We start from the raw sequence: 55,453 nt of genomic DNA, 5'->3' as shown, positions 1-55,453 counted from the left end.
CATGCGCATCGAAGACGCGGTCAACGGCCGTAAGGCTCAGTCGCTGCTGGCCAGGGAGGCATTCGACCTGGTGCTGTGCGATTGGGAAATGCCGGAGATGTCGGGCCTGGAACTGCTGACCTGGTGCCGCGAGCAAGACAACCTCAAGGGCATGCCATTCGTGATGGTGACCAGTCGCGGCGACAAGGACAACGTCGTCCAGGCGATCCAGGCCGGCGTTTCCGGCTATGTCAGCAAACCCTTCACCAACGAGCAACTGATCACCAAGGTCAAGCAGGCGCTGCACAAGGTCGGCAAGCTCGACAGCTTGACCAGCGTGGCGGCGACCAAGACGATCTCGGCGTTCGGTAACGACACCCTGAACGCATTGACCGGCGGCAAGCCTGCCGTGAGTGCTCCAGCGCCTGCGGCAGCGTCCCCAGGCTTGCTCAACAGCCCCCCGGTCAAGGCTGCGATGGTTGCTGCTGGCGGCGGGCGTGGCCAGGGTCAGCTGCGGCTGCCCAATGGCATCCAGCCGTGCGTGATCAAGGCGCTGAGCCTCAAGGAAGCGCTGCTGGTGGTCAAGCGCACCGACAGCCTGCCGCAGATCCTCGACAGCGCCGTACTGGACCTGGAGCAGGGCGACAGTGCCGAAGTGGCCCGTCTGAACGGTTACCTGCACGCCGTGGTGGCCCACGAGCCCAAGCCTGACAGCGACTGGCTGCAGCTGACCTTCCGCTTCGTCGATCAGGATGCGCAGAAGCTCGACTACATCTCGCGATTGATTGCCCGTGGTACCGCGCAGAAGCACTTTATTCCAGGCGCTTAAGACCGCCTTCGCGAGCAAGCTCGCTCCTACAGGATTAACGCCGACCTGTGGGAGCGAGCCTGCTCGCGAAGAGCCCGAAATCACCGTACATCCATCTGAACATCTGCCGACTTCACAGGTCCATTGCGCCTGCTAGGCTCAAACCCAAACCTGACTCGACAGAATCCCGCCCATGATCGCGCGCCTGCTGTTTTTCTGTGGTCTGTTCATCGCCTCGACGTCGGCCATGGCCGTGACCATCTACAAGTCCACCGACGCCAATGGTGTGGTCTCCTACAGCGACCGCCCCACCAAAGGCGCCAGCGTGTTCACGTTCCGCGACCGCATGGTCGAGAACCTCGAGCGCCAGGTGTACCTCGTGATCATGAAAAAGGACGGCGTGGACAGCGTCTATGTGCGCAATGATTTGTATGCACCAGTGGAAATCGAACTGAGTTTTACCGGGTTGAAGAACGTCAGCGGTGCGCCGAGTCGACCCATTCGTCGGGTGATGCCGTTACGCAGCAGCATTCGCCTGGCGCAGCTCACGGCGATCAGGGCCGGACAACCGCTCGCGTATCTTCCCAAGTTCGAATATTCCCTGGGCGACCCCGCAGGCGCTGCCGTGGCCTACCGATACCCATACCCCTGGCGTGGCGGGCCGTTTCGCGTGAGCCAGGGCGCCGAAGGCCAATATAGCCACTTCGGCCCGAGGAATCGCTACGCCATCGACATCGCCATGCCGGAAGGCACGCCGATCGTTGCCGCGCGGGGCGGGATGGTGGTGAAGACCGAAAACGGGCAGACCGGTCGCGGTACCGATCCGTCGGGCAATTTCGTCCGGGTGCTGCACGATGACGGGACGATGGGCGTTTACCTGCACCTGCAAAAAGGTTCGGTCAGCGTTCGAGAAGGGCAGCGGGTGACAGTGGGCAGCCCACTGGCGCTGTCGGGCAATACCGGCAACAGCAGTGGGCCACACCTGCACTTCGTGGTGCAGCGCAATACCGGGATGGGGCTGGTGTCGATCCCGTACCAGTTCAAGCAGCCGATGGGGGCGCTGCCCAACTTTGCGTTGGGCAAGCAATAATGCGTTGACTGACCTGACGTCTTCGCGAGCAAGCCCGCTCCCACAGTTGAAATGCATTCCAATGTGGGAGCGAGCCTGCTCGCGAAGGGATCGACTCGGCTCTGGATCAGCCCATCAATCGAGCATCAACACTTTGGCCAGCACAATCTTCGGCCCTTTCATCTTCTTGATGATGATGCGCAGGCCTTCGACTTCCAGCACTTCTTCCTCTTCAGGTACGCGCTTGAGGCTTTCGTAGACCAACCCTGCGAGCGTTTCCGCTTCTACGTGATCGAGGTCGATGCCCAGCAGCCGCTCGACCTTGAACAGTGGCGTATCGCCCCGTACCAGCAGTTTGCCTGGCTGATAGGCAAGGATGCCGCGTTCGGCCTTGCGGTGTTCATCCTGGATGTCGCCGACCAACACTTCCAGCACGTCTTCCATGGTCAGGTAACCGATGATGTTGCCATCGGCTTCCTCGACCACGGCGAAGTGCGAGCCGCCCTTGCGGAACTGCTCCAGCAACTGCGACAACGGCATGTGCCGTGACACGCGCTCCAGTGGGCGGGTCAGTTCGGCCAGGTTGAACGACTCGGGAATATGGTCCAGGGCCGCCAATTCAAGCAGCAGGTCCTTGATGTGCAGCAGGCCGACGAACTCCTGGCGCTCGCTGTCATACACCGGGTATCGGCTGAACTTGTGGCGACGGAACATCGCCAGGATTTCCTTGAGCGGCGCATTGAATTCCAGGGTCACCAGGTCTTCACGGGAATTGGCCCAGTCGACCACTTCCAGTTCGCCCATCTCCACGGCCGAGGCCAGCACGCGCATGCCTTGGTCGCTCGGGTCCTGGCCACGGCTGGAGTGCAGGATCAGTTTCAGTTCTTCACGGCTGTAATGGTGCTCGTGATGCGGGCCGGGTTCGCCTTGCCCTGCGATGCGCAGGATCTGGTTGGCGCTGGCGTTGAGCAGGTAAATGGCCGGGTACATGGCCCAGTAGAACAGGTACAGCGGCACGGCGGTCCACAGCGACAGCAATTCGGGTTTGCGGATGGCCCAGGATTTCGGGGCAAGCTCGCCGACCACGATGTGCAGGTACGAAATGATGAAGAACGCGGTGAAGAACGACACGGCCTTGATCACTTCCGCCGACTGTACGCCGATCGTCTCGAGCACCGGTTCGAGAATATGCGCGAACGCCGGCTCACCGACCCAGCCCAGGCCGAGGGAGGCGAGGGTGATACCCAATTGGCACGCCGACAGGTAAGCATCGAGCTGACTGTGCACGGTGCGCAGGATGTGCCCGCGCCAGCCGTGTTGTTCAGCGATGGCTTCGACCCGGGTCGAGCGTAACTTGACCATGGCGAATTCCGCCGCAACGAAAAAGCCGTTGAGCAACACCAGGATCAGAGCAAAAAGAATCATGCCGAAGTCGGCGAATATTGTTGCGAGGGTCAAGCCAGGGGAAGGGTCCATGATGGAGTTTTGCGGGTTCCGTGTAATCGAAAGGAAAGAAAAAAGTGCGCCTGAAGTGCAGGCGCAAGTCAGCCAATGTAGCGGCTGACTGTTCGATTGCCTAGTGGCGCGTGCTGGCCGGTATCAATCGGCGGTGCTGATTACTCTCGATTTGCTGACCTGGGCAGGGGCGAAATGGCAGGTAAAGGTGCTGCCGTGACCGGGCACGCTGCTGATTTCCATCCGCGCGCGGTGGCGCAACAGCACGTGTTTGACGATCGCCAGGCCCAGCCCGGTGCCGCCGGTGTTGGAATTGCGGCTGGAGTCGACGCGGTAGAAACGTTCGGTCAGGCGCGGCAGGTGTTTGCTGTCGATGCCGATCCCGGAATCCTGCACGCTCAGGTGCGCGCCTTGCTCATCGCCCCACCAGCGAATGCGGATGTTGCCTTCGGCCTGGGTGTATTTCACCGCGTTGAACACCAGGTTGGAAAACGCGCTGCGCAGCTCCGCTTCGCTGCCCTTGAGCAGAATCGTCGGGTCGGCCTCCAGAGTGATTTTCTGGTTTTTCTGGCCGGATAGCTGCTGAGCATCTCCCTTGATCGATTGCAGCAAGCCGTCGATGGCCACCGGTTGGTTGTCCGACGGGTAATCGGTGGCTTCCAGTTTGGCCAGCAACAGCAGGTCGTTGAGCAAGGTCTGCATGCGCCCGCCTTGCTGCTGCATTTGCTGCAGGGCACGGGTCCATCGCGGGTTCACTTCCTCGACGTTATCGAGCAGGGTTTCCAGATAGCCACAGATCACCGTCAGCGGCGTACGCAGCTCGTGGGAGACGTTGGCGATGAAGTCTTTGCGCATCTGCTCCAACTGATGGATGCGCGTCACGTCACGCACCAGCATCAGGTGCTCATTGTTGCCGTAGCGGGTGATGTACAGCTGGATCCGCATCCGGTCGTTGGTCGGCGAAGGGATTTCCAGCGGCTCGGCGTAGCTGTCCTGCTCGAAGTATTCCTTGAAACGCGGATGGCGCACCAGGTTCGTCACCGGCTGGCCGCTGTCCTGCGGGGTCTTGAGGCCCAGCAGGGTCTCGGCGGCGCGGTTCCACCATTCCAGGTTGCCGTCGCTGTCGAGCATGACCACCGCGTCCTTCAAGGCGGCGGTGGACTCCTGGACCCGGTCGATGACCGCTTGCAGGCGTCCACGAACGCGCTGGTCGCGACGTTGCAGGTGATAGATGCTGTCGAACACCTCGCCCCACAGGCCGTAGCCATCGGGTGGCGCTTCATCGGGTTTGTGCAGGCGCAGCCATTCGTGCAGGCGCAGCAGTTGCCTGAGGGTCCAGGCCAGGTAAACGCCAAGTCCCGCGGCGAGGCTCCAGCCGTAGTAGCCGGTGATCAGGCCGATCACCAGGCAGGCGGTGACCAGCAGCAGCATGTGGCGAATCAGGGTGCCATGCCAGTTTTGGTTCACGTTAAAGCGCGTCCTTGTCAGCTTGTCGGGCGGTGAACGTCCGGATCAGGCTTTGGTAGAAAAGCGATAGCCGGTGCCGCGCACGGTTTGTACCAGGTTTTCGTAGGCATCGCCGAGGGCTTTGCGCAGGCGCCGGATATGCACGTCGACGGTGCGCTCCTCGACATACACGTTGCCGCCCCAGACCTGGTCCAGCAACTGGCCACGGGTGTAGGCGCGTTCCTGGTGGGTCATGAAGAACTGCAGCAGACGGTATTCGGTCGGTCCCATCTCCGCCGGTTTGCCGTCGATGGTCACGCGGTGGCCGATCGGGTCCAGCAGCAGGCCGCCCACTTCGATTGGCGCTTCGCCATCGGTAGGGCCGGCGCGGCGCAGCACGGCCTTGAGGCGCGCGACCAGCTCGCGTGGGGAAAAGGGTTTGGTGATGTAGTCATCGGCGCCGACTTCCAGGCCCTGGATCTTGTTGTCCTCTTCGCCCTTGGCGGTGAGCATGATGATCGGGATGTCCCCGGTCAGCTCGTCGCGCTTGAGGCGGCGGGCCAGCTCGATGCCGGACGTGCCGGGCAGCATCCAGTCGAGCAGGATCAGGTCCGGCTTGCGGTCGACGATAATGGCGTGGGCCTGCTGGGAGTTCTCCGCCTCCAGGCAGTCATAGCCGGCCATTTCCAACGCAACGGCGATCATTTCGCGAATGGGCGCTTCGTCGTCGACGATCAGAATGCTCCTGCCAACCATGCCTTAATCCTCTTGTCATTTAACTGTCTTGCGCCGCATTAGATAACGGAATTATTGCAGTCGTGTGACAGTATTTTAGTCACCCGGCGATTGTCATGAACCTGGACTAAGCTCTAAGTCCGAATCCTGACTACCACAAACGGAAGGTTTCCATGAAACACATTGCTCAATCCTGGAAGGCTTTGCTGGTCACCGCTGCGCTAACGCTGCCGACCATGGCCTTCGCCGCCGACCCGGCGATGATGAAGGGCGGCATGATGGTCGACGATAAAGGCATGACCGTTTACACGTTCGACAAGGACTCGGGCGGCAAGTCGATGTGTAATGATGATTGTGCCAAGAATTGGCCACCCATGATGGCTCCGGCCGGAGCCAAGGCCGAAGGAAAATTTACCCCGATCAAGCGAGATGACGGCACGATGCAGTGGGCTTACGACGGCAAACCGCTGTACACCTTTGTGAAGGACGAAAAGCCTGGAGAAGCGAAGGGCGACAAAATGAAAGACGTCTGGCACGTCGTGCACGAGTCGCAAAAGTAACCGTAATCAAAAAAAGATCGCAGCCCCCTGGAGCTGCCGAACGCTGCGATCTTTTAAATCCTCAACGCAGCCCGTAATCCAGCACAATCCCGACAAAAATTGCCAACCCGGCCCAGTGGTTGTGCAAAAACGCTTTGAAACAGCGCATGCGGTCCTTGCTCCGGGTGTACCAGAACTCCCAGGCAAAACAGCCCGCCGCCACCGCAAGCCCCAGGTGGAACCAGCCCCCCAGCTCGAATTTCGACCCGGCCAGCAACAGGCAACCCAACGCCAGACCCTGCAAGATCAGGATAATCACGCGGTCGGCCTCGCCAAACAGGATCGCCGTGGACTTCACGCCGATCTTCAAGTCATCGTCGCGGTCGGTCATCGCGTAGTAGGTGTCGTAACCCACCGTCCACATCAGGTTGGCGATGTACAGCAGCCACGCTGCCGCCGGCAGTTCACCGGTTTCGGCGGTGAACGCCATCGGCATGCCCCAGGAAAACGCCGCGCCCAGCACCACCTGTGGGTAATAGGTGTAGCGCTTCATGAACGGGTAGCTGAAGGCCAGCGCCAGACCGCCGAGGGACAACCATATAGTGGTGGCATTGGTGCACAGCACCAACAGGAAACTCACGCCCATCAACAGCGCAAAGAACACCAAGGCTTCCCTGGAACTGATCTTGCCGCTCACCAGCGGCCGCTGTTCGGTGCGTTTTACATGGCCGTCGACCTTGCGGTCCGCCCAATCATTGATCACGCAGCCGCCCGCGCGGGTCAGCACCACGCCAAGGACGAAAATCACGATATTGGCCAGGGACGGCGAGCCCTTGCCGGCAATCCACAGGGCCCACAACGTCGGCCACAGCAGCAGGTAGATGCCGATCGGCTTGTCCATGCGCGTCAACTGAATGAAATCCCAGGCCCGGGGATTCACGCGGTTCAAGGACTTGAGCAGGCTCTGGTACATCAGCAATTCTCCGGATGGGCGCCGGCGACGCTCCACAGGGTCGGCAGGAAGATCTCGGCCACCAGCACACTCAAGGCGCCACGGTCGAAGCGCGAGCGACGGCCCCACAACCCAGGTGTTCGCACTTCCGTCGGCAGCCATGCCTGAGGATAGTGACAAACCTCGATGGCCCGGCGCTGAAAGGCATGATCGCAAAACAGCAATTCGCCCAGCGAACGGCTGCCCAGCGCGTCCATGTGCAAGCCGTCGCCCTGCAGCGCACTGCGTGCCGCGACGCTTCGGGCAAACACCCAGGCCTGGCCATGACCGCGCAGATACACCTCGCGCACCCAACCCTCACTGCCTTCAGCCAGGTCCAGGGCTGCACATTCGTCAGCGCGCAAGGGCTGCCAGCCTTCGAACAGCGGCGTGACGCTGAATGCATCATTCGACAGGTGAATGAGGCGTCTTGTCAGCGAGCCTTCATCGAATAACCAATCGAGGGTCGAGGCGGTGGGGAGGGGCGCGAGTTGGCTTCTGGTCACCCAGAAAGGAGATTTTGAGTGCGGCACAGTGAGTCATTATTGGCAGCAAATGAGGCGGCGAGCTTACCATGTCAGCTAATAAGTTTGAGTGATCCGGGCGCCCGTTGCGCCGATCACGCTTGCATCTGACTGGCCCCATCAGTACAAAACGCCCTGAGCAGGACAGCAGCGTTTTATCCATCGACTGTTCGCGCCAGTAAAAGCCTGAATTTGAGGAAGTACCTGTATGAAAAAGTGGCAATGTATCGTCTGCGGCCTGATCTATAACGAAGCCGACGGTTGGCCCGATGACGGCATCGCGCCGGGCACCCTGTGGCAGGACGTGCCGGAAGACTGGCTGTGCCCGGATTGCGGTGTAGGCAAAATGGATTTCGAAATGATCGAAATCAACTAAGACACTTAGAGGAGTAAGGAATGAACGCACCTGTCGTGATTGTCGGCACCGGGCTGGCTGGCTACAACCTGGCTCGCGAGTTTCGCAAACTTGATGGCGAAACCCCGCTGCTGCTGATTACCGCCGATGACGGGCGCTCTTACTCCAAGCCGATGCTCTCCACCGGTTTTGGCAAAAACAAGGATGCCGATGGCCTGAGCATGGCCGAACCGGGTGCGATGGCCGAGCAATTGAAGGCCGAAGTGCGTACGCATACCCGCATCAGTGGCATAGACCCCGGCCACAAGCGCCTGTGGATCGGCGAGGAAGCGGTGATCTATCGTGACCTGGTGTTGGCCTGGGGCGCCGAAACCGTGCGCGTGCCCATCGAAGGTGACGCGGCGGATTGTGTGTTCCCGATCAACGACCTGGAAGATTACGCGCGTTTTCGCGCGGCAGCGGCCGGCAAGCATCGGGTGTTGTTGCTGGGCGCCGGCCTGATCGGCTGCGAATTCGCCAACGACCTGACCCTGGGTGGCTACGAGGTGCAACTGGTTGCGCCGTGCGAACAGGTCATGCCGACCCTGTTGCACCCGGCCGCGGCCGCAGCGGTCCAGGCCGGTCTTGAAAGCCTGGGTGCACGCTTCCATCTCGGTCCGGTGCTCAATCGTCTGCAGCGGGTTTCTGAAGGCCTGGAAGCCCATCTTTCCGACGGTCAGGTCATCCCGTGCGACGTGGTGGTCTCGGCCATTGGCCTGCGTCCGCGTATCGACCTGGCGGCGGCTGCAGGCTTGCAGGTCAATCGTGGTGTGATGGTCGACCGCCACCTGAAAACCTCCCACGCCAACATCTTCGCGCTGGGTGACTGCGCCGAGGTCGATGGGCTGAATCTGTTGTACGTCATGCCCCTGATGAGCTGTGCGAGAGCGCTGGCCCAGACTCTCGCTGGCAACCCGACGGCAGTCACCTACGGCCCTATGCCTATTACGGTGAAAACTCCGGTCTGCCCATTGGTCGTATCACCGCCACCACGGGGCTCGGAGGGCGTCTGGACGGTCGAAGGACAGGGCGCAGATATCAAGGTTTTATGCCGCGATACCAACGGCAAACTGCTCGGTTATGCCCTGACAGGCGCGGCCGTGATGGAGAAACTGGCCCTCAATAAAGAGCTTCCGGCACTGCTGGCGTAAATACCGGTCGTTCTGTCGGAATCACCCCCCTTTTGCCCATACATTGGCCGCGCCGACACTGGCGCGGCTCCTCTCTGCGTGCCATCCTCACTCCCGTCTGCCGCAGAGTAGAGCACCTGCGGCGCTTTGGGCGCTGCTCCACAGAGAGCAGCACGGACATAACAACAAAAAACCGTCAAAGGGGCTTCACTAATATGCGTAAACCAGAACTCGCCGCAGCCATTGCTGAAAAAGCAGATCTCACCAAAGAGCAGGCCAACCGCGTCCTCAACGCCGTTCTCGAAGAAATCACCGGCGCCCTGCACCGCAAAGACAGCGTGACGCTGGTCGGTTTCGGCACCTTCCTGCAACGCCACCGCGGTGCCCGCACCGGCAAAAACCCGCAAACCGGTGAGCCGGTTAAAATCAAGGCCAGCAACACAGTTGCGTTCAAGCCGGGTAAGTCGCTGAAAGATAGCGTTAATCCGTAATTCGCATTCCCCTTTGTGGGGTTGCTGAAAAATGGGCACGCCAACCGGGTTGGGTGCCCATTTTTTTGTCACGACGCCGACCCTTGCAGGAGCTGGCGTGCCAGCGAAAGCGGTGTGTCGGCAACATCGAATTGAAGGTGCCAAACTATCCGCGAGGTTATAGGGCGTGTGCATCCAAACGGCGAGTTTGGATTCGTTAAACACAACTGAAAAATGATTAATTCCCTTACAAAATCGAGGAAGCATCCGACGCTTTTTTAAGGTTGGCCTTCGGAAGCGCGAAGGTTAGCGTGGTCACTCCCAATATTCCTCGGAGATTCACCATGCCCAAGATCAACGAATTGCCCTCCGGTTCAATAGCCGAAAGCACTACGCCGTACATCTCGGCGACTTCTAGAAAGTTGCATCATGCCGCCAATCGCGCCCTGGACCATTATCTGAAACCCAATCCTCTGGTAATGAGCGGGGTGCATACGCCCAACACGATCTTTGTCGTGGCGCCTGACATCGACAATGAGACGCTATTGGCCCACGCCTGTGAGTCGTTGGCGTCGGCGAATGTGATGGCCAGTGAAATCGCCGCGATGCTGGAAGGGGCGCATCGCAGCACGATGCTGGCGTTGCAGCAGGTGATCATGCTCGGTGAGTTGGCGGTGAATCGGGTGTTGGATAATGTCGCCCCTTCGCATCCGGCGTGACGCCTGGAGAAGATGTTTCGACAGTGACTTGGTAGTCATCGGCGTCAAAAAACAGGGCATCTTCTCCTAACGTAACTCAAAGGTGGCATTCTGGCTTTTAATCGCTACACTGCGCCGGCCGTTCATTTATCTCTTGAGGCTGTGCGCATGAAATTTCGTTTTCTGCTGTGGATGCTGGGTGTAATGATGGGCAGGGCCAGTCGCTCCAATCCTGCGTTCCAGCAGCAGTTAGGTGACAAGGCGTTGGTGTTTCAGCTGCAGACCCTGGACGGGAAAGTCGCTCGGCACTTCCAGGTTAAAGATCAGCGCATTACCAGCAAGGCGGGTGTGCACGCCGAACCGGCGTTTGCGATTGCCTTCAAGGACGCCGCCTACGGCTTTGCCACGATGCAGGCCAAGAACAAGCAGCTGGCGTTCATGACGGGGATCCAGGACAAGTCGATTCAGATCAAGGGCAACCCGGCGCTAGTGATCTGGTTTCAGGGGTTGACCAAATATTTGAAGCCGAAAAAGGTCCGTTAACGACACTCTGACTGTTATTTCTGTCAGGTGGCGAATTGTGCGCGTGGAGTTCTACTCAAGCTTGAGATCCATGGTGGATCTCTCAGACAACTTGATGGAGCAAAATCATGATTCAGGTATCAGGCGCGGCAACCGCGGGCAATCTTGATCTTTCCTTTGGTAACGGTGGCCTGGGAGAACTGCCGGACATGACACGCGGGATGGCCGCTCTGCCGGATAAGAAATTGATCGTTGTAACAGGATCGAACCACCAAAAGAAATTTACGGTGGCAAGGTTTAATGAGGCGGGAGAGTTTGATGAGTCGTTCGGGGAGCGCGGTGTGGTTGAGCTGCCTATTCGCGGACTCGGTATGTTTCCCAGACGAATTGTTGCATTAAACAGTGGGAAATACCTGATCGCAGCCTACCAGACGGGTGCGGTCAGTACCAAGAAATATATCATTCGGTTGCTAGAAGACGGAAGTTTTGATAATTCTTTTGGTGATAACGGCATCGCCACGATTAATATTGCAGATGTTGCTGGCGCCAGTATTGAAAGTGGCGTCAGGTTTTTTAATGGCAGTGAAAGGGAAAACAGTGCGGAGGGTAACTTTTTTTCCGAGGAATGGTTGGCTTTTTCCGAGCTACACGCAAAAATCTATTTGAGCGCGGGTATTACCACCGATGATGAAGGTTTCAAGGGAATAGTTTTTCGCCTTGATGAAGACGGTTCGCTGGATGAGACCTTCAATGGCGGTTACACCGTGCTTAGGGCACAAGACGATGGTTTTAGCATTCGCCTCGGGTCTTTGGCAGTCCATGGGGACGGCGTATTAGTCGGTGCGACGACTTTCCCCGTTGGTGGCTTCCTGGGTGGTGCCTTTGTTATTCGCTATAACCAAAGTGGAAGTGCTGATACCTCATTCGGCGACCGTGGAACAGTGCTGATTCGCAGTAAAGCTGATGACCGAAAGTCTATTGTTACTTCTTTGGCGGTAAGAGACGATGGGCTGATTATAGCGTCTGGCGAAGCTAAAAAAGACGGTGCAAATCAAGGGTTGATAACCGTTCTAAATGCTGGCGGTAGCTTTAATCTGATTTTCAACAAAGGGGAGCCGTTGTACGCCGATTTATTGTCAGATTTGTTATTTTCTAGTTGTGTCCTGCAGCAAGATAAAAAGATCATCGTCACCGGACCTGGCGATGCTGGTTACTTGGTCGCTGCTCGTTATGACCTTACTGGCTCTCTCGATCTGACTTTTGGAGACGAAGGGTGGGTTGTCTTCCGCGCACTTGGACAGGTAGGTGTTCGCAGCAGCGAGTTGACGGTCGATAACAAAATAGTTGTTCTTGGTAGAGGCAATAGTGCAGTACGTTACTTGGGGTGATACCGGACCACAAAAGCCGCTCCACATTACCCTGATGTGAGAGCGGTTTTTTTATCCCTGACTGAATTGTGAGGCCAGTTCGCGCAGAAGCACTTCAGCCTCAAGCACTTTGCTAACGACGTCCTCGGCCTTGGCACGGCTGAGGCCGAGGCGTTCGAGCAGGGCGTCGGGGATGCCTTCGTCCGGTCCCGAGCCGATGCCGCGGCTGCGCAGCAGGCGCACGGCCAGGCACACCAGGTTCGGGTACTCGGCGAAGGTGCCGTCGTAGCCTGGGTCGTGCTGGAAGCGCAGCGCGGTGGTCAGTTCTTCCGGCATGTCCCAGTAGCGCATCAGCCATGAGCCGATCTGTTCACGGCTGATGCCGAGCAGGTGTTGCTCCACAAAGCTGTGGCACAGGTGCGGGTTGACCTCCAGGTGCCTGCAGATCAGCGAGAAGTGCGGTGGGAATACGTGGGCCAGCAACAGGTAGCCGAAGTTGTGCAGCAGGCCCGCGAGGTAAGTCAGGCCCGCTTCCGGGCGCTGGGTGCGAGGCATGGCGCGGGTCAGGCCTTCGATGACCGCAGCCGTGTAGATCGATTGCTGCCAGTAAGGTGTGCTGTGTTGCGGCTGGTCCTTGGGCAGGCTCAAGGTTTTGCCCAGGGCCAGCCCCAGCGCCAGGTTGATCACCAGGTCGAAACCCAATACCCGGACGATCGCGTCTTCTACCGAGCGAATCTTGCCCGGTGAGGCGTAGTAGGGCGATGCAGCCCAACTCACCACTTGTGCGGCCAGCGCCGGGTCGGTTTCGACCACGCCGGTAATGTCGTCGATGGTGGCGTCGGGATCGACACGCAGCTTGATGATCTTCTGTGCCGTTTCGGCCAGCGGCGGAATCTCGATGGTCGCTTCCAGTCGTTGCTGGATACGTCGTGCGGTAAACGCCTGGACGGCCTGGGAAATTTCCTCACGGTCATCGTCGGGGCGATCGAGGTTGGGGCGGATGCTGCTCAGGTTCTCGCCGAAGTTGGCGGCGCTGGCCTTGCTCAGCATGGACCGGAAGGCTTCACTGGTGATCTCCAGCAGTACGCCCGGCTCACCCGAGTTGACCAGCAGCATGGGCTCGCGCAACAGGCTTTCTTCATACAGGCACGGCGAGCTGGTCAGCGATGGCAAGCCCGGCATCAGGCTCAGGTTGTGTTTGCCGAGCATTTTCTCCAGACGCTCGGTCGACACGGCCGTGAGGCGCCGGCCGGTGAGTTCGGTCAGGCGATTGAGGTCCAGCAATTGGCTCTGCGGGTACAGCACCATCAGCGAGCCGACACTGTCATCGAGCAGCACGGCCTGGACTTTGCGCGCGGCATTGAGGCCGTGATGGTCGAGCACTTCTTCGAAAGCGATGCCCATTTTATCCAGCAACAGACGAATGACCGATGGAGCGTGCGGAATGGCGGGTGCGAGTGCAACTTCGGTCATGGTCTGTATCCGTTTCAAAACAATTTCAGGAGTATAACCAGCTTGCTCAAAACCATGGCCTGGAAACTGAGACGGTGCTCACACTTGGCCGTATTGCTGCCCATGGCGCAACCAGCGGTCGAGTAGCGGGCTGACATGGTCGGGCCAGCGTTCCAGCAGGGCTTGGGCGGCATCGCGTACGGCGGGTAGCAAATCGGCGTCGCGCATCAGGTCGGCGACCTTGAATTGGAGCAGGCCGGTCTGTCGTGTGCCGAGCATTTCGCCAGGGCCGCGCAGCTCGAGGTCTTTTTCGGCGATCACGAAGCCGTCGTTTGTTTCGCGCATGATACCCAGCCGCTGGCGTCCGATCTGCGACAACGGCGGATGGTAAAGCAGCACGCAATGGCTGACCGCACTGCCCCGTCCGACGCGGCCGCGCAACTGGTGCAGTTGCGCCAGGCCCAGGCGTTCGGGGTTTTCGATGATCATCAGGCTGGCGTTGGGCACGTCCACGCCGACTTCGATCACGGTGGTGGCCACCAGCAGCTGCAGGTTGCCAGCCTTGAACTGGGCCATTACCTCGGCTTTTTCGGCAGGCTTCATGCGGCCGTGAATCAGCCCCACTTTCAACTCGCCGAGGGCTGCGGTGAGGTCTTCGTAAGTGGTTTGCGCGGCCTGGCAGGTCAGCTCTTCCGACTCTTCGATCAGCGTGCATACCCAGTAGGCCTGACGCCCTTCGGCGCAAGCGCTGCGCACTCGTTCGATGACTTCGACGCGGCGGGTGTCGGTGACCAGCACGGTGTTGACCGGGGTGCGACCAGGCGGCAATTCGTCGAGGATCGAGGTGTCGAGGTCGGCGTAGGCGCTCATCGCCAGGGTGCGTGGAATCGGCGTGGCGGTCATGATCAGTTGATGCGGGCACATGCGTCCGCCGACGCCTTTCTGCCGAAGCGCCAGACGCTGCTGGACGCCAAAGCGGTGTTGTTCGTCGATGATCACCAGCGCCAGGTTCTTGAACTGCACTTCATCCTGGAACAACGCGTGGGTGCCGACCACCATGGGTGTGCCGCTGGCGATCTGTTCCAGCGCGGCGACGCGGTTCTTGCCCTTGAGCTTGCCAGCCAGCCAGGCGACTTCAATGCCCAGCGGTTCGAGCCAGCGCTTGAAGGTGATGAAGTGCTGTTCGGCGAGGATCTCGGTCGGCGCCATCAACGCGACCTGATAACCCGCCTCCAGCGCCTGCAGTGCGGCAAGGGCGGCGACCACCGTTTTACCGGCGCCGACGTCACCTTGGATCAGGCGCAGCATCGGCTCGTGCTGGCTGAGGTCGTAGGCGATTTCGTTGCCGACCCGCTGCTGTGCACCCGTGGGGCTGAAGCCGAGATTGGCCAGGTACTTTCCCGGCAGTCGGGCGGCCTTGGGCATTGCCGGCGCGCGCAGCGAACGCATGCTCTCGCGCAGGCGTTGCTGGGACAGTTGATGGGTCAGCAGTTCTTCGAAGGCCAGACGATGCTGGGCCCAGTGATGACCCAGGGCGAGTTCGTCGACGTCGGCATCGGCCGGCGGGTTATGCAGGTAGCGGATGGCATCGGCCAGGGGCGCGAGTTGGTAATCGCGGGCCAGCTCCTTTGGCAACCAGTCGGGCAGGCTGCTGGGGCCAAGCAGGGTCAGGGTTTGCATGCACAGCTGGCGCAGGCGCTGTTGGGTCAGGCCTTCGGTGAGCGGGTACACCGGGGTCAGGGTTTCATCCACAGGCGGCGGTTCGTCGCCGGTGATGGCGCGGTATTCCGGGTGGTAGATCTCCAGGCCCGAGGCGCCGGGCCGCACTTCGCCATAGCAGCGAATCCGCGTGCCGCGCTTGAGACCTTCTTTCTGTGCATTGCTGAAATGATAGAAGCGCAGGCTCAGGCCGCCGGTGCCGTCCTGCATGCGCACGACGAGGCTACGGCGCCGGCCCATGACCACGTCGGCGCCGCTGACGGTGCCTTCGACCACGGCGTCCTGTCCCGGTCGCAAGTGGCCGATCGGCACCACCCGGGTTCGATCCTGGTAGCGCAGCGGCAGGTGAAACAGAACGTCCTGGAGGTTTTCCAGGCCGACCTTGGCCAGTTTTTCGGCCATGGCTTCGCCGACGCCCTTGAGCGCCGTCACCGACACTTGCGACAACTCGGTCATGGCGTTGCTTAACCGGCCGTCACCGGTGCTGCGGGTTTAGCCACCGAGCACAGGCGAATGGAGTCAGCGAGGATTTCAATGGCCTTCGGCCGCGGGAAGCTCGCACGCCAGGCGATGGCCACGGTGCGATAGGGCACTGGCGCCGACAGCGGGCGAACTTCGATCACGCCGGGGGCGTAGTGATGGCTGTCGACTGCCGACAGCGGCAGGATCGAAATGCCAAGGCCGGAAGCCACCATGTGGCGGATGGTTTCCAGTGAGCTGGACTCCACGGTGGTGTGCTTGGCGCCGTCGTTGCCTTTGGTCAGGGTCGGGCAGGCTTCGAGTACCTGGTCGCGGAAGCAATGGCCTTCGCCGAGCAGCAGCAGACTCTTGTCGTTGAGCAGGCTGGCGTCGATGGATTCTTTCTGTGTCCACGGGTGTTGAGCCGGCATCAGGACATAGAACGGTTCGTCATAGAGCTGCAAGGTCAGCACGTCGGCTTCGTTGAACGGCAGCGCGATAATGATCGCGTCGAGTTCGCCGTTGCGCAGTTTGTCACGCAGCACGTGGGTGAAGTTTTCCTCTATGTACAACGGCATCTGCGGGGCAACCCGGTGCAGTTGCGGAATCAGGTGCGGGAACAGGTACGGGCCGACGGTATAGATCGCGCCGACCTTCAGTGGCGCGGTCAGCTGGTTCTTGCCGGCCTGGGCCAGTTCGCGGATGCCTTGGGCCTGCTCAAGCACCTTTTGCGCCTGGGCAACGATGCCTTCGCCGACCGGGGTCAAGCGCACGGCGCTTTTGCTGCGCTCGAAAATCAGCACACCGAGTTCGTCTTCAAGCTTTTTCACGCCCACCGACAGGGTTGGCTGGCTGACGTGACAGCGCTCGGCGGCATGGCCGAAGTGCTGTTCTTGGGCGAGGGTTACGATGTAGCGTAATTCAGTGAGGGTCATAGCAAGCGTCCATGAAGTTGCGAGCCAAGCATACCGGCTGCAATCGATAGACGCACGTTATCAGACTGCGTGTATCGCGCGACACAGGGCAATGCAAAAGGCAAAAAAGATCGCAGCCTGCGGCAGCGCCTTCACGGGTTAACGTGATCCCTGAAGGCGCTGCCGCAGGCTGCGATCTTTTGATTTGTTGCTTTTAGCGCCGACGCTTTTCCAGCGAATAAACAAACGGAGCAACAATTTCGATGGAGCCATTGGTCAGCATGTCTGCCGGTGGCTTGGGCAGCGGTTGGGCCCGGCGGATCATTTCCAGGGTTGCCCGGTCCAGATCCGCAGTGCCGGAGGCGCCCACCAGTTCGAACGACAGCACGTTGCCTTCGGCATCCACCACGAAGCGCAGCCGGTTCATGCCTTCCTTGCCCCGTGCCTGAGCACTGGCCGGATACTTCTTGTACTTGGCAAGGTGGGCGAGCAAGGTGCCTTGCCAGCTGGCTTTGGCGGCCAGTTGAGCCGGGGATGGGCTCGACGCAGGCTGGGCGGATTTCTCCGTAGGGGCCTGAGTCGGTTGGGCGTCACTTGGCTTGGCTTCCGACGGTTTTTCCTTTGGCGGCTCGGGCTTTTTCTCTACCGGCTTGGGCGGTTGCGGCTTCGGCTTGGGCTTGACCGGCTTGGGCACGGCAATCTCGGCCTTCGGCGCTTCGGCAAGCTTGGGTATCGGCAGTTCTTCAACCGGAGCGGGCGGCTGTGGAGGCGTGACGACCTTAGGCGGTGCAGGCGGTGGCGGGGCGGGAACCGGTGCCAGCTCGACCATCATTGCCTGGGGCGGCAATTCGATGGGCGGGTGGGCAGTCCAGTTCACGGCCAGCGCGATCGCCACTGCGTGAACGCCCAGCACGATCGCCAGGCTACCGCTGTAACGCGTCAGTTTATGGCGCGTAGTGATCATTTCTTGGCTGCCGTCTCAAGTCCGACCAAGCCCACCTTCAGGTAACCGGCGGCGCGCAGATTGTCCATCACGCTCATCAAGTCGCCGTAATCCACGCCTTTATCGGCCTGGAAGAAGATCGTCGTGTCTTTCTTGCCCTGCGTCCTGGCGTCGAGCGTAGCGCCGAGTGTTTCGGCCTTCACTTCATCTTCGCCAAGGAACAGGCGCTGGTCAGCCTTGACGCTAAGGAACACAGGTTTCTCTGGCCGCGGCGCCGGTTTGGCGGTGGATGCGGGCAGGTCGACCTTGATGTCCACGGTGGCCAGCGGGGCCGCCACCATGAAGATGATCAGCAGCACCAGCATCACGTCGATGAACGGCGTGACGTTGATTTCGTGGTTCTCGGACAGATCGTCGTCTGCCCCTTCTTTCAAATGCAGGCCCATGGCCGATTACCCCACTTTCACCATGTGCGGATGCGAGCTGCGCTCAGGCTGGTGGTCGAGGTCGCGGCTGACCAGCAGCAGGACCTCTGCCGACGCGTCGGATACTTGCGCCTTGTAGCCGGCGATGGAGCGGGCGAATACGTTGTAGATCACGACCGCCGGGATCGCTGCCACCAGGCCCAGGGCGGTTGCCAGCAGGGCTTCGGCGATGCCGGGGGCGACAACGGCCAGGTTGGTGGTCTGGGTCTTGGCGATGCCGATGAAGCTGTTCATGATGCCCCATACGGTGCCAAACAGACCGACGAACGGCGCAGTGGAACCGATGGTGGCGAGTACGCCGGTGCCGCTGCTCATGTTGCGGCCGCAGGCGGCCACCAGGCGCTCAAGGCGGAAGCTGACGCGTTCCTTGATGCCTTCTTTCTCACGGCTGCTCGCCGACAAATGCATTTCTTCCAGGGCGTCATGGACCAGCAGGTTGGCCAGGGTGCCTGGTTTGGTCGCCGATGCGGCGGCTTCCTTGAGCGTGGCGGCTTTTTTCAGGTGCGCGATTTCAGTGCGCAGGCGACGCTTGGCGCCCATTAGCTCGAAGCCTTTGGCAATCCAGATGGTCCAGGTAATGATCGAAGCGATGGCCAGGCCGATCATCACGATTTTCACGATGATGTCAGCGTTCTGGTACATGCCCCACGGCGACAGGTCATGGGCCATGCCCAAGCTGTTGTCAGCTTCGAGGACTTCGGGAGTGTCTTCACCGAGAGTGTCTGCCGGTACTGCCTGGGCAGGATCGGTCGCGGCCGGGGTCACCGCCGGAGCGACGTGATTGGTTGGAGCAGGTGCGGAGGCGGCAGCCGGGGCGACGGGCGCTTGTGCATCAGCCAATGCGGCGGTCGGCGCCAGCACCAGGCTGAGTAGCAAGGCGGCCACCGCGTTCCAGGCGCGAGGTCGTTTGGTAGGCGAAGCGAAGAGTTGATTTCGTGTCATGCTGGGCCGGACCTGAGAGAAAAAGACGGTTGATGTTCTTCCAGGCCTCGTGAGGCCGAGAACAAAGTGGCCAGTATTATTGCAATTAATTCTTGTTAACAGAAGTAATAGAGTCTCTTTTTTTCCTGCATTACTAGCCGCTCGTCCATTGCCGGCGCTAGTTTGTCCATTTTCGAGGAGAGTTTTCTGATGTCCGCGCCCTCTGTTTTGATCGCCGGCTGTGGTGATGTCGGCAGTCGCCTGGCCACGCAATTGTTGGCTGGCGGGTGGGAGGTCCATGGCCTGCGCCGCGACGTTTCACGCCTGCCAAATGGGGTTGTCGGGGTGGCCGGCGACTTGTTCGACAAAGACTGCCCGGCGACCTGGCCGATCGGTGCGGTGGATTACCTGGTGTATTGCGCGGCTGCCACCGATCACGATGAGGCCGGCTACCGCGCCGCTTATGTCCAGGGCCTGCAGCATGTGCTGGAGTGGCTGGGCGATTACGGGCAGGTGCCCAATCGCCTGCTGTTCGTTTCCAGCAGCAGTGTCTACGGTCAGCAGCAGGGCGAGTGGATTGACGAGACTTCGCCGACCGTGGCGGCGGGTTATTCAGGGCGGGTGATGCTCGAGGCCGAGCAAATTGCCCTCAACAGCGGCATCCCGGCCAGCATTGTGCGACTGACCGGTATCTACGGCCCGGGTCGTGAGTGGCTGCTGACTCAGGTTCGCCGGGGGTATCGCGTGGCGGTCGATCCGCCGCTGTTCGCCAATCGAATTCATGCCGATGACGCCGCGGGGTTGATGGCCTGTCTGCTGGAGGCGGATCGGCGTGGCGAGGCACTGGATGACGTCTATATAGGCGTTGATGACGCGCCCGCGGCCCTGGCGGATGTGGTGGGCTGGTTGCGCGAGTATCTGGGTGTGACCGAATGGGCGGAGGACGCCACGGTGCGCCGCACCGGGAGCAAGCGTTGTAGCAATGCACGGGCTAGGGCGTTGGGTTGGACGCCGAAGTATCCGAGCTTTCGCGAGGGGTATGCCGCGATAATCGAAGGGAACGGTTAACTGCCAGGTACCCGAACCGTTTGTGGGAGCGAGCCTGCTCGCGAAGAGGCCGTAACATCCAACAGTCATGTTGTCTGACACACCGCTTCGCGAGCAGGCTCGCTCCCACATGGCACATGTGTGCTTACTGCTTTTCCAGCAACCACTTACGATTGCCCGGTGCGTACTGGGGCATTTCGTCTGCCTGGGCAGAATTCACGGCCTGGAAAATTTCCAGTTCCTTGCCTTTGCGCGCAAAGATCCAGGGATTTCCCTGTCCGTTGATTTGCAACCACATGTTGTCGTTGCCTCCGCTCATCGACGCGCAATCACCCGCCAGGCACAGGGCGTAGCGATCGGCTTCCGGCAGCCCGATAACCTGGCCGTCGGCCTGGAACTGCACGCTATTGCCTTCGCCGGGACCGCTGACGACCTTCCAGCTACCGCCCATGTACGCCGAATACAGCGCGCGTTCGAAGCTGGCGCCCATCGGCGCGCCATCCGGAACCGGAATCTGCGCCCGGTCGAAGACCTGCTCAGGTTCGTTGTCGCTGGCGGCCTGGCTCAGTTGCTTGCCGTCGCGCTTGAGCTCGCTGGCAGAGCTGCCATAAAAGTCGACTTTCCAGGCGCCGGACTCTTCGCCCAACAACTTGCCTTCGACATTTTCAAAACCATTGGTGTAGCGGGCCTGACTGGCCTTGGTGTTGACGTCCCATTCCAGGTTCGGACCATAGGCCTGGAGGGCTTCACGCAGGGGGCCGCCTTTGGCCGCAGCATCGATCGCCGCCTGGTTGATCCAGGTGCCACTGATGTCACGGTCGGCAGGGTTGCTGGCACAACCGCCCAGGAGTAGGGCGACCAGCGAGAGGGCTAGCGCAGCGCGCATGGTGGAATCCTTTCAAAACGCTTTTATACATACGGCAGCGGCGCAGCCTTCAGAGGGCTGCGCCGGACGTATTACTCGATGACCAGGATGGCATCCATCTCAACCTGCGAACCCTTTGGCAGGGCTGCAACGCCGATGGCGGCGCGGGCAGGGTAAGGCTGGTCGAAATACTTGCCCATGATCTCGTTGACCTTGGCGAAATGGCTCAGGTCGGTGAGGAAGATGTTCAGTTTGACGATGTCCTTGAACGAACCGCCGGCGGCTTCAGCCACGGCCTTGAGGTTCTCGAACACCTGGACGGTCTGGGCTTCGAAGCCTTCGACCAGTTCCATGGTTTTTGGGTCCAGGGGAATCTGGCCCGACATGTACACGGTGTTGCCAGCCTTGATCGCCTGGGAGTAAGTGCCGATGGCGGCCGGGGCTTTGTCGCTGGTGATAACAGTCTTGGTCATCTATGACTCCTTGTAAGGGCTTGGCTTTGGGGGCTAGCTACGCGCGCATGCGGGTGATGCGAATCACCCCGGTCAGGGCGCGCAGTTTCTTGATCACGCGGGCCAGGTGCACACGGTCGTGTACGCTGACCACCAGTTGGACCACGCTGATGCGACCATCGCGTTCATCCATGCTGATTTTTTCGATGTTGCCGTCAGCTGCGTTGACGCTGCTGGCCAGCAGGGCGATCAGGCCGCGCTGGTGTTCCAGCTCGACGCGCAGTTCGACGTTGAATTCGCCGGTGACATCCTTGGCCCACGAGAGCTGGATGCATTTTTCCGGGTTGTGGCGGATTTCGCTGATGTTGCGGCAGTTGTCCAGGTGCACGACCATGCCTTTGCCGGCGGAGAGGTGGCCGACGATCGGGTCGCCCGGGATCGGCGTGCAGCACTTGGCGTAGCTGAGGACCAGGCCTTCGGTACCGCGAATCGCCAGGGGACCTTCCGGACTTGGCAATTGCTCACCTTCGCCGAGCAGGCGGCGAGCCACCACATAAGCCATGCGATTGCCCAGGCCGATGTCTTCAAGCAAGTCTTCGATCAGTTCGAGGCGGTATTCGGCGAGCATCGCCTTGACGCGCTCCGCCGGGATTTTTTCCAGCGAACTGTCGAACCCGTTGAGCACCTTGTTCAGCAGGCGTTCGCCCAGGCTGATGGACTCGGAACGGCGCTGCAGTTTCAGTGCATGGCGGATATGGGTACGCGCCTTGCCGGTGACCACGAAGTTGAGCCACGCCGGGTTCGGCCGTGCGCCCGGAGCGCTGACGATCTCGACCGTGGAGCCGCTTTGCAGCGGTTCGGACAGCGGCGCAAGGCGGCGATTGATCCGGCAGGCAATGCAGCTGTTGCCGACGTCGGTGTGCACCGCATAGGCAAAGTCGACCGCCGTGGAGCCCTTGGGCAGCTCCATGATCCGGCCTTTGGGCGTGAACACATAGACCTCGTCCGGAAACAGGTCGATCTTCACGCTTTCGATGAATTCCAGCGAATTGCCGGCCCGTTGCTGCATTTCCAGCACGCCTTTGACCCACTGGCGGGCGCGGGCATGGGTGCCTTTTGGCTGTTCGTCGCCGCTGGACTTGTACAGCCAGTGGGCGGCGATGCCGTTATTGGCCATCTCTTCCATTTCACGGGTGCGGATCTGGATCTCGATCGGAACACCGTGCATGCCGAACAGCGTGGTGTGCAGCGATTGGTAGCCGTTGGCCTTGGGGATCGCGATGTAGTCCTTGAAGCGCCCCGGCAACGGTTTGTACAAATTGTGTACAGCACCCAGCACGCGATAGCAGGTATCGACCTTGTCGACGATGATCCGGAACGCGTAGACGTCCATGATCTCGTTGAAGGCCCGACGCTTGCCGCGCATCTTCTTGTAGATGCCGTAGAGGTGTTTCTGGCGACCGCTGACCTCGCCCTGGATGCCATCGATGGCCAGGCAGTGGCTGAGGGATTCCTCGATCTTGTTGACGATTTCCTTGCGGTTGCCCCGGGCGCGCTTGACCGCCTGGTAGATTCGCGCGGAACGCATCGGGTGCATGGCCTTGAAACCGAGGTCTTCGAATTCTATGCGGATGGCGTGCATGCCCAGCCTGTTGGCGATGGGTGCATAGATTTCCAGGGTTTCCTTGGCGATGCGCCGGCGTTTTTCGCCGGACAGCACTTCCAGCGTGCGCATGTTGTGCAGGCGGTCGGCCAGCTTGACCAGGATCACGCGGATATCGCGCGCCATGGCCATGGCCATTTTCTGGAAGTTTTCAGCCTGGGCTTCGGCCTTGGTCTCGAAGTTCATCTGGGTCAGCTTGCTGACGCCGTCGACCAGTTCGGCCACGGTTTCGCCGAACTGCGCTTGCAGCGCTTCCTTGGCAATACCGGTGTCTTCGATCACGTCATGCAGCATGGCCGCCATCAGGCTCTGATGGTCCATGTGCATGTCGGCAAGAATATTCGCCACTGCAAGGGGATGCGTGACATACGCCTCGCCGCTACGGCGGCGTTGGCCGTCGTGGGCTTGTTCGGCGTAGAAATACGCTCGGCGGACCAGGTTGACCTGGTCTTTGCCGAGGTAGGTCGATAAGCGATCGGCGAGGGCGTCTATGCTCGGCATGATGTCTCCTGCCGTAAGCTTTTATCCCGCGCCGTGCTACGTCGACCAGGCATAGGCTTAGACGGCCTCGTTGGACTCGTCCTCGAATGCAGCGAAAAGCGGTTCATCTTCAACGATTTCGGCTTCGGCGATAGCTGCGTAGTCGATCAGGCCTTCAGCGATTTCACGCAGGGCGACGACGGTAGGCTTGTCGTTTTCCCATGCTACTTTCGGCTCTTTGCCGCCGGTGGCCAGTTGACGGGCACGCTTGGTAGAGAGCATGACCAGCTCAAAGCGGTTATCCACGTGTTCTAGGCAGTCTTCAACGGTTACGCGGGCCATGGTCTTCCTCGTAGCAAATGCAATATGCGCGCTGCCCGGATGGGCGAGCGGACTCAACAGTTTAAAAAATCACCAGCGATTAGGGAAGCGCTGATTTTTTGACCAAGCCCTTCAACGCGCTGCAAGTGCCAATGTAAAGCCCTTGCAGCTGTTTTGGGAAGAGCTGATTAACCGAGCAATTCAGCTAGCAATTTGCCAAAACGTTGCTGTTGGCGTTTCTGTTGCAGCTGATTGGCGCGGAAAATCGCCTTCAGGTCGTGCAGCGCGTGGGCGAAATCATCGTTGATCACCAGGTAGTCGTAGTCGACGTAGTGGCTCATTTCGCTGACGGCTTCACGCATGCGCCCGTCAATGATCTCGTCACTGTCCTGGCCACGATTGGTCAGGCGCTGGTGCAGGGCCTGCAATGACGGCGGCAAAATGAAGATCGAGCGGGCCTGGGGCATCAGCTTGCGCACTTGCTCGGCGCCTTGCCAGTCGATTTCCAGGATCAGGTCGTGGCCTTCGTCCAGGGTCTGCTGCAGGTGGCTTTGCGACGTGCCGTAGAGATTGCCGAATACTTCGGCGCGCTCGAGGAAATCGCCGTGCTCGATCATCTTCACGAACTCGCTGCGATCGACGAAGTGATAGTTCACGCCATTCACTTCACCCGGACGCATGGCGCGGGTGGTATGGGAGACCGAGACGCGGATCTCCGGATCGGCGTCGGTCAGGGCCTTGACCAGGCTGCTCTTGCCCGCGCCCGAAGGGGCGGAAATGATGTACAGGGTGCCAGTGCTGTGGGTCATGTCGGGGTTGCCTTACTCAATATTCTGCACTTGTTCGCGCATCTGCTCGATCAACACCTTGAGGTTGACCGCAGCCTGGGTGCTGCGCGGGTCGAAGGCTTTGGAGCCCAGTGTGTTGGCTTCGCGGTTGAGCTCTTGCATCAGGAAGTCCAGGCGCCGCCCGGCGGCACCGCCGGACTTGAGTACCCGGCGAACTTCGATGATGTGAGTGCTCAGGCGATCCAGTTCTTCGGCGACGTCGCTTTTCTGCGCGAGCATGACCATTTCCTGCTCAAGGCGCTGCGGGTCCATCTCGGCCTTCATGTCGGCGAAGCGGTCGAGCACTTTCTGGCGCTGGGTGGCAAGCATTTGCGGAACGAGCTCGCGCAGGGTTACCACGTCTTCTTCGATGGACGTCAGGCGCTCGTTGATCAGGCGCGCCAGTTCCGCGCCTTCGCGCTCGCGGCCGGCCTTCAGTTCCTTGAGTCCCTGGTTGAACAGTGCCAGTGCCTCGGCGTTCAGCGCTTGCGGGTCGGTCGCGTCACCCACCAATACACCGGGCCACGCCAGGACTTCAAGCGGGTTCAGCGCCGCCGGATTCTTGATCAGGCCGGCGATCGTCTCGGCGGCGGCAACCAGCTGCGCCGCGCGTTCCTGGTCCACTTGCAGCGCTTTGCCGGTGTTTTCTTCGGTGAAGCGCAAGGTGCATTCGAGCTTTCCCCGCGATACGCCCTGGCGCAAGGCTTCACGAACAGCGCCCTCAAGGTCGCGAAAGGACTCCGGCAGGCGCAGGTGGGGCTCGAGGTAGCGGCTGTTGACCGAGCGCAGTTCCCAGCTCAGGGTGCCCTGGACGCCGGCTTTCTCGACGCGGGCGAAGGCGGTCATACTGTGCACCATGGAGGGACCTCGCAATGCAGATCGGCGCGCAACTGACGTTCCGGCGATCCGATATCAATGAATTTAAGCTGACTGGCAGCAAAGGCGCAGGATTGTAGCGCAGTGGCGTGGATGCGCCCAAACACACGGTGTGACAAAGACCCGCAGCTCGTCGGCAGCGGGCTGTGCAGAGCCTTCGCTGGTCCGATGATTTTTTTAGAAGTGCCCAGTCGCGGCTGGCGGCTCTATAATGCTCCGCAGTTTTCCGTCCCCGTACAGGTATCCCTTATGAAACGTCCAAGTGGTCGCGCTGCCGATCAGCTCCGCTCGATCCGCATTACCCGCAACTACACCAAACACGCCGAGGGATCTGTGCTGGTCGAGTTCGGCGACACCAAGGTCATTTGCACCGTCAGCGTCGAAAACGGCGTGCCGCGGTTCCTCAAGGGCCAGGGCCAGGGCTGGTTGACGGCCGAATACGGCATGTTGCCGCGCGCCACCGGCGAGCGTAACCAGCGTGAAGCGAGCCGCGGCAAGCAAGGCGGCCGTACCCTGGAAATCCAGCGCCTGATCGGCCGTTCCCTGCGCGCTGCGCTGGACATGTCCAAGTTGGGCGACGTCACTTTGTACGTTGACTGCGACGTGATCCAGGCTGACGGCGGTACTCGCACCGCGTCCATCACCGGCGCAATGGTTGCCCTGGTCGATGCCCTGAAAGTGATCAAGAAGCGTGGCGGCCTCAAAGGCGGCGACCCGCTCAAGCAAATGATCGGTGCGGTGTCGGTGGGCATGTATCAAGGTGAACCTGTGCTCGACCTCGACTACCTGGAAGACTCGGCTGCCGAGACCGACCTGAACGTGGTGATGACCAGCACTGGCGGCTTCATCGAAGTCCAGGGCACCGCCGAAGGCGCGCCATTCCAGCCTGAAGAGCTGAATGCCATGCTGGAACTGGCGAAAAAGGGCATGAACGAGATCTTCGATCTGCAAAAGTCTGCACTGGCTGACTGATCGGATTGCCACACACAAGGAGGACGTCATGAGTGACGAACAACAGTTGCTCCCCGCGCCGAGCAAAGAGGTTCGGCAGTGGGCAATGTTTTGTCACTTGTCCGCCTTGTTGGGCATCTGGATTCCTTTCGGCACACTGATCGGCCCGTTGGTTCTGTGGCAGATGAAGCGCGAGATGGACCCGTTCATCGACGCGCAGGGCAAGGAGGCGCTGAACTTTCAGATCACCGTCGCCATTGCATCCGCCATTTGCTTGCTGCTGATGCTGGTGATTATCGGGTTCTTCCTGTTTGGCCTGGTGGCGATCGGGGCGCTGGTATTGACCATCATTGGCGGCGTGAAAGCCAATGAAGGAGTACCTTATCGCTATCCATTCACCTGGCGATTGATCAAGTGAGTTAGCCAAGAAGTATCGAACCAAAGTAAATGCCTCGACCTGTCGGGGCATTTTTTTTGAGTTCACTTTAGTCACAAACTGCAATGGTTCAGTTCGGTATATATGCTTGGCAATAAGACTTGGTGATTATAAAGTCCGCACCAAGTAATATTTACTAAGAAATATTTCGATACATTCAGACCATTGAGGGTTCCTGAATCCAAGACTAATCAGTGTTGAGACGAATCAACCTGTTCATGCGGCGTGTCCAGGTAAAAAGTTCGCCCCCTGAATGTCCACCCAAGAAACCCCAAATGATTGAGCTCGATTTTTATGGAACACTTGTTGCTGCCTCTTTAGTTTTATTACTGGGGCGCGGTCTAGTTACACGAGTCGGTTTTTTACGCACTTACAATATTCCGGAACCTGTAGCTGGCGGCCTGATGGTTGCCTTGGTTCTTTTGGCCTTGCGAAGCCTTGATATTCAAGTCCGATTTGATACCTCACTGCAAACTCCATTGATGTTGGCGTTTTTTGCCACGATTGGCTTGAGCGCAGACTTTGCCAGCCTTAAGAAGGGCGGGCGCGTAGTGGGAATTTTCCTGCTGGCGGTGACCGGGCTTCTGGTGGTCCAGAATGCCATGGGCATCGGACTTGCCAAGACCTTGGGGCTCGATCCCTTGATGGGCCTGCTGACCGGCTCGATTACCCTGGCCGGCGGTCACGGTACGGGCGCTGCGTGGGGCGCGACGTTCAGCGAGAAATTCGGACTGGCATCCGCCTCAGAACTGGCGATGGCCTCTGCGACCTTTGGCCTGGTGCTGGGCGGTTTGATTGGGGGGCCTGTTGCTCGCCTGCTCATCAATCGTGTTCAGGTACCTGGCTGTCAGCAAGAAAAGCCTCGGCTGCCAAAGGGCTTCGAACAGCCGAACAAGGAGCGTTCGATTACTCCCTTTTCGTTTATCGAGACGCTCGCGCTTATTTCGGTCAGCTTGTTGGCAGGCTCGCTTTTGAATGGCCTGCTCCACGGAAGCGTATTTGAATTACCAACTTTCGTGTGCGTGTTATTCGTGGGCGTTCTTTTGCGCAACGGACTTTCAGCGCTTGGCTTGTACCAGGTGTTTGAGCGTGAAGTCTCAGTGCTGGGGAATGTCAGCCTGTCGCTGTTTCTGGCGATCGCCTTGATGTCGCTCAAACTGTGGGACCTGGCGGCGCTGGCTTTGCCGTTCTTCATTATCCTTGCAGTGCAAACGTTGGTCATGGCACTGTTTGCGATATTCGTGACGTTCAGGGTCATGGGCAGTAACTACGATGCGGCCGTATTGGCGGCAGGGCACTGCGGTTTCGGACTGGGGGCCACGCCAACGGCCATCGCCAACATGCAGGCGGTGACGCAGCGTTACGGACCGTCTCAGATAGCGTTCCTGGTGGTACCCATGGTGGGGGCGTTCTTCATCGATATCATCAATGTGATTGTCATCAAGATGTACCTGGCGCTGCCGTTCTTCGCCGCTGCCTGAAGTTCAGGTTACGTCCGGCCATAAAAAATGCCCGTATCTTGCGATACGGGCATTTTTTTGACCGGCCAGACTCAGATCGTCAGCGTCCAGTCGTAGTCCACGATCAACGGCGCGTGCTGCGAGAACCGAGGCTGACGTGGCAGGCGCGCACTGCGTACGAAGCGGCGCAGGCCCGGGGTCAGGATCTGGTAATCGAAGCGCCAGCCGAGGTTGAGCATTTCGGCTTGTTCGTTATCCGGCCACCAGCTGTACTGGTCGCCTTCACGGCTAACTTCCCGCAGGGCATCGACGTAACCCATGTTGCCGACAATCTCGTCCATCCAGGCGCGCTCAGGCGCCAGGAAGCCCGGAGATTGCTGGCTGTCACGCCAGTTCTTGATGTCCAGTTTCTGTTGCGCCACGTACAGCGAGCCACAATAAATGTACTCGCGGCGTTTGCGCCGCTGCTTGTCCAGGTATTTGGCGAAGTCGTCCATGAGCTTGAACTTCTGGTTCAAGTCCTCATCGCCGTTCATTCCGGAAGGAAGCAACAGGGTTGCAATACTGACTTTGTCGAAATCTGCTTGCAGGTAGCGCCCGTAGCGGTCGGCCGTCTCGAAACCGAGACCGCTGATGACAGCCTTCGGTTGCAACCGCGAGTACAAAGCCACGCCACCTTGGGCGGGAACTTCGGCGTCGCAGGCATAAAGGAAGTAGCCATCCAGTTGGAAGGCTGGATCGTCCAGTTCAAAGGCGGAGGCACGGGTGTCCTGCAGGCAGATGACGTCGGCATTCTGTGCCTGCAGCCAACTGAGCAAACCGCGCTCGACTGCAGCCTGAATACCATTGACGTTCACACTGATGATCCGCATAAATGGCCCCAAAAATCGCGTGCGTGTATGATACACGGCGTCAACCTAATTAGCTAAATCCGTGGTATTTGGGGTTTTTTTCATGCAAGCGTATCAGCGCGATTTCATTCGTTTTGCCATCGATCGCGGCGTTTTGCGCTTCGGTGAGTTCACCCTGAAGTCCGGGCGCACCAGTCCTTACTTCTTCAATGCTGGCCTGTTCAATACAGGTTCGGCCCTGGCGCAGCTGGGTCGTTTCTACGCCGCAGCCATTGCCGAGAGCGGCATTGCCTTCGATGTGCTGTTCGGCCCGGCCTACAAGGGCATCCCTTTGGCGGCGACCACTGCCGTGGCATTGGCCGAGCATCACGGCCGTGACCTGCCATGGTGCTTCAACCGAAAGGAAGCCAAGGCCCACGGTGAAGGCGGCAGCCTGGTCGGCGCACCGCTGACCGGCGAAGTGCTGATCATTGACGACGTGATCACTGCCGGTACCGCAATTCGCGAAGTGATGCAGATCATCGCCTCCCAGGACGGCGCCAAGGCGGCCGGCGTGCTGATCGCCCTGAACCGCCAGGAGCGTGGCAACGGTGAATTGTCAGCGATCCAGGAAGTGGAGCGTGATTTCGGGATTCCGGTGATCAGCATCGTTTCGCTGAACCAGGTGCTGGAGTTCCTGGCCGACGATCCGCAACTCAAGCAGCATTTGCCAGCCGTTGAAGCCTACCGCGCCCAATTTGGCGTCTGATCTGACGCTGGCGTTGCCCGTTTAATCGCCATCGCTGGCAAGCCAGCTCCTACAGAATCGGTGATATCCCTGTAGGTGCTGGCTTGCCAGCGATAGAAGCGCCGCAGTTCATCGCCGCAAAAAAAGACCCCGCTCAGCCAGGCTGAGCGGGGTCTTTTTGTTCGTGTGTTGCTTATGGACGCTTGCGATTGCTGATCAAGGTGCCCACACCGGTATCGGTGAAAATTTCCAGCAGGATCGCGTTAGGCACACGACCGTCAATGATCAGCGAGCTGCCCACGCCACCCTGGACCGCTTCCAGTGCGCAACGGATCTTTGGCAGCATGCCGCCATAGATGGTGCCGTCAGCGATCAGGTCGTCGACCTGCTGGGTGGTCAAGCCGGTCAGGACCGTGCCTGACTTGTCCATCAAGCCCGCGATGTTGGTCAGCAACATCAGTTTCTCGGCTTTCAGCGCCTCGGCCACCTTGCCAGCCACCAGGTCGGCGTTGATGTTGTACGACTCGCCATTGGCGCCCACGCCGATTGGCGCGATCACCGGGATGAAATCACCCTTGACCAGTAGGTTCAGCAGATCGGTGTTGATGCCGACTACTTCGCCCACGTGGCCAATGTCGATGATTTCCGGGGTGGTCATCTCCGGCGTCTGACGGGTAACGGTGAGCTTCTTCGCCCGGATCAGCTCGGCGTCTTTACCAGTCAGGCCGATGGCGCTGCCGCCGTGACGGTTGATCAGGTTGACGATGTCCTTGTTGACCTGGCCGCCGAGGACCATTTCGACCACGTCCATGGTGGCGGCATCGGTAACGCGCATGCCGTCGACAAAATGGCTCTCGATCGACAGGCGCTTGAGCAGGTCACCGATTTGCGGGCCGCCGCCGTGAACCACGACCGGGTTGATACCTACGGCCTTCATCAGCACGATGTCGCGGGCGAAGCCGGTCTTGAGCTCCTCGCTTTCCATCGCGTTGCCGCCGTATTTGATCACCAGTGTCTTGCCGACATAGCGGCGAATGTAAGGCAGCGCTTCGGACAGGACCTTGGCGGTGTTGGCGGCGGCTTCGCGTTCGAGGGTCATTCAGGGCTCCGGGTGAATCAGAACGGTAGTTGGAGATCAGGTGCAACACGCTTCAACTGGACGTGGAAAACGTCCTTGATGCGTTGCAATTCAGCCTCGTCATCGGCCTCGAAACGCAGGACCAGCACCGGTGTGGTGTTGGAAGCGCGAACCAGGCCCCAGCCTTTGGCATAGTCGACTCGCACGCCGTCAATGGTGGTCAGGTCGGCGCCTTCGCCCCACTTCGCGTCGTGCAATGCATCAATGATGCTGAATTTGCTCTCTTCGGTCACATGGATATTGATTTCCGGCGTAGAAATATCGTTCGGGAAGGTCGCGAACAGCTCTTCGGCCGAGGATTTTTCCTTGCTGAGGATTTCCAGCAACCGCGCGGCGCTGTAAATGCCGTCGTCGAAGCCGAACCAGCGCTCCTTGAAGAAGATGTGCCCGCTCATTTCGCCGGCCAGCAGGGCGCCGGATTGTTTCATTTTCTTTTTGATCAGCGAGTGACCGGTCTTCCACATCAGCGGACGACCGCCGTATTCCTTGATCAGCGGGATCAGGCGGCGAGTGCATTTGACGTCGAAAATGATTTCCGCGTTCGGGTTGCGCGCCACCACGTCGCGGGCGAACAGCATCAGCAAGCGGTCAGGGAAGACGATGCTGCCGGTGTTGGTCACCACACCGACGCGGTCGCCGTCGCCGTCGAAAGCCAGGCCGAGATCGGCGTTGGTTTCCTTGACCTTGGCGATCAGGTCGACGAGGTTTTCAGGCTTGCCCGGATCCGGGTGATGGTTGGGGAAGTTGCCGTCGACTTCACAGAACAGCGGGATGACTTCGCAGTTCAGCGCTTCGATCAATTGCGGGGCGATCACGCCGGCCGCGCCATTGCCGCAGTCCACCACGACTTTCAGGCGGCGGGCCAGCTTGATGTCCTGGACGATTTCGGTGCTGTAGCGGTCGAGGATCTCGACTTTTGTGATGCTGCCCTTGCCGCTGGTCAGGTCGTTGGTCTTGAGGCGGTCATGGAGGGCCTGGATCTGTTCATTGGCCAGGGTGTCGCCGGCAATGACGATCTTGAAGCCGTTGTAGTTCGATGGGTTGTGGCTGCCGGTGAGCATTACGCCGGACTTGCCGGCCAGTACGTTGGCGGCGTAGTACAGCGCCGGAGTTGGCACCAGGCCGACGTCGCTGACATGGCAACCGCTGTCGGCCAGGCCTTGGATCAACTGTTCGACCAGCTCCGGGCCAGAGAGGCGTCCGTCACGGCCTACGCAAACGTTAGGTTCATCCTGGGCCAGACTCTGGGCACCGATGGCGCGACCGAGCCAGTAAGCCGTTTCGGCGTTGAGAAATTCCGGGACGGTGCCGCGTATGTCATAGGCGCGGAAAATGCTGTCGGGGAACTTGGGGGCAACGCGCACTGGGGTGCTCATCTGGGGTAATGCTCCATTTTGAAAGTGGCTGGACAGGCCGGCGAATGACTCGCCGGCAGGTTCAAACTGAAAGGTATGACGGCGTTTTTCGCGCAGAGTTCGTGGTGCGAAAAGGCCATGCCAGCAACGCGAGCGGCTTTTGGACCGGTCAATCCCTTGATTTCAGGCGTATAGATTGCGTATCAGCGGCTGCCGGAATGACCGAAGCCGCCGGTACCGCGCTGGGTCTCGACGAACTCTTCAACCATCTCGAAATGCGCCTGCACCACCGGCACCAGCACCAGTTGCGCCAGACGCTCGCCAACGGTCATGGTGAAGTCTGTCTGGCCACGGTTCCAGCAGGAGACCATCAGCGGACCCTGGTAGTCGGAGTCAATCAGCCCGACCAGGTTACCCAGGACGATGCCGTGCTTATGGCCCAGGCCGGAGCGCGGCAGGATAAGCGCCGCCAGGTTCGGGTCGCCGATGTAGACCGACAGGCCGGTGGGGATCAATACGGTTTCACCCGGCTTGATCACGATGTCCTGCTCCAGCATGGCGCGCAGGTCAAGGCCGGCAGAGCCTGGCGTGGCGTACTGCGGCAGCGGGAATTCGGTACCGATGCGGGGATCGAGGATCTTGGCTTGCAAAGCGTGCATGTAAATTAAACCTGGTTCAGACGTTCGGCGATAAAAGTGATCAGCTGGCGAGCAATCTTGCTCTTGCTGGTCTGGGCGAAGAGTGTGGCGTGAAGCTCACGGTCGATCACGCTGCAGGCGTTTTCTTCGCTGTTGAAGCCAATGCTCGGGTTGGCAACGTCGTTGGCGACGATCAAATCGAGGTTCTTGTCTTTCAGCTTGCGGGCAGCGTAGTCGAGCAGGTGTTCGGTTTCGGCGGCGAAACCGACACTGAACGGACGGTCGGGGCGTGTGGCGATGCTGGCCAGGATGTCCGGGTTTCGCACCATTTGTAGCAACAAGCCGTCGCCGTTCGTAGGATCTTTCTTGAGTTTTTGTGGCGCGACGACTTCCGGGCGGTAATCCGCGACCGCAGCCGAGGCGATAAACAGGTCGCAAGGAATTGCCGCTTCACACGCGGCGAGCATGTCGCGGGCACTGACCACGTCGATGCGCGTGACACGATCCGGGGTCGGCAGGTGCACGGGGCCGGTGATCAGGGTGACGCGGGCACCGGCTTCAACCGCCGCTTCGGCCAGGGCAAAGCCCATTTTTCCGGAGCTGTGGTTGGTGATGTAGCGCACCGGGTCGATGTTTTCCTGGGTCGGGCCGGCGGTGATCAGCACATGCTTGCCGGTCAGTGCCTGACGCTGGAAGCAGTCTGCCGCGCATTGGGCCAGTTCCGTGGCTTCGAGCATGCGCCCCAGGCCGACGTCGCCGCAGGCCTGACTGCCGGAGGCCGGGCCGAAGGCCTTGATGTCACGGCTTTCGAGGGTTTGCAGGTTGGCCTGGGTGGCCGGGTCGCGCCACATGGCCTGATTCATCGCCGGAGCGACGGCAACCACGGCGTCGGTGGCCAGCACCAGCGTGGTCAGCAAGTCATCGGCAATGCCCTGGGCCAGGCGCGCGATCAAGTCGGCGGTGGCGGGTGCGATCAGTACCAGGTCGGCCCATTTGGCCAGTTCGATGTGGCCCATTGCGGCTTCGGCCGCCGGGTCCAGCAGGTCCAGGTGGACCGGATGCCCGGACAGGGCCTGCATGGTCAGTGGAGTGATGAACTCGGCGCCGCCCCGGGTCATGACCACGCGCACTTCGGCGCCCTGGTCGATCAGGCGGCGAACCAGGTCGGCGCTCTTGTAGGCAGCGATACCGCCGCCGACGCCCAGAACAATGCGTTTCCGATACAGCCGCTGCATAGGCCTGCCTTTCATTTCGTTGATGACTGCGTTGCGATACCCCCTCCCCAGGAGTGAAATCGCCCGCAAAAAAGATGGGCTACGATATCACAGCGACCGCTACGGAACAGCGGCGCCCACAGACAGGGAGGTGCTATGAGTATTCGCGATTGGCCGTCGGCGGAACGGCCGCGGGAGAGGTTACTTGAACAGGGCGCGGGAAGTCTTTCGGACGCCGAGCTGCTGGCGATATTTTTACGAACCGGCGTGGTGGGTAAAAGCGCCGTAGACCTGGCCCGACACCTGTTGAGTCAGTTTGGCAGCCTGCGTTTGCTCCTGGAAGCCGATCAGGAGGCGTTCAGCAAGCAGTTGGGACTTGGGCCGGCGAAGTTCGCGCAATTGCAGGCTGCCCAGGAAATGAGCAAGCGCCATCTGGCCGAGCGAGCGCGGGAAAAGTCGGCGCTGGAAAATCCGCAGGTGGTGCGTGAATACCTCAAGGCGATGTTGCGCCATGAACCCCATGAGGTATTCGGCTGCCTGTTTCTCGATTCCCGGAATCAGGTATTGGATTTTGAGGTGCTGTTTCGCGGCTCGATCGACAACACCAGCGTTCATCCGCGGCAAGTGGTCAAGCGTGCACTGGCGCACAATGCCGCTGCATTGATCCTGTGCCACAACCATCCGTCGGGCAACACCGACCCCAGCCAGGCCGACAGGGTGCTGACCAAGCGCCTGCAAAAGGCGCTGGACCTGATCGATGTGCGGGTACTCGACCATTTCATCATCGGCGACGGCGATCCGTTGTCCATGGCGGAGTACGGCTGGATGTGAAGCACGCAAAACCTTGTAGGCGCCCGCAGCAAGCCGGCGCCTACAGAGTTTTGCGTCGGGGCGGACTATTTGATGTTGACCTTGGAGTAGTCCTGCCGCCCGAACGGGCTCACCGAATACCCCTCGACATTCTTGTTCGTCAGCGCGAAGGCCGTCGGATGAGCCAGCGGCAGCCACAACGCCTGTTGCTGGATTTGCGTCTGCGCCTGTTCGTAGAGTTTGGTGCGCACACCTTGCTCGCCGGTGGTCTTGCCGGCGCTGATCAACTTGTCCAGGTCCTGGTTGCAATAGCGGGCAAAGTTGGTCCCGGACTTGACTGCGGCGCAGGAAAACTGCGGCGTGAGGAAGTTGTCCGGGTCGCCGTTGTCACCGGCCCAGCCCATGAACAACAGGTCGTGTTCACCAGCCTTGGCGCGGCGGATCAGTTCGCCCCATTCGATCACGCGAATTTCCGCTTGAATGCCGATTTCCGCCAGGTCGGACTGCAGCAACTGGGCACCCAGGCTCGGGTTGGGGTTCAGCAGGCTGCCAGACGGACGGGTCCAGATCGTGGTCTGGAAACCCTCCTTGAGCCCTGCCTTGGCCATCAATGCCTTGGCCTTCTCGATGTCACGGGGGTAGCCCGGCAATGCTTTCGCATAGCTCCAGGTGTTGGGCGGGTAGGGGCCGTTGGCGGGTTCGGCGGTGTCCTCGAACACGGCTTTTACGTAGTTGGCCTTGTCGAAGGCGAGGTTGATCGCCTGGCGCACCTCAGGTTTGTCCAAGGGGGGGTGTTGACTGTTGATGGCAACGAAGGCGGTCATGAAGGCGTCAGTCTTTTCGACTTTCAACGTTGGCTCTTTCATCGCGGCCTGTACATCCAGAGGCTTGGGCGACAGGGCAATCTGGCATTCGTTGCGGCGCAGTTTCTGCAAGCGCACGTTGGCGTCGGGGGTGATGGCAAAGATGAGCGGGTCGACCGAGGGCTTGCCGCCGAAGTAGTCGGCATTGGCTTTGTAGCGAACGGTGGCGTCCTTCTGAAAGCGTGTGAACACGAATGGTCCCGTGCCAATCGGCTGGCTGTTGAGCTTCTCTGGCGTGCCGGCTTTCATCAGCTTGTCGGCGTACTCCGCCGAGTAGATCGAGGCGAAACCCATGCTGAGGGTGGCGAGAAAGGTGGAGTCCGGGTGATCCAGGGTAAAGCGTACGGTCAGCGGGTCCAGCGCGTCGATCTTCTTGATCAGCGCGGGCAATTGCATCGATTGAGCGTGGGGAAAACCGCTCTGGGCGACTTTGTGCCATGGGTTGGCTGGGTCGAGCATCCGGTCGAAGCTGAACTTCACGTCCTCGGCCGTCAATTCCCGCGTCGGGTTGAAATACTCGGTGCGGTGAAATTTCACCTGAGGGTGCAACTTGAAGATGTAGGTCAGGCCATCCGGGGTGACTTCCCAGCTGTCCGCGAGGCTGACGACCACTTTGCCGCTGGCGGTGTCGAAATCCACCAGGCGGTTCATCAGCACATCGGCTGAGGCGTTGGTGGTGGTCAGCGAGTTGTATTGCACCACATCGAACCCTTCCGGGCTGGCCTCGGTGCACACGCTCAGGGCGGCGGCGAAGGCCTGTGGGCCCAGCAGGAGCGGGGCAAGCAACAGCGGTAGGGCCGCGAGGCGCATGGTCGGGTTCCTTTACAGATCGAAGGCCCATCTGCGAGTGCAGTCTGGAAAAGGCTTACCCTAGTGGGCTGGATTGCAAATGACTATCCCCTTTTTCGATTTCAGGGGACTATAGCCGAGCGATTTTGGTGAGCGCTGATTGGAAAAAAGCCCGATTGGCCTGTCGGGCAGATTCTCTGCGACGAGCGGTCGAAATCGACGATAGCCTTGATTCAAGGCGCTTGGCGGCTGAAAAACGGGTTTTTTATCAACTCGGCGCACACCGAATGTTGTTGCACTCGAGTCTTTCTGGTATAAAGCAGCGCTCTTTTCTAGGGGCCCGGTTCCTTCGTTTGTAGGTGTAGCCGGTAAGACCCTTAAAGAAACGCGGCGCCTGGCGCCAAATGACTGAGAGATTAAGCGGCCAACCCATGCCGGGTTGGGCATGTGGTTTTAGAGGGCTGAGGCATGTCGAGAGTCTGTCAAGTTACCGGTAAGGGTCCGGTGACTGGGAATAACATTTCCCACGCAAATAACAAAACCCGTCGTCGTTTCCTGCCGAACCTGCAGCATCACCGCTTCTGGGTTGAAGAAGAGAAACGTTTCGTGCGTCTGCGCGTATCTGCCAAAGGCATGCGCATCATCGACAAGCGTGGCATCACTGTCGTGCTGGCCGAAATCCGCGCCGCTGGCAAGATCTAAGGGAGCTAATCATGCGTGAATTGATTCGTTTGATTTCGAGCGCCGGTACTGGTCACTTCTACACTACCGACAAGAACAAGCGCACTACCCCGGACAAAATCGAGATCAAGAAATTTGATCCGGTTGTTCGCAAGCACGTGATCTACAAGGAAGGCAAAATCAAGTAATTGATTTTTCCCGACTTACGAAAAAGGCCCGTATCGCGAGATACGGGCCTTTTTTGTTGCCTGATGGTTTTGCATTGGTCGGGGCGGCCCCTTCGCGAGCAGGCTCGCTCCCCCATTGGAATGCGGGCAACTGTGGGAGCGGGCTTTCCTGACAACAAAAATCCTCAGGCCTTCTGCTCAAACGCCACATAAATCTTGCGGCACGGCTCCAGCACCTCCCAGGTACCCCGGAAGCCTGCCGGGATCACGAAGCGATCGCCCGCGCGTACGGTTTTGCTGTTGCCGTCGTTGTCGCGCAGCACGGAAACGCCCTGGACGATTTCGCAGTATTCATGCTCGGTGAAGTTCACCAGCCACTGGCCGACGGCGCCTTCCCATACGCCGGCATTCAGCTGGCCGCATGGGCTGTTGTAGTGGTTGTACACCACTTGCTCAGGGTCGCCCTTGAGGACTTTCGCCGGGTCCGGGCGATAACGCTCGGGTTCGGTGGTGGCCTGGCTGAAGTCGACGATGTTCTGGATGCTCATTGTTGTATTCCCCCGTGATTGCGACGCGAGTGGTTGAAAGAGCCAAAGTCTATGTTTATTAAAATGAACATCGCAAGGCCGTTTGCCGGCGTTATGTCAAATATATTGAAACTTCACCTGCCGCTGGTTTAGGGTGGTGATTGCCTTGGGCCGAAAGCAGGCTGGCCGGGCAGAATTCCTGACAGCGCCCGCGAAGAACGCGGGTGTCGTATTCAATAAGAGGAGGACACTCGCATGACCACCCTGACTCGTGCCGACTGGGAGCAACGCGCTCGCGATCTGAAGATCGAAGGCCGCGCCTACATCAATGGCGAATACACCGATGCCGTCTCTGCCGAGACCTTCGAGTGCATCAGCCCGGTCGATGGTCGCCTGCTGGGCAAGATTGCCAGCTGTGACGCCGCCGATGCCCAGCGCGCTGTTGAAAACGCCCGCGCCACTTTCAATTCCGGTGTCTGGTCGCGCCTGGCGCCGACCAAACGCAAAGCCACCATGATCCGTTTCGCCGGCCTGCTCAAGCAGCACGCCGAAGAGCTGGCCCTGCTTGAAACCCTGGACATGGGCAAGCCGATCAGCGATTCCCTGTACATCGACGTTCCTGGTGCGGCGCAAGCCCTGAGCTGGAGTGGCGAAGCCATCGACAAGATCTACGATGAAGTGGCGGCTACTCCGCACGATCAGCTGGGTCTGGTGACTCGCGAGCCGGTCGGCGTTGTCGGTGCCATTGTGCCGTGGAACTTCCCGCTGATGATGGCCTGCTGGAAGCTCGGCCCGGCGTTGTCCACCGGTAACTCGGTAATCCTCAAGCCATCCGAAAAATCCCCGCTGACCGCCATCCGCATCGCTGCCCTGGCCGTCGAAGCCGGCATCCCGAAAGGCGTGCTCAACGTGCTGCCAGGTTACGGTCACACCGTCGGCAAGGCCCTGGCCCTGCATAACGACGTAGACACCCTGGTGTTCACCGGTTCGACCAAGATCGCCAAGCAACTGCTGATCTACTCCGGCGAGTCGAACATGAAGCGCGTCTGGCTCGAAGCCGGTGGCAAGAGCCCGAACATCGTTTTCGCCGATGCGCCGAATCTGCAAGAGGCCGCTGAAGCCGCTGCCGGCGCCATTGCGTTCAACCAGGGCGAAGTCTGCACCGCCGGTTCGCGCCTGCTGGTGGAGCGCTCGATCAAGGACCAGTTCCTGCCGCTGGTGATCGAAGCCCTGAAAACCTGGAAGCCGGGCAACCCGCTGGACCCGGCGACCAACGTCGGCGCGCTGGTGGATACCCAGCAGATGAACACCGTGCTGTCGTACATCGAGTCCGGTCACAGCGACGGCGCCAAGCTCGTCGCGGGTGGCAAGCGTACGCTGCAGGAAACGGGCGGCACCTACGTTGAACCAACGATTTTCGATGGCGTGAGCAACGCGATGAAAATCGCCCAGGAAGAGATCTTCGGTCCTGTGCTGTCGGTCATCGCTTTCGATACCGCCGAAGAAGCCATCGCGATCGCCAACGACACGCCATACGGCCTCGCCGCTGCAGTGTGGACCAAGGACATCTCCAAGGCGCACCTGACCGCTCGCGCACTGCGTGCTGGTAGCGTATGGGTCAACCAGTACGATGGCGGCGACATGACAGCGCCGTTCGGTGGCTTCAAGCAGTCCGGCAACGGTCGCGACAAGTCGCTGCATGCGTTCGACAAGTACACCGAGCTGAAGGCGACCTGGATCAAGCTGTAAGTCGGTTTTCTTAACGACGTAGATCCCCTGTGGGAGCGGGCTTGCTCGCGAAGGCGGTGTGACAGTCAACATTGATGTTGAATGTGATGGCCTCTTCGCGAGCAAGCCCGCTCCCACATTGTTTTGCGCAGACCATAAAAATATCCACAGGAGCGTGGAACATGCGTTGGGCGACGTATTTCGCCGTGTTGGCGTCTGTCTTGAGTGTCGGCCTGGCCCTGGGTGTCAGCATGCCGCTGGTGTCGTTCCGCCTGGAAAGTTGGGGCTACGGCTCGTTTGCTATCGGCGTGATGGCGGCCATGCCGGCCTTTGGTGTGCTGCTGGGCGCGAAGATTTCCAGTCATCTGGCGGCGCGCCTGGGCACTGCCAATCTGATGCGCCTGAGCCTGTGGGCCGGGGCGGTGTCCATCGGTGTGCTGGCGCTGATGCCGAGTTATCCGATCTGGCTGGTGCTGCGCCTGATGATCGGCGTTATCCTCACCCTGGTCTTCATCCTCGGTGAAAGCTGGATCAATCAACTGGTGGTCGAAGAGTGGCGCGGACGGCTGGTGGCGTTGTACGGCAGCAGTTACGCTTTGAGCCAGTTGGCCGGACCGATCCTGCTGGGCGTGCTGGGTACCGAGCACGATTACGGTTTCTGGGTCGGCGTGGGGCTGCTGGTGGCGGCACCGTTCCTGCTGCTGGGGCGTGGCGGCGCGCCTGGCAGCGAGGCCTGTAGCGTAACCTTCGGTGATTTGTTGACCTTCTGCCGGGGTCTGCCGGCCATTGCCTGGGCGGTGTCGCTGTTCGCGGCGTTCGAAGCGATGATCCTGACGCTGTTGCCCGTCTATTGCCTGCGCCAGGGCTTCACCACGGAAATCGCCTTGGCAATGGTCAGCACGGTCGTGGTGGGCGATGCCTTGCTGCAACTGCCCATCGGTGCGCTGGCCGATCGCGTGTCGCGGCGTACGTTGTTTATCGGTTGCGCGGTGGTATTGCTGGTCTCGAGCCTGGCGATCCCGTTGCTGATCGAGACCTTGCTGATCTGGCCGCTGTGGGTGCTGTTCGGCGCCAGTGCCGGCGGGCTGTTTACTTTATCGCTGATCCTGATTGGCGAGCGGTATCGCGACGATGCGCTGGTGCGGGCCAATGCGCACATCGCACAACTGTGGGGGATCGGTTGCCTTCTCGGGCCCTTGATTGCCGGTGCCGGCAGCCAGTGGATCAGCGGGCATGCGTTACCGTTGCTGATGGCGGCGGGGGCGTTTGGGTTGGTGATCCTGGTGTCGCGGCAGGGGGCGTTTGGCGCGGTGCAGCCAGCTTGAGAAGCTTCAAAGCAGGCGCTCCAGCCCGACGACGTTGCTCAGCCAGGCATTGAAGCGTCGCCACCAACTGCCAGGTTCACGGGTCAAGGTGTGCATTTTGCCGTCATCTTCGGTAACCCATACGAGTTGGTTTTTATCCAGCTCCACCTTGTAGGCCAATGGCGGCGCCATGCCCTGCAAGGCTAGCTCGCGAACGTGGGCCGCCAGTTCCGGGCTGTCCACCAGCACCCCGACTTCGGTGTTCCACAGTACCGAGCGGGGGTCGAAGTTGAACGAGCCGATGAATGCCTTTTGCTGGTCGAAGATGATTGCCTTGCTGTGCAGGCTTGAATCGGAGTCCCCATAAGACTTGCTGGAAAACAGGCGAGGTCCGCTACCGCTGTTGTCGCCGGGCTGGCGGCGCAGTTCGAAGAGCTGCACGCCGTGCTCCATCAGCGCCTTGCGATACGGTGCATAGCCGCCATGAACCGCCGGCACGTCCGTGGCTTCCAATGAGTTGGTCAGTAATAGCACCGACACGCCGGCGTCAGCACGTCCGGTCAGGTAAACCAGCCCCGGTGGGCCGGGTACAAAATAGGCCGAGATCATGATCAGCTCTTTGTTGACGCCATCGAGTGCGGGGGCCAACTGAGTCGTCAGCAGCAACTGTGGATCGGGCTCGCCGTCGGCCAGCACTTTGCTCGGTGCATCCCATAGCGCCTGATTCCAGGCCCATATCAACTCTTCGCGCCAGATATCCAGGCGCGGCTGCGTGGCGAAAGTCATCAACTGTTGATAGAGCGCGTGGTTCTGTTTGCGCGATTCTTCCAGGGATTCTTCCAGCCGGGTGCGGGTGTTTTGCAGATCCTCGGCGGTCGGCTTGCTTGATACAAACTCATCGATGGGCTTGCTCAGGGCGCTATTCCAATACTGGTCGAAACTGTGCCCCAACTGCTCGGCGACCGGGCCGACGCCGAGCATGTCGATGTCGGTGAAGTTCAGGTTGGGCTTGGCGTCGAAATACTCGTCCCCCAGGTTGCGCCCTCCGACAATCGCCATGCTGTTGTCGGCCAGCCACAGCTTGTTGTGCATGCGTCGATGTTGCCGAGATACATTCAGCAACCGGCCCACGGTGCGCGTCACGCCGGTGCTGCGACCCAGATGCAACGGGTTGAACACGCGAATCTGGATCTGTGGATGCGCCGCCAGCGTGGCGATGGTCTTGTCCAGGCCATCGCTGGTGGTGTCATCAAGCAGAATGCGTACGCGCACGCCGCGGTCCGCAGCCTTGAGCAATTCAGCCACCAGCATCCGCGTGCTGATGCCGTCATGGACGATGTAGTACTGCAGGTCGAGGCTGCTTTGCGCGTTGCGAATCAGCTCGGCGCGGGCGGTGAACGCCTCGGTGCTGTCGGACAGCAGGCGAAATCCCGATTTCCCTTCATGGGTAGCGGCCTGGGCCTGGACCGAGCGACCGAATGTCGAGGCGCTCGCCGGTAGTGCCTGGCTCGGTTCGACCTGCAGGTCGAAGTTGGCGCAACCGCTCATTGACACACCAAGCAGCAGCAACAGGGCGATGGTTTGTCTTGAGCTCAAGTCGAGTATCTCGAATGGCGGCAAAGCCGGAGTATGGCATGGCCTGGGAGGTTGATGGTTCTCAGTGCGCTCCAATGGTTGGATTTGTTTTGAAAGAAAGTTCAATGCGTGTTCGTGAACCGCAAAGGGGCCGGGGGGCGAAACAATAATCTGGGGCGCCACCGTTATAAGTGTGGTTGGGGAGACATTGGGTGGTGGGAAGTTACAAGTCTTTTCATTTTAAAAATTTCATTGGAGTCTTCTGAAAGCCACGCCAAGCATAGCCTTATCCTCTTGCGTATAACGAAATGTCCTACAGAAAAATTTCAAAAAAACGGCAATCATCGCTTTACAAATCTGTGGGGTAAATCAACCGTTTTTGCTTCCCGGAAGTTGTGTAGCTTCAATTGTTGTATATCGATATCTAACAAGGAAGTTAATAATGAGAGATCTATTTTTGATAGTCGCCGCCGCGATTGCTGTTTCCCCGATGATGGCGTCGGCAGCAAGTACCAGTTTGACTGTGACCGGTGCTATTACACCAACTTCGTGTGTCCCAACGTTTGCCGGTGGTACAACTGTGCAACTGGGTAACTTATCTGCAAACGATCTGAATATTGCCGCTCAAACCAATTTTCCCGAGAAGGACATCACGCTAAGTATCGCTTGCACAGCCCCCGCGGCTGTTGAGTTCGCCGTGACGGATGGTCGTGGCGATACCAAGGCACCCGGTTTGATTTTCAGCCCAACCGGTTTTACTGGTGAAAATCTGTATTACGGTCTGGGCACCGTGGATGGCGTTGCAATTGGTGGTTTTGGCTTGCGAGTCGGTATCCCCAGTGCAGATGAGCGGGCACAGCAGTTTTTGGTTCGCACTCCCAATAACCTTAACTGGCGCATCCCGCAAAGCCTGATGGTGTCGAATGCACCCGTCAGCTACTCCTGGGGTGAAGACGAGGTTAAAGGGCCGATTGCCGCCAGGTTCCACGCCTTTCCCATGAAGGTAGCAGCGGCAGTACGCCCGGCCAGGGATCTGCCAGTTACCACCGATGAGTACAAAGTCGATGGGTTTGTGACCTTCGACGTTTACTACCTGTAACACAGGTTCCCGGGACGGCTACGGCCAAGCTCCCGGGCACTCCTGGAAATCATTATGTTTTCATTCAAAAAACAGGTCGCGCCTGGCGCGTTCTTCGCTATCTGTATGGCCGTTTCCAGCGCGAGAGCATTTGCCGTCGGCATGGTGCCCGAGGTTCCGGTTTTGCTGGTAGATGAAGCTATCGGCGAAGCAACAATCAACGTTCAGAACACGGATGACCAACCAGCGCTGTTGTACACCGTGATCGAGAACATTCCTCAGGACAGTGAGCATCTGCTGGTCGTCACCCAGCCAGTGGCGCGTGTCGAGGCGGGTGCAACCCAGCAGCTCAGGTTCATTCTGCAAAGCGCCAAACCCCTCGAAACCGAACGCCTGAAGCGCGTCATCTTCGAGGGCATCTTGCCTGCCGAAACGGGTGGGCAGGCTCAAGTGAAACTGGGGGTACGCCAGAATATTCCAGTCATCCTGCGTCCGGCGAGCCTGCCGGTCGAGCGTGAACCCTGGAAAGGACTGAGCTGGTCGTTACGGGACGGTAAGGTTCAGGTCAGAAACGCCAGTCCTTATGTGGTCCGACTGGCCAAGTCGGTCAGCATCATGCCGCTTGGCATACCGCTGGATTTACCGCGTACCTATGTACTGCCTGGCGAAGAGCTGGTTCTGACGGGAGCTGAGGTGGTGGGGGCGACTGTGCGCTTGTCGCCTGCGAGCACTTACGGATTCGCAATGGGCACTTACGATGCGCCTTTGGTCGCCAGGTAATGCCGGGCTCGTGCGCATGGCGAGCCGCGGGAATAAGGGTTGTGAGTGCCGTCAGTCTCGTGGTGGCTGCGCTGGGCAAGGTTGTGGCTGATGAGGGCGTCGTTTTTGATGCCCAGGTTCTCAAGGCGCGGGGGATCGATCCACAACTCGCGCAGTACTTCCGGCTGGCGCCTCGTTTCGAACAAGGAGAGCGGCAGGTGACCCTCGAGGTCAATGGCACAGCCAAGGGGCGCACCCACGCAAGGTTCAACGAAAACGGTGAGCTGTGCGCCGACTCCTCGCTGCTGGCCAGTGCGGGCATACACGCGCCTGAGCGTACCCTGCAAGCTCCGGACACTGGCGCATGCCTGCTCCTTACCCAGGCCATTCCCGAGGCCGTGGTGCGTCTTCTTCCTGGTAAGGAAGAAGTGGCCTTGCGGGTTCCGACCCACACCCTGCTATCGCGGGGGCCGATACAGCGCAGCTTCTCCAACGGCGGAAGCGCCGGGTTGTTGAACTACGACGCATTGCTGGTCAACCGACAATCCAATGGACAGTCCAGTCAGTACCGCAACTTCAGCTCCTTGATCGGTCTGAATGCCGGAGACTGGATTGTGCGCAGTCGACAATCCTATAGCGCGTTCGAGGGCACTGGGCGCGCCGAACATCTCTATGCGTACGCCGAACACACGTGGGAAAAGCACCAGACCCGGATGCAGCTCGGGCACCTTACGTTGGCTGCGCCGCTACTGGCGGGTGGCGCGTTTACCGGCGTTCAGTTACAGCCGGAAACCGCGCTCAGCGCCATGGCCAACGAAGGGATTGGCAGCAACACGATTGTCGACGGAGTGGCGTTTTCGCCTGCCCGTGTCGAGGTGCGGCAAAGTGGTGTGGTGATTTACACGACCCTGGTGCCGAGTGGTCCTTTTACCCTCAGTGGCTTGCCGCTACTGAGTCTCAACCTCGATCTGGAAGTGACGGTGCAGGAGGACAGTGGCTCACAACATCAATTCACGGTGCCTTCGGCAACCTTGCGCCGTGGCAACAACGCAGGTCCCTCCGGATACACCCTGGCGTTAGGCCAGGTTCGCCGGTTCGGCAGCGATGATCGCGAAACACCCTTGTTTGCAGCCGCGACCAACAGCTGGCGGTGGCGTGCAAACACGCATCTGAGTGCCGGACTCATGGGGGCCGACCAGTATCAAGCATTCGGCTGGGGCCTACAGCAGGCGCTGTCCGAGCACACCACGATCAGTGCTCAACATGTGTTTTCCAGTACTCCTGCCGTGCAATTGCGAGGTTCTCAACTGCAGGCATCATTGAGCACATCCCTCGGCCGTAGCGTGTCCGCAGGCCTTACTGCTTCGCAGCAGACCGAGGGTTTCCGTACGCTGACCGATACAGCCTGGAACGAGAAGCGCAGAGCGCCCGAGTCACGTGCCAGCCAGCAATTGAGCGCGTCAGTGAGCGGTACGCTGGAAAACCTTGGGACGTTGGGTGCCGTGGTTTCGCGCAACGCCACCACCAACGGTCAGGCGCAATCTCGTTTGGGGCTTTCCTGGTCGTCCAGCGTGTTCAAGAACACTCACCTTTCGCTGAGGCTGGAAAGAAATTTTGGTGCGTCGGTGCAAAACAGTCCTGGAACCGCGGCGTTCTTTTCTCTGAGTCTTGCCTTGGGCCAGCGACGCAGCCTCAGTCATTACGCCCGCCACGACGGTGCGAATGGGCTGCGTACGGGGGCACAGTTGAGCGAACAGGTCGATGACACGTTGGGCTATAACGTCGGTGTCGATCGAGCGGCAGCAGGACAAGTCGACATGAATGGACGCCTCAGTCTGTTGCCACGCTATACCAGTGTCGACCTCGGCTATACCCGTAGCGGTGCCGGAGCGACGGGCTATGACGCGGCCATGAGCGGTGGTCTGGCCATCCACGCCGAGGGCATCACGCCGTCGCCCTATTGGTTGCGCGACACCTTTGGCCTGGTGAAGGTCGGTGACGAAGCCGGCGTCAAGCTGCGCACGCCGCAGGGGCCGGTATGGACCGACGGTGCCGGGCGCGCCATCGTGGCCAGTCTGCCAGCCTATCGCACAGGCCGGATCGAGATCGAAACCGCCAGCTTGCCGCGCAACTTCGATGTGCTCAATGGCTATCAGGAAGTCGAGGCCGGGCGTGGCTCGGTTCAGGCATTCGACTTTTCGGTCATCAGTGCACGCCGAGTATTGTTGATGGCGCGCCGGGCGGATGGTCGGCCAGTGACACAGGGCGTGGGCGTTTACGACCACAACCAGCGCTACCTGACGACGGTCGTCGACGCGGGGAAAATCTTTCTTGTCGACGCCCGTCCCGACATGCAGTTGCAGTTGACGCTGCCCGACGGGGCGTCGTGCAGGCTCAATGTCAGTCTCGCGCAAAAGTCTGAGGCGTCGGCGTTGTTCGAAACCGCCGAAAGCGTCTGCGAGGAGGCTTGATATGTATATTTTGACCAAGGACTGCCCATGAACAATCCAGCTGATATTCCATCTGCTTGTCTTGCGCGGCGAGCAATGTTCGTCCGCTTGCTTTTCAGTGTTTTGCTGTCTGTTTGCACTATTCCTGCGATGGCTGCGCAGCGCTGCACGTTAACCCTGGCGCCCTCCTTGATTGATTTTGGTTCGACCACCCGGGGGGAGCTGCTCGGGCGCTCGCCAGCCGGCGGGCCGTTGATCCTGGGCAAGCGGCAAACCCGGTTGCAGGTGCAATGCGCGGCACCGCAGCCGATGAGGCTCTGGCTGGACGGCGCAACGGTGGATATGCGGCACTTCCCGTTTGGCGATGGAGTGTTGCAGGTCAGCATTCTGTCCGCCCGGCTGGATGGTGTTGCCATGGCATGGCGCCGAGAAGGCGAGGAGAGCCCGGTTGATACGGGCCTGTTGCGTCCAGGTGAGCGGATCATGCCGTGGCGTAACGGCGCAGCTGCACTCGGCACACATTGGGATCTGGAACTGGAACTCGATGCCCGGATCAATCCGGAGGCAACCCGGGTGCGTGATGTTAAAACCCTGGAAAACAAAATTCGAATTGAGCTGGAGTGATTGCGCACAGGTATAGCCTGTCAGCCATCAACCTCTGCCAAGAGTCTGATGGCGGCGGCACCGACCTTGCGCACCGCCTCTTCGATCTGTGCCGTTGGTTTGGCAGCGTAGTTCATGCGCAGGCAATTACGGTATTTGCCCGATGCGGAAAAGATGCTGCCAACGGCAATCTGTACGCCTTGATCGTGTAGTTCGCGATTGAGTTTGAGCGTATCGAAACCTTCCGGCAGCTCGACCCACAGCATGAAGCTGCCCTGTGGGCGGCTGGCGCGCGTGCCCGGCGGGAAGTAGCGAGCCACCCAGTCGATCATCATGTCGCGATTACGCTGGTATTGCGTGCGCATCCGCCGCAAGTGCGGTTCGAAGTGGCCGCCTTTGAGAAATTCGGCGATGGCTATCTGGGGTTGCGGCGCGGTCGAACCGGTGCTGATGTATTTCATGTGCAGCACCCGTTCCAGATAGCGCCCGGGCGCGACCCAGCCGATGCGCAGGCCTGGCGCCAGGGTCTTGGAAAATGAACTGCACAGCAGCACGCGGCCGTCCTCGTCGAAGGATTTGATCGTGCGAGGGCGCGGGTAGGAGTAGGCCAGTTCGCCATACACATCGTCTTCGATGATGGCCACGTCGAAACGCTGTGCAAGCGTCAACAATGAGCGTTTGCGCGACTCCGGCATGATGTAGCCCAACGGGTTGTTGCAGTTGGGGGTTAACTGTATGGCCTTGATCGGCCACTGCTCCAATGCCAGTTCCAGGGCATCCAGGCTGATCCCGGTCAGCGGATCGGTGGGGATCTCCAGGGCTTTCATGCCCAGCCCCTTGAGAGTCTGCATGGCGCCGTGAAAGCTCGGCGAGTCCACCGCCACGATGTCCCCGGGTGCACAGATCGCCCGGATACTGGTGGACAGCGCTTCGTGGCAGCCGGTGGTCACCACCAGGTCACCAGGCCCCAGCTGGCAGCCCGAGTCGAGCATCAGGCGGGCGATCTGTTCACGCAGTTCGAGGTTGCCGTGGATGTTGTCGTAATACAGGCCGGGCATGTCTTGCCGCCGGCTGATGCGCGCCAGGTCGCGCAGCAGGGGTTTCATGGTCGGACTGTTGATGTCCGGCATGCCGCGACCCAGTTGCACCACATCCTTTCGCGGCACGGCGCGGATCAGTTCCAACACTTGATCCCATTGTGAAATATCCACCGGACGTTGAGCTGGACGGCCAACAGCCGGCAGGTCCGGCAGTTCGCGACTGACGGGTACAAAGTAACCGGATTTTGGCCGTGGCATGGCCAGGCCGTTGTCTTCCAGTACCCGATAGGCCTGTTGCACCGTGCTCAGGCTGACCCCGTGTTCGACGCTCAGTGCTCGCACGGAGGGCAAGCGGTCACCGGGGCGATAGAAGCCCTGTTCGATACGCGTGCCGAGCAGTTCGGCGAGGTTGACGTAAAGGGTCATGATGCAGTCTCGGCATGGGAGAGGGGGGCGACCGGTACAGATCAGGCAAAAAATCACGATTCAGCGGCATAAACGATAAATCTGTATGGTTCTAATACATGTGCTTTGAATCTGTAATGCTTTTGCTCGCACCCGCATCATGAAAGCTCTGGCTACCCAAGTAAACAGGAGCATTCAAAATGAACGGCTTGAGCGATGTGCGGCTGACGTTACACAGTCAGGAGCTGACGGCAGGGCAAAGGGACAGTGTGCGGCATGTGCCTGTGCGCAATGCGCCATCCCACTTGAGCCGCTGGGACCTGTTCTGGCAGCGACTGCACACTCGCAAGGCGTTGCTGGCGCTGACACCGGAACAGCTCAAGGATATCGGGCTGACGCGTGAGCAGGCGCGGGAGGAGGGGCTGAAGCCGTTCTGGCGGATCTGATTCCAGTGGTGTTCTTTAAATCGATTCGCGAGCAAGCCCGCTCCCACATTGGATCTTGGCGAACACGGATTTTGTGTTCGATCACTATCAAATGTGAGAGCGGCTTGCTCGCGAAAGCGTCGGCACAGACGCCGCGAATCGTTCAGACCAACTCTTTCATCCGATGCCACAACATCCCCAACGCCAGCAACGGCGAGCGCAAATGCTTGCCGCCGGGGAAGGTGATGTGCGGCACTTTGGCAAACAGGTCGAAGCCACCGCTGTGCTGACCGCTGATGGCCTCGGCCAGCAGCTTGCCTGCCAGGTGCGTGGCGTTAACCCCATGACCGGAATAAGCCTGGGCGTAATACACGTTCGGTTGCTCCTTGAGCCGGCCGATCTGCGGTAGGCGGTTGGCGCCGATGCCGATCATCCCGCCCCATTGATAATCGATCCTCACGTTGTTCAGTTGCGGGAAGACCTCCAGCATTTTCGGGCGCATATAGGCGGCGATGTCTTTCGGATCGCGCCCCGAATAATGGCAGGCACCGCCGAACAGCAAGCGATGGTCCGCCGAGAGTCGGTAGTAATCCAGGGCCACCCGTTGATCGCACACCGCCATGTTCTGCGGCAGCAGGGCATGGGCTTGTTCTTCACTCAAGGGCTCGGTAGCGATGATGTAGCTGCCGGCGGGCAGCACTTTGCCGCTGAGTTCGGGATTGAGTTCATTGAGGTAGGCGTTGCAGCCCAGTACCAGGGTCTTTGCCCGGACCGAGCCTTGGGCGGTATGCACCTTGACCTCAGGACCGTAATCGATGCGCGTGACAGCTGACCGTTCAAACAGCTGCGCCCCCAGTTGCTGGGCGGCCGCAGCTTCGCCCAAGGCCAGGTTCAACGGATGCAGATGTCCGGAGCCCATGTCGATCAGCCCGCCAACGTAGCGTTTGGAGCCCACCACAGTGTGCATTTCATGGGCTTGCAACAGTCGGGTTTCATGGCGGTAGCCGAGACTGCGCAGCTCTTCGGCGTCTTCGGCGAAGCCTTCGAGCTCGCGAGGCTTGTTGGCAAGGTCGCAATAGCCCCAGGTCAGATCGCAGGGAATCCGAAATCGCTCGATCCTTTGTCGGACGATTTCCACCGCTTCCAGGCCCATGAGTTTCATCTGGCGCACACCGTCGGTGCCGATCACGTTGGCAAACTGATCCAGGCCATGACCGACGCCGCGAATCAACTGTCCGCCATTGCGGCCGCTGGCGCCCCAGCCGATTTTATGGGCTTCAAGCAGCACCACGTTCAGGCCTCGCTCCGCCAGTTCAAGCGCGGTGTTCAGCCCTGAGAATCCGCCACCGACCACGCAAACGTCAGCCACCACTTCGCCGGTCAGCACCGGATGGTCGGGCTGCGGCAAGCTGCTGGCGGCATAATAAGAGCCGGTGTGCTGGTGATTCGGGACAGGCTGCTGAGCACGGCCATTCATGTGCGTGATCCTGATTCGTGTGTCTAGAAAATTTGACGGAGCATAAGCCGGGACCTCGAAGGCGGGCAACACTGGTCGGCCGGTGCTGTCTGGATCGGGGCTTTTACGTCAGAATCCGGCTCTGTTCCGAGATCGGTAGTGGTTTAGATGAGTTGCAACAGTCAGAAAATTCGCACGCTGCGCCAGCAGATTCCCTCGTTCGAGTGTGTGCCCGGTTGCCACGACTGCTGCGGCCCGGTAACGACTTCGCCGGAGGAAATGTCCCGTCTGCCACGCAAGAGCCGCGCCGAACAGGACGCGGCGATGGATGAACTCAACTGCGTTCATCTGGGGCCGAACGGTTGCACGGTATATGACGAGCGGCCGCTGATCTGCCGGCTGTTTGGCACCACCAAGACCCTGCCGTGCCCTAATGGGCGAGGGCCTGTGGAGTTGATTCATCCGCGGGTGGAGAAGCAGGTGTTCGAATACATGGCCAGTACCCGGCAAGTCCTGGTGTGATGATCATTCCCACGCCCTGCGTGGGAATGATCTGTGCAGATTCAATCCGGAATCGGCAAACACAAACTTTCCTTTACCTCTTCCATCACGATATAGCTCTTGGATTCGCGCACATGCGGCAGCTTGAGCAGGATGTCACCCAGCAGTTTGCGATACGAGGCCATCTCGGATATCCGCGCCTTCACCAGATAGTCGAAATCCCCTGACACCAGGTGGCACTCCAGGACGTGAGGCAGCTTCAGCACCGCGCGCCGAAATTCCTCAAACGTATCGCCGGACTTGTAATCGAGGCTGATCTCGACGAACACCAGCAGGCTGCCCTTGAGGTGCTGCGGATTGAGCCGGGCGTTGTAGCCCATGATGATCCCCTCGCGCTCCAGGCGTCGCACCCGCTCGGTACAGGGCGTGGTCGAGAGCCCGACCTTTTCCCCAAGCTCAGTGAAGGATATGCGCCCGTCCGCTTGCAGGATCCGCAGGATGTTGCGGTCGATCTTGTCCAGCTCACGTTTGGTCTGAGTGTTGGTACGCATAGGGGATGCGCCTCCGTGAAAAGGGTTTTTGCCGAGAATTGTCGCCAAATATAGGCGCTTATATAGTGAAAAGCACTGGCAAATCTTTTTTAAACTGCGCACATCTGAAGCTCTGAACAACAAACGTCAGCGGTTAGCCGCGATGAGGGATATGAAAATGCGCGTCATGGTCTTGGGTAGCGGCGTCATCGGTACCACCAGTGCTTACTATCTGGCGCGTGCCGGGTTTGAAGTGGTGGTGGTCGACCGGCAGCCAGCCGCTGCCATGGAGACCAGTTTCGCCAACGCCGGGCAGGTTTCGCCGGGTTATGCCTCGCCGTGGGCTGCGCCGGGCGTGCCGCTCAAGGCCATCAAGTGGCTGCTGCAGCGTCATGCCCCGCTGGCGATCAAGGCCACCGCCGACATCGACCAGTACCTGTGGATGGCACAGATGCTGCGCAACTGCACCGCCAGCCGTTACGCGGTGAACAAGGAGCGCATGGTCCGTCTGTCCGAGTACAGCCGTGACTGCCTCGATGAATTGCGCGCTGAAACCGGCATCGCCTACGAAGGCCGCAGCCTCGGTACCACGCAACTGTTCCGCACCCAGGCCCAACTTGACGGCGCCGCGAAAGACATCGCCGTGCTGAAAGAGTCCGGCGTGCCGTTCGAGCTGCTCGACCGCGAAGGCATTGCCCGCGTTGAACCGGCCCTGGCCAGCGTCACCGACATCCTCGCCGGTGCCCTGCGCCTGCCGAACGACCAGACGGGCGATTGCCAGATGTTCACCACCAAGCTTGCCGAAATGGCCGCCAACCTCGGCGTGCAATTCCGGTTCGGCCAGGACATTCAGAGCCTCGATTTCGCTGGTGATCGCATCAACGGCGTGTGGATCGACGGCAAGCTGGAAACCGCCGACCGCTACGTGCTGGCGCTCGGCAGCTACTCGCCGACATTGCTCAAGCCGCTGGGCATCAAGGCGCCGGTGTATCCATTGAAGGGTTACTCCCTGACCGTGCCGATCACCAACCCGGCGATGGCCCCGACCTCGACCATTCTCGACGAGACCTACAAGGTCGCGATCACCCGTTTCGACAACCGTATCCGCGTCGGCGGCATGGCGGAAATCGCCGGTTTTGACCTGTCGCTGAACCCGCGTCGGCGCGAAACCCTGGAGATGATCGTCAACGACCTTTATCCTCAGGGCGGTAATCTGGCCGAGGCCAGCTTCTGGACCGGCTTGCGTCCGACCACTCCTGACGGCACACCGATTGTCGGCGCTACCCCGTTCAAGAACCTGTTCCTGAACACCGGCCACGGCACCCTCGGTTGGACCATGGCCTGTGGCTCAGGTCGTTTGCTGGCGGACCTGATGGCCAAGAGAAAACCGCAGATCAGCGCCGAAGGCCTCGATATTTCCCGTTATGGCAACAAAACCCGGGAGTCTGCAAAGCACGTCAGTCCAGCGCCAGCTCACCAATGAGTGCCCGCGCCGGGATTAGGGCAATGTTTTGCGAACCGCAAATCCTGGTGGAGCTAGCGGTTGGAGCCACTGCGCCATGACTGCTTTGATGTAAGTAGTCCAGAAAGATCCCTCTTCCGGTGCTACTGGCGGTTCACGCCGTCAGCCGCGCCGGTTTTTTTTAAACGACCGACCAGAAGTCTGCCGCCATGCGTCCTGCCCGTGCCCTGATCGACCTTCAAGCCCTGCGTCACAACTACCAAATCGCCCGGGAAGTCACGGGTGCCCGTGCCCTCGCGGTGATCAAGGCCGATGCCTATGGCCATGGCGCGGTGCGTTGCGCCCAGGCGCTGGAAGCCGAGGCGGACGGGTTTGCCGTGGCCTGTATCGAAGAGGCCCTGGAGTTGCGGGCGGCGGGCATTCGCGCGCCGGTGTTGCTGCTGGAAGGCTTTTTTGAGGCCGATGAGCTGTCGCTGATCGTCGAGCATGATTTCTGGTGCGTGGTGCATTCACTGTGGCAACTCGAAGCCATCGAGAAAGCTGCACTGAGCAAGCCGATCACGGTCTGGCTCAAGCTCGACTCGGGCATGCACCGGGTCGGCCTGCACCCGAAGGATTATCAGGCAGGCTATCAACGCCTGCTGGCCAGCGGCAACGTGGCGAAGATCGTGCTGATGAGCCACTTTGCCCGCGCCGATGAACTGCACAGCCAGGCCAGTGCCGAGCAGGTCGCCGTGTTCGAAGCGGCGCGCCAGGGTTTGTCAGCCGAGGTCAGCCTGCGCAACTCGCCAGCGGTGCTCGGTTGGCCGCAGGTGCCGAGCGATTGGGTGCGTCCCGGCATCATGCTCTACGGCGCCACGCCTTTCGAAGAACCCAACGCCGTGGCCTCGCGCCTGCAACCGGTGATGACACTCGAGTCGAAAGTGATCAGCGTGCGTGAATTGCCTGCCGGCGAGCCTATCGGCTACGGCGCCAAATTCATCACCCAGAAGCCGATGCGCGTGGGCGTGGTGGCCATGGGTTACGCCGATGGCTACCCTCGGTTGGCGCCTACCGGCACACCGGTGCTCGTCGCCGGGCAACGCAGCCAGTTGATCGGCCGGGTATCGATGGACATGCTCTGCATCGACCTGACCGATGTGCCGCATGCCGGCCTCGGTTCGACCGTCGAGTTGTGGGGCAAAAATATCCTCGCCAGCGACGTGGCCATCGCGGCTGGCACGATTCCCTACCAGATCTTCTGCAACCTGCGCCGAGTGCCAATGCTCTATTCCGGGAGCTAAGGCCAAGCCGTCCGTGCCGAAAGTCGCCTCGCCGAACGGGATTCAGGTCAAAGTGTTGTAAATACTGAACGCTGTCGCCATGATAACGCTCAATATTCCAACAACCTGAATCCCTGGAGGCTCCTGCATTGGACGTCGGTGAACGACTGCAATCAATCCGCAAGCTCAAAGGTCTTTCCCAGCGTGAGCTCGCCAAGCGCGCGGGCGTCACCAACAGCACGATTTCGATGATCGAGAAGAACAGCGTCAGTCCCTCGATCAGTTCGCTGAGGAAAGTGTTGGGCGGGATTCCCATGTCCATGGTCGAGTTCTTTTCCGAAGAAATCCTGCAGGAAAAACCGACTCAGATCGTCTACAAAGCCAACGAGCTGATCGATATTTCCGATGGTGCAGTGACCATGAAACTGGTCGGTCGGGCTCACCCGAGCCGGGCTATCGCCTTCCTCAATGAAATCTACCCGCCTGGCGCCGACACCGGTGACGAGATGCTCACCCATGAGGGCGAGGAAACCGGCATTTTGGTGGAGGGGCGGCTGGAACTGGTGGTCGGGCTTGAAACATTTGTGCTCGAAGCCGGCGATAGCTACTACTTTGAAAGTACCAAGCCGCATCGTTTCCGTAATCCGTTCGATGCGCCGGCGCGACTAATCAGCGCAGCAACACCCGCGAATTTTTAGGGAAAGAGGCGCCCTGCCA

General features: G+C 59.8%; 55 protein-coding genes and 1 pseudogene (1 of these 56 only partly in view). 28 read left to right on the top strand and 28 right to left on the bottom strand.

Features of this window, described 5'->3' with window-relative positions; translation table 11 throughout:
- Together BKX96_RS17610 and BKX96_RS17605 are read left to right on the top strand one after the other, a co-directional pair.
- On the top strand, positions 1–808 hold the 3' portion of the coding sequence (locus BKX96_RS17610; protein ID WP_077184998.1) for a response regulator. Its footprint begins 86 nt before the window's first position; 808 of the gene's 894 nt are visible here — the last part of the coding sequence; its start codon lies beyond the left edge, outside the window; its stop codon occupies positions 806–808.
- Between the two features lie 172 nt (positions 809–980).
- A complete protein-coding gene (locus tag BKX96_RS17605) occupies positions 981–1,877 on the top strand; it encodes a peptidoglycan DD-metalloendopeptidase family protein (protein ID WP_046818569.1) in 897 nt (298 codons plus the stop codon).
- Positions 1,878–1,991: 114 nt separating this feature from the next.
- Here BKX96_RS17605 and BKX96_RS17600 read toward each other — a convergent pair whose 3' ends face one another.
- The 3 genes from BKX96_RS17600 to phoB form a co-directional block, all read right to left on the bottom strand.
- Positions 1,992–3,332: a hemolysin family protein gene (locus BKX96_RS17600; protein ID WP_046818568.1), complete on the bottom strand. Its 1,341-nt coding sequence runs from the start codon at positions 3,330–3,332 to the stop codon at positions 1,992–1,994.
- A 123-nt stretch (positions 3,333–3,455) separates the two neighbouring features.
- On the bottom strand, positions 3,456–4,742 hold the full coding sequence (gene phoR / locus BKX96_RS17595) for a phosphate regulon sensor histidine kinase PhoR (protein WP_178134196.1): 1,287 nt from the start codon (positions 4,740–4,742) through the stop codon (positions 3,456–3,458).
- 81 nt (positions 4,743–4,823) lie between these two features.
- The gene (gene phoB, locus BKX96_RS17590) at positions 4,824–5,513 is read right to left on the bottom strand and encodes a phosphate regulon transcriptional regulator PhoB (RefSeq protein ID WP_034149326.1); all 690 of its coding nucleotides are present in this window, start codon (positions 5,511–5,513) and stop codon (positions 4,824–4,826) included.
- A 152-nt stretch (positions 5,514–5,665) separates the two neighbouring features.
- On the opposite strand from phoB, the gene BKX96_RS17585 reads away from it, so the two are divergent.
- Entirely contained in the window at positions 5,666–6,052 is a 387-nt protein-coding gene (locus BKX96_RS17585) for a COG4315 family predicted lipoprotein (RefSeq protein WP_077184995.1), read from the top strand.
- A 61-nt stretch (positions 6,053–6,113) separates the two neighbouring features.
- Here BKX96_RS17585 and ubiA read toward each other — a convergent pair whose 3' ends face one another.
- Together ubiA and BKX96_RS17575 are read right to left on the bottom strand one after the other, a co-directional pair.
- Positions 6,114–7,004: a 4-hydroxybenzoate octaprenyltransferase gene (gene ubiA, locus BKX96_RS17580; protein WP_046818565.1), complete on the bottom strand. Its 891-nt coding sequence runs from the start codon at positions 7,002–7,004 to the stop codon at positions 6,114–6,116.
- A complete protein-coding gene (locus tag BKX96_RS17575) occupies positions 7,004–7,555 on the bottom strand; it encodes a chorismate--pyruvate lyase family protein (protein WP_077184992.1) in 552 nt (183 codons plus the stop codon). Before BKX96_RS17575 ends, ubiA begins: the two co-directional genes overlap by 1 nt.
- Before the next feature lie 199 nt (positions 7,556–7,754).
- Here BKX96_RS17575 and BKX96_RS17570 point away from each other — a divergent pair, with 199 nt between their 5' ends.
- From BKX96_RS17570 to BKX96_RS17545, 6 genes are all read left to right on the top strand, one after another.
- Positions 7,755–7,922: a rubredoxin gene (locus tag BKX96_RS17570; RefSeq protein WP_003437744.1), complete on the top strand. Its 168-nt coding sequence runs from the start codon at positions 7,755–7,757 to the stop codon at positions 7,920–7,922.
- Between the two features lie 20 nt (positions 7,923–7,942).
- The gene (locus BKX96_RS17565; protein WP_077184933.1) at positions 7,943–9,091 is read left to right on the top strand and encodes an NAD(P)/FAD-dependent oxidoreductase; all 1,149 of its coding nucleotides are present in this window, start codon (positions 7,943–7,945) and stop codon (positions 9,089–9,091) included.
- Between the two features lie 194 nt (positions 9,092–9,285).
- Positions 9,286–9,561: an HU family DNA-binding protein gene (locus BKX96_RS17560; protein WP_003213368.1), complete on the top strand. Its 276-nt coding sequence runs from the start codon at positions 9,286–9,288 to the stop codon at positions 9,559–9,561.
- 323 nt (positions 9,562–9,884) lie between these two features.
- Positions 9,885–10,259 (top strand): DUF6124 family protein, encoded by a 375-nt coding sequence (locus BKX96_RS17555; protein ID WP_046818562.1) that lies wholly within the window; start codon positions 9,885–9,887, stop codon positions 10,257–10,259.
- 147 nt (positions 10,260–10,406) lie between these two features.
- Entirely contained in the window at positions 10,407–10,781 is a 375-nt protein-coding gene (locus BKX96_RS17550; protein WP_046818561.1) for a hypothetical protein, read from the top strand.
- Between the two features lie 107 nt (positions 10,782–10,888).
- A complete protein-coding gene (locus BKX96_RS17545) occupies positions 10,889–12,148 on the top strand; it encodes an NHL repeat-containing protein (protein WP_077184931.1) in 1,260 nt (419 codons plus the stop codon).
- A 51-nt stretch (positions 12,149–12,199) separates the two neighbouring features.
- Here BKX96_RS17545 and BKX96_RS17540 read toward each other — a convergent pair whose 3' ends face one another.
- The 6 genes from BKX96_RS17540 to exbB form a co-directional block, all read right to left on the bottom strand.
- Positions 12,200–13,600 carry an aminoacyl-tRNA deacylase and HDOD domain-containing protein gene (locus tag BKX96_RS17540; protein ID WP_046818559.1) on the bottom strand — a complete coding sequence of 467 codons (1,401 nt, stop codon included), beginning with the start codon at positions 13,598–13,600 and terminating at the stop codon, positions 12,200–12,202.
- Positions 13,601–13,678: 78 nt separating this feature from the next.
- Positions 13,679–15,754, bottom strand: coding sequence for an ATP-dependent DNA helicase RecG (gene recG, locus BKX96_RS17535; RefSeq protein WP_046818558.1), 2,076 nt, complete (start codon positions 15,752–15,754; stop codon positions 13,679–13,681).
- 8 nt (positions 15,755–15,762) lie between these two features.
- Entirely contained in the window at positions 15,763–16,692 is a 930-nt protein-coding gene (locus tag BKX96_RS17530) for a hydrogen peroxide-inducible genes activator (protein ID WP_046818557.1), read from the bottom strand.
- A gap of 193 nt (positions 16,693–16,885) precedes the next feature.
- Positions 16,886–17,635 (bottom strand): TonB family protein, encoded by a 750-nt coding sequence (locus BKX96_RS17525; protein ID WP_046818556.1) that lies wholly within the window; start codon positions 17,633–17,635, stop codon positions 16,886–16,888.
- Entirely contained in the window at positions 17,632–18,060 is a 429-nt protein-coding gene (exbD, locus tag BKX96_RS17520) for a TonB system transport protein ExbD (protein WP_046818555.1), read from the bottom strand. The genes BKX96_RS17525 and exbD overlap by 4 nt, the downstream gene beginning before the upstream one ends.
- Positions 18,061–18,066: 6 nt before the next feature.
- Positions 18,067–19,041 (bottom strand): tonB-system energizer ExbB, encoded by a 975-nt coding sequence (gene exbB, locus BKX96_RS17515; RefSeq protein ID WP_077184929.1) that lies wholly within the window; start codon positions 19,039–19,041, stop codon positions 18,067–18,069.
- A gap of 189 nt (positions 19,042–19,230) precedes the next feature.
- On the opposite strand from exbB, the gene BKX96_RS17510 reads away from it, so the two are divergent.
- Positions 19,231–20,088 (top strand): SDR family oxidoreductase, encoded by an 858-nt coding sequence (locus BKX96_RS17510; RefSeq protein WP_077184927.1) that lies wholly within the window; start codon positions 19,231–19,233, stop codon positions 20,086–20,088.
- Positions 20,089–20,212: 124 nt separating this feature from the next.
- Here BKX96_RS17510 and BKX96_RS17505 read toward each other — a convergent pair whose 3' ends face one another.
- The 6 genes from BKX96_RS17505 to BKX96_RS17480 form a co-directional block, all read right to left on the bottom strand.
- Positions 20,213–20,953 (bottom strand): hypothetical protein, encoded by a 741-nt coding sequence (locus BKX96_RS17505; protein WP_046818552.1) that lies wholly within the window; start codon positions 20,951–20,953, stop codon positions 20,213–20,215.
- 71 nt (positions 20,954–21,024) lie between these two features.
- A complete protein-coding gene (gene ridA, locus BKX96_RS17500; RefSeq protein WP_003229509.1) occupies positions 21,025–21,405 on the bottom strand; it encodes a deaminase RidA in 381 nt (126 codons plus the stop codon).
- A 37-nt stretch (positions 21,406–21,442) separates the two neighbouring features.
- Positions 21,443–23,548 carry a bifunctional GTP diphosphokinase/guanosine-3',5'-bis pyrophosphate 3'-pyrophosphohydrolase gene (spoT, locus tag BKX96_RS17495; RefSeq protein ID WP_008062824.1) on the bottom strand — a complete coding sequence of 702 codons (2,106 nt, stop codon included), beginning with the start codon at positions 23,546–23,548 and terminating at the stop codon, positions 21,443–21,445.
- A gap of 57 nt (positions 23,549–23,605) precedes the next feature.
- Positions 23,606–23,869 (bottom strand): DNA-directed RNA polymerase subunit omega, encoded by a 264-nt coding sequence (gene rpoZ / locus BKX96_RS17490; RefSeq protein WP_007921129.1) that lies wholly within the window; start codon positions 23,867–23,869, stop codon positions 23,606–23,608.
- A 167-nt stretch (positions 23,870–24,036) separates the two neighbouring features.
- Positions 24,037–24,657, bottom strand: a complete 621-nt coding sequence (gene gmk, locus BKX96_RS17485; protein ID WP_046818551.1) for a guanylate kinase — start codon at positions 24,655–24,657, stop codon at positions 24,037–24,039.
- Positions 24,658–24,669: 12 nt separating this feature from the next.
- The gene (locus tag BKX96_RS17480) at positions 24,670–25,533 is read right to left on the bottom strand and encodes a YicC/YloC family endoribonuclease (protein WP_046818550.1); all 864 of its coding nucleotides are present in this window, start codon (positions 25,531–25,533) and stop codon (positions 24,670–24,672) included.
- Positions 25,534–25,800: 267 nt separating this feature from the next.
- Here BKX96_RS17480 and rph point away from each other — a divergent pair, with 267 nt between their 5' ends.
- The 3 genes from rph (at position 25,801) to gltS (ending at position 28,419) form a co-directional block, all read left to right on the top strand.
- Complete coding sequence (gene rph / locus BKX96_RS17475) at positions 25,801–26,523, top strand: ribonuclease PH (protein ID WP_046818549.1); 723 nt, start codon at positions 25,801–25,803, stop codon at positions 26,521–26,523.
- Between the two features lie 28 nt (positions 26,524–26,551).
- A complete protein-coding gene (locus tag BKX96_RS17470; protein WP_046818548.1) occupies positions 26,552–26,920 on the top strand; it encodes a DUF4870 domain-containing protein in 369 nt (122 codons plus the stop codon).
- Positions 26,921–27,213: 293 nt separating this feature from the next.
- Entirely contained in the window at positions 27,214–28,419 is a 1,206-nt protein-coding gene (gltS, locus tag BKX96_RS17465) for a sodium/glutamate symporter (RefSeq protein ID WP_046818547.1), read from the top strand.
- A 71-nt stretch (positions 28,420–28,490) separates the two neighbouring features.
- Here the strand turns inward: gltS and crc are convergent, their stop codons facing one another.
- Positions 28,491–29,270: a catabolite repression control protein Crc gene (gene crc, locus BKX96_RS17460; RefSeq protein WP_008062840.1), complete on the bottom strand. Its 780-nt coding sequence runs from the start codon at positions 29,268–29,270 to the stop codon at positions 28,491–28,493.
- A gap of 82 nt (positions 29,271–29,352) precedes the next feature.
- Between crc and pyrE the strand changes: the two genes are divergently transcribed.
- Entirely contained in the window at positions 29,353–29,997 is a 645-nt protein-coding gene (gene pyrE, locus BKX96_RS17455) for an orotate phosphoribosyltransferase (protein WP_046818546.1), read from the top strand.
- Positions 29,998–30,169: 172 nt separating this feature from the next.
- Here the strand turns inward: pyrE and argB are convergent, their stop codons facing one another.
- The 4 genes and pseudogenes from argB to coaBC form a co-directional block, all read right to left on the bottom strand.
- Positions 30,170–31,075 carry an acetylglutamate kinase gene (gene argB, locus BKX96_RS17450; protein WP_008047078.1) on the bottom strand — a complete coding sequence of 302 codons (906 nt, stop codon included), beginning with the start codon at positions 31,073–31,075 and terminating at the stop codon, positions 30,170–30,172.
- A gap of 17 nt (positions 31,076–31,092) precedes the next feature.
- Positions 31,093–32,496 (bottom strand): annotated as a pseudogene (locus BKX96_RS17445) (phosphomannomutase/phosphoglucomutase); the annotation flags it as partial.
- 176 nt (positions 32,497–32,672) lie between these two features.
- A complete protein-coding gene (dut, locus tag BKX96_RS17440) occupies positions 32,673–33,128 on the bottom strand; it encodes a dUTP diphosphatase (protein WP_077184925.1) in 456 nt (151 codons plus the stop codon).
- A 5-nt stretch (positions 33,129–33,133) separates the two neighbouring features.
- Positions 33,134–34,342, bottom strand: a complete 1,209-nt coding sequence (gene coaBC / locus BKX96_RS17435) for a bifunctional phosphopantothenoylcysteine decarboxylase/phosphopantothenate--cysteine ligase CoaBC (protein WP_008054605.1) — start codon at positions 34,340–34,342, stop codon at positions 33,134–33,136.
- Positions 34,343–34,477: 135 nt separating this feature from the next.
- On the opposite strand from coaBC, the gene radC reads away from it, so the two are divergent.
- Positions 34,478–35,152 (top strand): RadC family protein, encoded by a 675-nt coding sequence (gene radC / locus BKX96_RS17430; protein ID WP_077184923.1) that lies wholly within the window; start codon positions 34,478–34,480, stop codon positions 35,150–35,152.
- 65 nt (positions 35,153–35,217) lie between these two features.
- Here the strand turns inward: radC and BKX96_RS17425 are convergent, their stop codons facing one another.
- On the bottom strand, positions 35,218–36,804 hold the full coding sequence (locus BKX96_RS17425; protein WP_077184921.1) for an ABC transporter substrate-binding protein: 1,587 nt from the start codon (positions 36,802–36,804) through the stop codon (positions 35,218–35,220).
- 447 nt (positions 36,805–37,251) lie between these two features.
- On the opposite strand from BKX96_RS17425, the gene rpmB reads away from it, so the two are divergent.
- Positions 37,252–37,485, top strand: coding sequence for a 50S ribosomal protein L28 (rpmB, locus tag BKX96_RS17420; RefSeq protein WP_003176907.1), 234 nt, complete (start codon positions 37,252–37,254; stop codon positions 37,483–37,485).
- An 11-nt stretch (positions 37,486–37,496) separates the two neighbouring features.
- Positions 37,497–37,652: a 50S ribosomal protein L33 gene (gene rpmG, locus BKX96_RS17415; protein ID WP_007894709.1), complete on the top strand. Its 156-nt coding sequence runs from the start codon at positions 37,497–37,499 to the stop codon at positions 37,650–37,652.
- A gap of 164 nt (positions 37,653–37,816) precedes the next feature.
- On the opposite strand, the gene BKX96_RS17410 is transcribed toward rpmG, so the two are convergent.
- A complete protein-coding gene (locus BKX96_RS17410) occupies positions 37,817–38,179 on the bottom strand; it encodes a cupin domain-containing protein (RefSeq protein WP_046818525.1) in 363 nt (120 codons plus the stop codon).
- A 234-nt stretch (positions 38,180–38,413) separates the two neighbouring features.
- Between BKX96_RS17410 and BKX96_RS17405 the strand changes: the two genes are divergently transcribed.
- Positions 38,414–39,907, top strand: a complete 1,494-nt coding sequence (locus tag BKX96_RS17405; protein ID WP_046818524.1) for an aldehyde dehydrogenase — start codon at positions 38,414–38,416, stop codon at positions 39,905–39,907.
- A 161-nt stretch (positions 39,908–40,068) separates the two neighbouring features.
- Positions 40,069–41,211, top strand: coding sequence for an MFS transporter (locus BKX96_RS17400; protein ID WP_046818523.1), 1,143 nt, complete (start codon positions 40,069–40,071; stop codon positions 41,209–41,211).
- A gap of 6 nt (positions 41,212–41,217) precedes the next feature.
- On the opposite strand, the gene BKX96_RS17395 is transcribed toward BKX96_RS17400, so the two are convergent.
- Positions 41,218–42,738 carry a phospholipase D family protein gene (locus BKX96_RS17395; RefSeq protein WP_143512446.1) on the bottom strand — a complete coding sequence of 507 codons (1,521 nt, stop codon included), beginning with the start codon at positions 42,736–42,738 and terminating at the stop codon, positions 41,218–41,220.
- Between the two features lie 469 nt (positions 42,739–43,207).
- Here BKX96_RS17395 and BKX96_RS17390 point away from each other — a divergent pair, with 469 nt between their 5' ends.
- From BKX96_RS17390 to BKX96_RS17375, 4 genes are read left to right on the top strand one after another with little or no spacing between them, the layout of a single operon-like run.
- A complete protein-coding gene (locus BKX96_RS17390; RefSeq protein WP_046818521.1) occupies positions 43,208–43,864 on the top strand; it encodes a DUF1120 domain-containing protein in 657 nt (218 codons plus the stop codon).
- 54 nt (positions 43,865–43,918) lie between these two features.
- Complete coding sequence (locus BKX96_RS17385) at positions 43,919–44,623, top strand: fimbria/pilus chaperone family protein (RefSeq protein WP_077184919.1); 705 nt, start codon at positions 43,919–43,921, stop codon at positions 44,621–44,623.
- A gap of 41 nt (positions 44,624–44,664) precedes the next feature.
- Positions 44,665–47,073, top strand: coding sequence for a fimbria/pilus outer membrane usher protein (locus tag BKX96_RS17380; RefSeq protein ID WP_256721549.1), 2,409 nt, complete (start codon positions 44,665–44,667; stop codon positions 47,071–47,073).
- 27 nt (positions 47,074–47,100) lie between these two features.
- Positions 47,101–47,676, top strand: a complete 576-nt coding sequence (locus BKX96_RS17375) for a DUF1120 domain-containing protein (protein ID WP_143512444.1) — start codon at positions 47,101–47,103, stop codon at positions 47,674–47,676.
- A 20-nt stretch (positions 47,677–47,696) separates the two neighbouring features.
- On the opposite strand, the gene BKX96_RS17370 is transcribed toward BKX96_RS17375, so the two are convergent.
- The gene (locus BKX96_RS17370) at positions 47,697–49,121 is read right to left on the bottom strand and encodes an aminotransferase-like domain-containing protein (protein ID WP_077184915.1); all 1,425 of its coding nucleotides are present in this window, start codon (positions 49,119–49,121) and stop codon (positions 47,697–47,699) included.
- 179 nt (positions 49,122–49,300) lie between these two features.
- Here BKX96_RS17370 and BKX96_RS17365 point away from each other — a divergent pair, with 179 nt between their 5' ends.
- Positions 49,301–49,546, top strand: a complete 246-nt coding sequence (locus BKX96_RS17365) for a DUF1127 domain-containing protein (RefSeq protein ID WP_046818516.1) — start codon at positions 49,301–49,303, stop codon at positions 49,544–49,546.
- 142 nt (positions 49,547–49,688) lie between these two features.
- Here BKX96_RS17365 and BKX96_RS17360 read toward each other — a convergent pair whose 3' ends face one another.
- Positions 49,689–51,002, bottom strand: a complete 1,314-nt coding sequence (locus BKX96_RS17360) for an NAD(P)/FAD-dependent oxidoreductase (RefSeq protein ID WP_077184912.1) — start codon at positions 51,000–51,002, stop codon at positions 49,689–49,691.
- A 147-nt stretch (positions 51,003–51,149) separates the two neighbouring features.
- Here BKX96_RS17360 and BKX96_RS17355 point away from each other — a divergent pair, with 147 nt between their 5' ends.
- Positions 51,150–51,503, top strand: a complete 354-nt coding sequence (locus BKX96_RS17355) for a YkgJ family cysteine cluster protein (RefSeq protein WP_046818515.1) — start codon at positions 51,150–51,152, stop codon at positions 51,501–51,503.
- Positions 51,504–51,544: 41 nt separating this feature from the next.
- On the opposite strand, the gene BKX96_RS17350 is transcribed toward BKX96_RS17355, so the two are convergent.
- Positions 51,545–52,033 (bottom strand): Lrp/AsnC ligand binding domain-containing protein, encoded by a 489-nt coding sequence (locus BKX96_RS17350; protein ID WP_010465173.1) that lies wholly within the window; start codon positions 52,031–52,033, stop codon positions 51,545–51,547.
- Positions 52,034–52,190: 157 nt separating this feature from the next.
- Here BKX96_RS17350 and dadA point away from each other — a divergent pair, with 157 nt between their 5' ends.
- The 3 genes from dadA (at position 52,191) to BKX96_RS17335 (ending at position 55,434) form a co-directional block, all read left to right on the top strand.
- Positions 52,191–53,495, top strand: a complete 1,305-nt coding sequence (dadA, locus tag BKX96_RS17345) for a D-amino acid dehydrogenase (RefSeq protein ID WP_046818730.1) — start codon at positions 52,191–52,193, stop codon at positions 53,493–53,495.
- 188 nt (positions 53,496–53,683) lie between these two features.
- Positions 53,684–54,757 (top strand): alanine racemase, encoded by a 1,074-nt coding sequence (alr, locus tag BKX96_RS17340; protein WP_046818514.1) that lies wholly within the window; start codon positions 53,684–53,686, stop codon positions 54,755–54,757.
- A 128-nt stretch (positions 54,758–54,885) separates the two neighbouring features.
- Positions 54,886–55,434: a cupin domain-containing protein gene (locus tag BKX96_RS17335; RefSeq protein WP_007947433.1), complete on the top strand. Its 549-nt coding sequence runs from the start codon at positions 54,886–54,888 to the stop codon at positions 55,432–55,434.
- The last annotated feature ends 19 nt before the right edge of the window (positions 55,435–55,453 follow it).

Source organism: Pseudomonas putida (assembly GCF_001976065.1).
Taxonomy (GTDB): Bacteria; Pseudomonadota; Gammaproteobacteria; order Pseudomonadales; family Pseudomonadaceae; genus Aquipseudomonas; species Aquipseudomonas serbica.
Note: the sequence above shows the minus strand (reverse complement) of the source record. Positions and strands in the feature narration are given on the sequence as shown.

Excerpts from the sequence above, each read along its gene's own strand:
- BKX96_RS17605 (WP_046818569.1), top strand. The coding sequence starts at position 981 with ATGATCGCGCGCCTGCTGTTTTTCTGTGGTCTGTTCATCGCCTCGACG.
- BKX96_RS17600 (WP_046818568.1), bottom strand. The coding sequence starts at position 3,332 with ATGGACCCTTCCCCTGGCTTGACCCTCGCAACAATATTCGCCGACTTC.
- phoR (WP_178134196.1), bottom strand. The coding sequence starts at position 4,742 with ATGCTGCTGCTGGTCACCGCCTGCCTGGTGATCGGCCTGATCACCGGC.
- phoB (WP_034149326.1), bottom strand. The coding sequence starts at position 5,513 with ATGGTTGGCAGGAGCATTCTGATCGTCGACGACGAAGCGCCCATTCGC.
- BKX96_RS17585 (WP_077184995.1), top strand. The coding sequence starts at position 5,666 with ATGAAACACATTGCTCAATCCTGGAAGGCTTTGCTGGTCACCGCTGCG.
- ubiA (WP_046818565.1), bottom strand. The coding sequence starts at position 7,004 with ATGTACCAGAGCCTGCTCAAGTCCTTGAACCGCGTGAATCCCCGGGCC.
- BKX96_RS17570 (WP_003437744.1), top strand. The coding sequence starts at position 7,755 with ATGAAAAAGTGGCAATGTATCGTCTGCGGCCTGATCTATAACGAAGCC.
- BKX96_RS17565 (WP_077184933.1), top strand. The coding sequence starts at position 7,943 with ATGAACGCACCTGTCGTGATTGTCGGCACCGGGCTGGCTGGCTACAAC.
- BKX96_RS17560 (WP_003213368.1), top strand. The coding sequence starts at position 9,286 with ATGCGTAAACCAGAACTCGCCGCAGCCATTGCTGAAAAAGCAGATCTC.
- BKX96_RS17555 (WP_046818562.1), top strand. The coding sequence starts at position 9,885 with ATGCCCAAGATCAACGAATTGCCCTCCGGTTCAATAGCCGAAAGCACT.
- BKX96_RS17550 (WP_046818561.1), top strand. The coding sequence starts at position 10,407 with ATGAAATTTCGTTTTCTGCTGTGGATGCTGGGTGTAATGATGGGCAGG.
- BKX96_RS17545 (WP_077184931.1), top strand. The coding sequence starts at position 10,889 with ATGATTCAGGTATCAGGCGCGGCAACCGCGGGCAATCTTGATCTTTCC.
- BKX96_RS17540 (WP_046818559.1), bottom strand. The coding sequence starts at position 13,600 with ATGACCGAAGTTGCACTCGCACCCGCCATTCCGCACGCTCCATCGGTC.
- recG (WP_046818558.1), bottom strand. The coding sequence starts at position 15,754 with ATGACCGAGTTGTCGCAAGTGTCGGTGACGGCGCTCAAGGGCGTCGGC.
- BKX96_RS17530 (WP_046818557.1), bottom strand. The coding sequence starts at position 16,692 with ATGACCCTCACTGAATTACGCTACATCGTAACCCTCGCCCAAGAACAG.
- BKX96_RS17525 (WP_046818556.1), bottom strand. The coding sequence starts at position 17,635 with ATGATCACTACGCGCCATAAACTGACGCGTTACAGCGGTAGCCTGGCG.
- exbD (WP_046818555.1), bottom strand. The coding sequence starts at position 18,060 with ATGGGCCTGCATTTGAAAGAAGGGGCAGACGACGATCTGTCCGAGAAC.
- exbB (WP_077184929.1), bottom strand. The coding sequence starts at position 19,041 with ATGACACGAAATCAACTCTTCGCTTCGCCTACCAAACGACCTCGCGCC.
- BKX96_RS17510 (WP_077184927.1), top strand. The coding sequence starts at position 19,231 with ATGTCCGCGCCCTCTGTTTTGATCGCCGGCTGTGGTGATGTCGGCAGT.
- BKX96_RS17505 (WP_046818552.1), bottom strand. The coding sequence starts at position 20,953 with ATGCGCGCTGCGCTAGCCCTCTCGCTGGTCGCCCTACTCCTGGGCGGT.
- ridA (WP_003229509.1), bottom strand. The coding sequence starts at position 21,405 with ATGACCAAGACTGTTATCACCAGCGACAAAGCCCCGGCCGCCATCGGC.
- spoT (WP_008062824.1), bottom strand. The coding sequence starts at position 23,548 with ATGCCGAGCATAGACGCCCTCGCCGATCGCTTATCGACCTACCTCGGC.
- rpoZ (WP_007921129.1), bottom strand. The coding sequence starts at position 23,869 with ATGGCCCGCGTAACCGTTGAAGACTGCCTAGAACACGTGGATAACCGC.
- gmk (WP_046818551.1), bottom strand. The coding sequence starts at position 24,657 with ATGACCCACAGCACTGGCACCCTGTACATCATTTCCGCCCCTTCGGGC.
- BKX96_RS17480 (WP_046818550.1), bottom strand. The coding sequence starts at position 25,533 with ATGGTGCACAGTATGACCGCCTTCGCCCGCGTCGAGAAAGCCGGCGTC.
- rph (WP_046818549.1), top strand. The coding sequence starts at position 25,801 with ATGAAACGTCCAAGTGGTCGCGCTGCCGATCAGCTCCGCTCGATCCGC.
- BKX96_RS17470 (WP_046818548.1), top strand. The coding sequence starts at position 26,552 with ATGAGTGACGAACAACAGTTGCTCCCCGCGCCGAGCAAAGAGGTTCGG.
- gltS (WP_046818547.1), top strand. The coding sequence starts at position 27,214 with ATGATTGAGCTCGATTTTTATGGAACACTTGTTGCTGCCTCTTTAGTT.
- crc (WP_008062840.1), bottom strand. The coding sequence starts at position 29,270 with ATGCGGATCATCAGTGTGAACGTCAATGGTATTCAGGCTGCAGTCGAG.
- pyrE (WP_046818546.1), top strand. The coding sequence starts at position 29,353 with ATGCAAGCGTATCAGCGCGATTTCATTCGTTTTGCCATCGATCGCGGC.
- argB (WP_008047078.1), bottom strand. The coding sequence starts at position 31,075 with ATGACCCTCGAACGCGAAGCCGCCGCCAACACCGCCAAGGTCCTGTCC.
- dut (WP_077184925.1), bottom strand. The coding sequence starts at position 33,128 with ATGCACGCTTTGCAAGCCAAGATCCTCGATCCCCGCATCGGTACCGAA.
- coaBC (WP_008054605.1), bottom strand. The coding sequence starts at position 34,342 with ATGCAGCGGCTGTATCGGAAACGCATTGTTCTGGGCGTCGGCGGCGGT.
- radC (WP_077184923.1), top strand. The coding sequence starts at position 34,478 with ATGAGTATTCGCGATTGGCCGTCGGCGGAACGGCCGCGGGAGAGGTTA.
- BKX96_RS17425 (WP_077184921.1), bottom strand. The coding sequence starts at position 36,804 with ATGCGCCTCGCGGCCCTACCGCTGTTGCTTGCCCCGCTCCTGCTGGGC.
- rpmB (WP_003176907.1), top strand. The coding sequence starts at position 37,252 with ATGTCGAGAGTCTGTCAAGTTACCGGTAAGGGTCCGGTGACTGGGAAT.
- rpmG (WP_007894709.1), top strand. The coding sequence starts at position 37,497 with ATGCGTGAATTGATTCGTTTGATTTCGAGCGCCGGTACTGGTCACTTC.
- BKX96_RS17410 (WP_046818525.1), bottom strand. The coding sequence starts at position 38,179 with ATGAGCATCCAGAACATCGTCGACTTCAGCCAGGCCACCACCGAACCC.
- BKX96_RS17405 (WP_046818524.1), top strand. The coding sequence starts at position 38,414 with ATGACCACCCTGACTCGTGCCGACTGGGAGCAACGCGCTCGCGATCTG.
- BKX96_RS17400 (WP_046818523.1), top strand. The coding sequence starts at position 40,069 with ATGCGTTGGGCGACGTATTTCGCCGTGTTGGCGTCTGTCTTGAGTGTC.
- BKX96_RS17395 (WP_143512446.1), bottom strand. The coding sequence starts at position 42,738 with ATGAGCGGTTGCGCCAACTTCGACCTGCAGGTCGAACCGAGCCAGGCA.
- BKX96_RS17390 (WP_046818521.1), top strand. The coding sequence starts at position 43,208 with ATGAGAGATCTATTTTTGATAGTCGCCGCCGCGATTGCTGTTTCCCCG.
- BKX96_RS17385 (WP_077184919.1), top strand. The coding sequence starts at position 43,919 with ATGTTTTCATTCAAAAAACAGGTCGCGCCTGGCGCGTTCTTCGCTATC.
- BKX96_RS17375 (WP_143512444.1), top strand. The coding sequence starts at position 47,101 with ATGAACAATCCAGCTGATATTCCATCTGCTTGTCTTGCGCGGCGAGCA.
- BKX96_RS17370 (WP_077184915.1), bottom strand. The coding sequence starts at position 49,121 with ATGACCCTTTACGTCAACCTCGCCGAACTGCTCGGCACGCGTATCGAA.
- BKX96_RS17365 (WP_046818516.1), top strand. The coding sequence starts at position 49,301 with ATGAACGGCTTGAGCGATGTGCGGCTGACGTTACACAGTCAGGAGCTG.
- BKX96_RS17360 (WP_077184912.1), bottom strand. The coding sequence starts at position 51,002 with ATGAATGGCCGTGCTCAGCAGCCTGTCCCGAATCACCAGCACACCGGC.
- BKX96_RS17355 (WP_046818515.1), top strand. The coding sequence starts at position 51,150 with ATGAGTTGCAACAGTCAGAAAATTCGCACGCTGCGCCAGCAGATTCCC.
- BKX96_RS17350 (WP_010465173.1), bottom strand. The coding sequence starts at position 52,033 with ATGCGTACCAACACTCAGACCAAACGTGAGCTGGACAAGATCGACCGC.
- dadA (WP_046818730.1), top strand. The coding sequence starts at position 52,191 with ATGCGCGTCATGGTCTTGGGTAGCGGCGTCATCGGTACCACCAGTGCT.
- alr (WP_046818514.1), top strand. The coding sequence starts at position 53,684 with ATGCGTCCTGCCCGTGCCCTGATCGACCTTCAAGCCCTGCGTCACAAC.